The organism is Enterobacter cloacae complex sp. P1B (assembly GCF_014982345.1).
Taxonomy (GTDB): Bacteria; Pseudomonadota; Gammaproteobacteria; order Enterobacterales; family Enterobacteriaceae; genus Enterobacter; species Enterobacter bugandensis.
Genome location: NZ_JADCLF010000002.1, coordinates 57114 through 112933 on the forward strand (window position 1 = coordinate 57114; position 55820 = coordinate 112933).

59 protein-coding genes (2 of these 59 cut by a window edge) are annotated in these 55820 nt (G+C 56.4%); 39 read left to right on the forward strand and 20 right to left on the reverse strand.

The window, feature by feature from the left end; genetic code table 11:
* Positions 1-504: the 3' portion of an esterase gene (gene yjfP, locus INF77_RS00890; RefSeq protein WP_150144638.1), read on the forward strand. It extends 219 nt beyond the left edge of the window; the window shows 504 of its 723 coding nt (coding positions 220-723); the start codon falls outside the window, past its left edge; its stop codon occupies positions 502-504.
* Here yjfP and ulaR read toward each other — a convergent pair.
* Together ulaR and ulaG are read right to left on the reverse strand one after the other, a co-directional pair.
* A complete protein-coding gene (ulaR, locus tag INF77_RS00895; protein ID WP_024907324.1) occupies positions 501-1256 on the reverse strand; it encodes an HTH-type transcriptional regulator UlaR in 756 nt (251 codons plus the stop codon). The two genes, yjfP and ulaR, sit on opposite strands and share 4 nt — an antisense overlap.
* Before the next feature lie 110 nt (positions 1257-1366).
* Positions 1367-2431 carry an L-ascorbate 6-phosphate lactonase gene (gene ulaG / locus INF77_RS00900; RefSeq protein WP_006810379.1) on the reverse strand — a complete coding sequence of 355 codons (1065 nt, stop codon included), beginning with the start codon at positions 2429-2431 and terminating at the stop codon, positions 1367-1369.
* A gap of 358 nt (positions 2432-2789) precedes the next feature.
* Here ulaG and ulaA point away from each other — a divergent pair, with 358 nt between their 5' ends.
* From ulaA to INF77_RS00930, 6 genes are read left to right on the forward strand one after another with little or no spacing between them, the layout of a single operon-like run.
* Positions 2790-4190, forward strand: coding sequence for a PTS ascorbate transporter subunit IIC (gene ulaA / locus INF77_RS00905; protein ID WP_028015265.1), 1401 nt, complete (start codon positions 2790-2792; stop codon positions 4188-4190).
* A 12-nt stretch (positions 4191-4202) separates the two neighbouring features.
* Positions 4203-4508 (forward strand): PTS ascorbate transporter subunit IIB, encoded by a 306-nt coding sequence (gene ulaB / locus INF77_RS00910; protein ID WP_003856022.1) that lies wholly within the window; start codon positions 4203-4205, stop codon positions 4506-4508.
* Between the two features lie 9 nt (positions 4509-4517).
* On the forward strand, positions 4518-4985 hold the full coding sequence (gene ulaC / locus INF77_RS00915; protein ID WP_045259633.1) for a PTS ascorbate transporter subunit IIA: 468 nt from the start codon (positions 4518-4520) through the stop codon (positions 4983-4985).
* A 12-nt stretch (positions 4986-4997) separates the two neighbouring features.
* A complete protein-coding gene (gene ulaD, locus INF77_RS00920) occupies positions 4998-5648 on the forward strand; it encodes a 3-keto-L-gulonate-6-phosphate decarboxylase UlaD (protein WP_023334265.1) in 651 nt (216 codons plus the stop codon).
* Between the two features lie 9 nt (positions 5649-5657).
* Entirely contained in the window at positions 5658-6518 is an 861-nt protein-coding gene (locus INF77_RS00925) for an L-ribulose-5-phosphate 3-epimerase (protein WP_063154916.1), read from the forward strand.
* Positions 6511-7197, forward strand: a complete 687-nt coding sequence (locus tag INF77_RS00930; RefSeq protein ID WP_047366982.1) for an L-ribulose-5-phosphate 4-epimerase — start codon at positions 6511-6513, stop codon at positions 7195-7197. Before INF77_RS00925 ends, INF77_RS00930 begins: the two co-directional genes overlap by 8 nt.
* A gap of 139 nt (positions 7198-7336) precedes the next feature.
* Here the strand turns inward: INF77_RS00930 and yjfY are convergent, their stop codons facing one another.
* On the reverse strand, positions 7337-7612 hold the full coding sequence (gene yjfY, locus INF77_RS00935; RefSeq protein WP_041911476.1) for a DUF1471 family protein YjfY: 276 nt from the start codon (positions 7610-7612) through the stop codon (positions 7337-7339).
* 340 nt (positions 7613-7952) lie between these two features.
* Here yjfY and rpsF point away from each other — a divergent pair, with 340 nt between their 5' ends.
* The 5 genes from rpsF (at position 7953) to INF77_RS00960 (ending at position 10474) form a co-directional block, all read left to right on the forward strand.
* A complete protein-coding gene (gene rpsF, locus INF77_RS00940; protein ID WP_014068637.1) occupies positions 7953-8348 on the forward strand; it encodes a 30S ribosomal protein S6 in 396 nt (131 codons plus the stop codon).
* A gap of 6 nt (positions 8349-8354) precedes the next feature.
* The gene (gene priB, locus INF77_RS00945) at positions 8355-8669 is read left to right on the forward strand and encodes a primosomal replication protein N (protein ID WP_028015270.1); all 315 of its coding nucleotides are present in this window, start codon (positions 8355-8357) and stop codon (positions 8667-8669) included.
* Positions 8670-8673: 4 nt separating this feature from the next.
* Positions 8674-8901, forward strand: a complete 228-nt coding sequence (gene rpsR, locus INF77_RS00950; RefSeq protein ID WP_000135199.1) for a 30S ribosomal protein S18 — start codon at positions 8674-8676, stop codon at positions 8899-8901.
* Between the two features lie 41 nt (positions 8902-8942).
* The gene (rplI, locus tag INF77_RS00955) at positions 8943-9392 is read left to right on the forward strand and encodes a 50S ribosomal protein L9 (protein ID WP_006810372.1); all 450 of its coding nucleotides are present in this window, start codon (positions 8943-8945) and stop codon (positions 9390-9392) included.
* A gap of 152 nt (positions 9393-9544) precedes the next feature.
* A complete protein-coding gene (locus INF77_RS00960) occupies positions 9545-10474 on the forward strand; it encodes a DMT family transporter (protein ID WP_063437233.1) in 930 nt (309 codons plus the stop codon).
* Between the two features lie 46 nt (positions 10475-10520).
* Here the strand turns inward: INF77_RS00960 and INF77_RS00965 are convergent, their stop codons facing one another.
* On the reverse strand, positions 10521-11159 hold the full coding sequence (locus INF77_RS00965; RefSeq protein WP_193532127.1) for an OapA family protein: 639 nt from the start codon (positions 11157-11159) through the stop codon (positions 10521-10523).
* A 233-nt stretch (positions 11160-11392) separates the two neighbouring features.
* Between INF77_RS00965 and fklB the strand changes: the two genes are divergently transcribed.
* Positions 11393-12013, forward strand: coding sequence for an FKBP-type peptidyl-prolyl cis-trans isomerase (gene fklB, locus INF77_RS00970; protein WP_008502892.1), 621 nt, complete (start codon positions 11393-11395; stop codon positions 12011-12013).
* 312 nt (positions 12014-12325) lie between these two features.
* Positions 12326-13735 (forward strand): D-serine/D-alanine/glycine transporter, encoded by a 1410-nt coding sequence (gene cycA, locus INF77_RS00975; RefSeq protein WP_041911474.1) that lies wholly within the window; start codon positions 12326-12328, stop codon positions 13733-13735.
* 86 nt (positions 13736-13821) lie between these two features.
* On the opposite strand, the gene ytfE is transcribed toward cycA, so the two are convergent.
* The gene (gene ytfE / locus INF77_RS00980) at positions 13822-14484 is read right to left on the reverse strand and encodes an iron-sulfur cluster repair protein YtfE (protein ID WP_045631260.1); all 663 of its coding nucleotides are present in this window, start codon (positions 14482-14484) and stop codon (positions 13822-13824) included.
* Positions 14485-14728: 244 nt separating this feature from the next.
* Between ytfE and INF77_RS00985 the strand changes: the two genes are divergently transcribed.
* The gene (locus INF77_RS00985; RefSeq protein WP_045259627.1) at positions 14729-16378 is read left to right on the forward strand and encodes a methyl-accepting chemotaxis protein; all 1650 of its coding nucleotides are present in this window, start codon (positions 14729-14731) and stop codon (positions 16376-16378) included.
* 79 nt (positions 16379-16457) lie between these two features.
* Here the strand turns inward: INF77_RS00985 and INF77_RS00990 are convergent, their stop codons facing one another.
* From INF77_RS00990 to INF77_RS01000, 3 genes are all read right to left on the reverse strand, one after another.
* Positions 16458-17423 carry a DMT family transporter gene (locus tag INF77_RS00990; protein WP_041911471.1) on the reverse strand — a complete coding sequence of 322 codons (966 nt, stop codon included), beginning with the start codon at positions 17421-17423 and terminating at the stop codon, positions 16458-16460.
* 75 nt (positions 17424-17498) lie between these two features.
* Positions 17499-18323: an AraC family transcriptional regulator gene (locus INF77_RS00995; RefSeq protein ID WP_059357775.1), complete on the reverse strand. Its 825-nt coding sequence runs from the start codon at positions 18321-18323 to the stop codon at positions 17499-17501.
* Positions 18324-18404: 81 nt separating this feature from the next.
* Positions 18405-19253: an SDR family oxidoreductase gene (locus tag INF77_RS01000; RefSeq protein ID WP_193532128.1), complete on the reverse strand. Its 849-nt coding sequence runs from the start codon at positions 19251-19253 to the stop codon at positions 18405-18407.
* Between the two features lie 84 nt (positions 19254-19337).
* Here INF77_RS01000 and INF77_RS01005 point away from each other — a divergent pair, with 84 nt between their 5' ends.
* Positions 19338-19724 carry a helix-turn-helix domain-containing protein gene (locus tag INF77_RS01005; protein ID WP_028015279.1) on the forward strand — a complete coding sequence of 129 codons (387 nt, stop codon included), beginning with the start codon at positions 19338-19340 and terminating at the stop codon, positions 19722-19724.
* A gap of 40 nt (positions 19725-19764) precedes the next feature.
* Here the strand turns inward: INF77_RS01005 and INF77_RS01010 are convergent, their stop codons facing one another.
* The gene (locus tag INF77_RS01010) at positions 19765-21708 is read right to left on the reverse strand and encodes a bifunctional 2',3'-cyclic-nucleotide 2'-phosphodiesterase/3'-nucleotidase (protein WP_136486784.1); all 1944 of its coding nucleotides are present in this window, start codon (positions 21706-21708) and stop codon (positions 19765-19767) included.
* A gap of 190 nt (positions 21709-21898) precedes the next feature.
* On the opposite strand from INF77_RS01010, the gene cysQ reads away from it, so the two are divergent.
* Positions 21899-22639: a 3'(2'),5'-bisphosphate nucleotidase CysQ gene (gene cysQ, locus INF77_RS01015; protein ID WP_028015281.1), complete on the forward strand. Its 741-nt coding sequence runs from the start codon at positions 21899-21901 to the stop codon at positions 22637-22639.
* On the opposite strand, the gene INF77_RS01020 is transcribed toward cysQ, so the two are convergent.
* Complete coding sequence (locus INF77_RS01020) at positions 22633-23190, reverse strand: YtfJ family protein (protein WP_048959079.1); 558 nt, start codon at positions 23188-23190, stop codon at positions 22633-22635. The genes cysQ and INF77_RS01020 overlap by 7 nt on opposite strands.
* Positions 23191-23514: 324 nt before the next feature.
* Here INF77_RS01020 and INF77_RS01025 point away from each other — a divergent pair, with 324 nt between their 5' ends.
* The gene (locus INF77_RS01025) at positions 23515-23721 is read left to right on the forward strand and encodes a DUF1107 domain-containing protein (RefSeq protein WP_008501430.1); all 207 of its coding nucleotides are present in this window, start codon (positions 23515-23517) and stop codon (positions 23719-23721) included.
* A gap of 75 nt (positions 23722-23796) precedes the next feature.
* Here the strand turns inward: INF77_RS01025 and INF77_RS01030 are convergent, their stop codons facing one another.
* Positions 23797-25134, reverse strand: a complete 1338-nt coding sequence (locus tag INF77_RS01030) for a hemolysin family protein (protein WP_028015283.1) — start codon at positions 25132-25134, stop codon at positions 23797-23799.
* 211 nt (positions 25135-25345) lie between these two features.
* Positions 25346-25987, reverse strand: coding sequence for a peptide-methionine (S)-S-oxide reductase MsrA (gene msrA, locus INF77_RS01035; protein WP_028015284.1), 642 nt, complete (start codon positions 25985-25987; stop codon positions 25346-25348).
* Between the two features lie 223 nt (positions 25988-26210).
* Here msrA and tamA point away from each other — a divergent pair, with 223 nt between their 5' ends.
* The 3 genes from tamA to INF77_RS01050 are packed head-to-tail and all read left to right on the forward strand — an operon-like array spanning position 26211 to position 32064.
* On the forward strand, positions 26211-27944 hold the full coding sequence (gene tamA / locus INF77_RS01040) for an autotransporter assembly complex protein TamA (RefSeq protein ID WP_045259622.1): 1734 nt from the start codon (positions 26211-26213) through the stop codon (positions 27942-27944).
* Positions 27941-31717 carry an autotransporter assembly complex protein TamB gene (gene tamB, locus INF77_RS01045; protein ID WP_193532129.1) on the forward strand — a complete coding sequence of 1259 codons (3777 nt, stop codon included), beginning with the start codon at positions 27941-27943 and terminating at the stop codon, positions 31715-31717. Before tamA ends, tamB begins: the two co-directional genes overlap by 4 nt.
* 2 nt (positions 31718-31719) lie before the next feature.
* A complete protein-coding gene (locus INF77_RS01050) occupies positions 31720-32064 on the forward strand; it encodes a gamma-glutamylcyclotransferase (protein WP_008501424.1) in 345 nt (114 codons plus the stop codon).
* Between the two features lie 314 nt (positions 32065-32378).
* Here INF77_RS01050 and INF77_RS01055 read toward each other — a convergent pair whose 3' ends face one another.
* The 3 genes from INF77_RS01055 to ppa all read right to left on the reverse strand — a co-directional run bounded on the left by INF77_RS01055 (position 32379) and on the right by ppa (position 34180).
* On the reverse strand, positions 32379-32849 hold the full coding sequence (locus INF77_RS01055; RefSeq protein WP_049138559.1) for a hypothetical protein: 471 nt from the start codon (positions 32847-32849) through the stop codon (positions 32379-32381).
* Entirely contained in the window at positions 32846-33430 is a 585-nt protein-coding gene (locus INF77_RS01060; protein WP_028015288.1) for a hypothetical protein, read from the reverse strand. Before INF77_RS01060 ends, INF77_RS01055 begins: the two co-directional genes overlap by 4 nt.
* Before the next feature lie 219 nt (positions 33431-33649).
* On the reverse strand, positions 33650-34180 hold the full coding sequence (gene ppa / locus INF77_RS01065; RefSeq protein ID WP_041911466.1) for an inorganic diphosphatase: 531 nt from the start codon (positions 34178-34180) through the stop codon (positions 33650-33652).
* Positions 34181-34489: 309 nt separating this feature from the next.
* Between ppa and ytfQ the strand changes: the two genes are divergently transcribed.
* The 5 genes from ytfQ (at position 34490) to INF77_RS01090 (ending at position 40703) form a co-directional block, all read left to right on the forward strand.
* The gene (gene ytfQ, locus INF77_RS01070) at positions 34490-35446 is read left to right on the forward strand and encodes a galactofuranose ABC transporter substrate-binding protein YtfQ (protein ID WP_021240696.1); all 957 of its coding nucleotides are present in this window, start codon (positions 34490-34492) and stop codon (positions 35444-35446) included.
* 65 nt (positions 35447-35511) lie between these two features.
* Positions 35512-37014: a galactofuranose ABC transporter, ATP-binding protein YtfR gene (gene ytfR, locus INF77_RS01075; RefSeq protein ID WP_041911465.1), complete on the forward strand. Its 1503-nt coding sequence runs from the start codon at positions 35512-35514 to the stop codon at positions 37012-37014.
* A gap of 10 nt (positions 37015-37024) precedes the next feature.
* Positions 37025-38050, forward strand: coding sequence for a galactofuranose ABC transporter, ATP-binding protein YtfT (gene ytfT / locus INF77_RS01080; protein ID WP_162196517.1), 1026 nt, complete (start codon positions 37025-37027; stop codon positions 38048-38050).
* Positions 38037-39038 (forward strand): galactofuranose ABC transporter, permease protein YjfF, encoded by a 1002-nt coding sequence (gene yjfF / locus INF77_RS01085; RefSeq protein ID WP_021240694.1) that lies wholly within the window; start codon positions 38037-38039, stop codon positions 39036-39038. The genes ytfT and yjfF overlap by 14 nt, the downstream gene beginning before the upstream one ends.
* A 93-nt stretch (positions 39039-39131) precedes the next feature.
* Entirely contained in the window at positions 39132-40703 is a 1572-nt protein-coding gene (locus INF77_RS01090; protein ID WP_193030102.1) for a methyl-accepting chemotaxis protein, read from the forward strand.
* Here the strand turns inward: INF77_RS01090 and INF77_RS01095 are convergent.
* Positions 40675-41031, reverse strand: coding sequence for a LysR family transcriptional regulator (locus INF77_RS01095; protein ID WP_126326336.1), 357 nt, complete (start codon positions 41029-41031; stop codon positions 40675-40677). The genes INF77_RS01090 and INF77_RS01095 overlap by 29 nt on opposite strands.
* A gap of 148 nt (positions 41032-41179) precedes the next feature.
* A complete protein-coding gene (gene fbp / locus INF77_RS01100) occupies positions 41180-42178 on the reverse strand; it encodes a class 1 fructose-bisphosphatase (protein ID WP_028015293.1) in 999 nt (332 codons plus the stop codon).
* 197 nt (positions 42179-42375) lie between these two features.
* On the opposite strand from fbp, the gene mpl reads away from it, so the two are divergent.
* A complete protein-coding gene (gene mpl / locus INF77_RS01105) occupies positions 42376-43749 on the forward strand; it encodes a UDP-N-acetylmuramate:L-alanyl-gamma-D-glutamyl-meso-diaminopimelate ligase (RefSeq protein WP_028015294.1) in 1374 nt (457 codons plus the stop codon).
* A gap of 73 nt (positions 43750-43822) precedes the next feature.
* Here mpl and yjgA read toward each other — a convergent pair whose 3' ends face one another.
* A complete protein-coding gene (gene yjgA / locus INF77_RS01110; protein ID WP_028015295.1) occupies positions 43823-44374 on the reverse strand; it encodes a ribosome biogenesis factor YjgA in 552 nt (183 codons plus the stop codon).
* Positions 44375-44469: 95 nt separating this feature from the next.
* Here yjgA and pmbA point away from each other — a divergent pair, with 95 nt between their 5' ends.
* Both pmbA and cybC read left to right on the forward strand, forming a co-directional pair.
* Entirely contained in the window at positions 44470-45822 is a 1353-nt protein-coding gene (gene pmbA, locus INF77_RS01115; RefSeq protein WP_032644960.1) for a metalloprotease PmbA, read from the forward strand.
* Positions 45823-45863: 41 nt separating this feature from the next.
* Positions 45864-46250, forward strand: a complete 387-nt coding sequence (cybC, locus tag INF77_RS01120; protein WP_028015297.1) for a cytochrome b562 — start codon at positions 45864-45866, stop codon at positions 46248-46250.
* Between the two features lie 70 nt (positions 46251-46320).
* On the opposite strand, the gene INF77_RS01125 is transcribed toward cybC, so the two are convergent.
* Entirely contained in the window at positions 46321-46476 is a 156-nt protein-coding gene (locus INF77_RS01125; RefSeq protein ID WP_041911460.1) for a Hok/Gef family protein, read from the reverse strand.
* Positions 46477-46893: 417 nt separating this feature from the next.
* Between INF77_RS01125 and INF77_RS01130 the strand changes: the two genes are divergently transcribed.
* From INF77_RS01130 to INF77_RS01175, 10 genes are read left to right on the forward strand one after another with little or no spacing between them, the layout of a single operon-like run.
* The gene (locus tag INF77_RS01130; RefSeq protein ID WP_026080657.1) at positions 46894-47232 is read left to right on the forward strand and encodes a PRD domain-containing protein; all 339 of its coding nucleotides are present in this window, start codon (positions 46894-46896) and stop codon (positions 47230-47232) included.
* Positions 47233-47242: 10 nt separating this feature from the next.
* Positions 47243-47605 (forward strand): SFCGS family glycine-rich protein, encoded by a 363-nt coding sequence (locus tag INF77_RS01135; RefSeq protein WP_023293430.1) that lies wholly within the window; start codon positions 47243-47245, stop codon positions 47603-47605.
* 2 nt (positions 47606-47607) lie between these two features.
* The gene (locus INF77_RS01140) at positions 47608-47907 is read left to right on the forward strand and encodes a DUF4312 family protein (RefSeq protein WP_006810338.1); all 300 of its coding nucleotides are present in this window, start codon (positions 47608-47610) and stop codon (positions 47905-47907) included.
* 22 nt (positions 47908-47929) lie between these two features.
* Positions 47930-48706, forward strand: coding sequence for a DUF4311 domain-containing protein (locus INF77_RS01145; protein ID WP_023310182.1), 777 nt, complete (start codon positions 47930-47932; stop codon positions 48704-48706).
* Between the two features lie 13 nt (positions 48707-48719).
* Entirely contained in the window at positions 48720-49361 is a 642-nt protein-coding gene (locus INF77_RS01150) for a DUF4310 family protein (RefSeq protein WP_003856081.1), read from the forward strand.
* 42 nt (positions 49362-49403) lie between these two features.
* Entirely contained in the window at positions 49404-50537 is a 1134-nt protein-coding gene (locus INF77_RS01155) for an amidohydrolase/deacetylase family metallohydrolase (RefSeq protein ID WP_028015298.1), read from the forward strand.
* Positions 50521-51639, forward strand: a complete 1119-nt coding sequence (locus INF77_RS01160; protein WP_028015299.1) for a DgaE family pyridoxal phosphate-dependent ammonia lyase — start codon at positions 50521-50523, stop codon at positions 51637-51639. The genes INF77_RS01155 and INF77_RS01160 overlap by 17 nt, the downstream gene beginning before the upstream one ends.
* Entirely contained in the window at positions 51636-52376 is a 741-nt protein-coding gene (locus INF77_RS01165) for a KDGP aldolase family protein (protein WP_193532130.1), read from the forward strand. The genes INF77_RS01160 and INF77_RS01165 overlap by 4 nt, the downstream gene beginning before the upstream one ends.
* Positions 52377-52401: 25 nt before the next feature.
* The gene (locus INF77_RS01170; protein ID WP_193532131.1) at positions 52402-53538 is read left to right on the forward strand and encodes a lactonase family protein; all 1137 of its coding nucleotides are present in this window, start codon (positions 52402-52404) and stop codon (positions 53536-53538) included.
* A 19-nt stretch (positions 53539-53557) separates the two neighbouring features.
* Positions 53558-55468 carry a PRD domain-containing protein gene (locus INF77_RS01175; RefSeq protein WP_193532132.1) on the forward strand — a complete coding sequence of 637 codons (1911 nt, stop codon included), beginning with the start codon at positions 53558-53560 and terminating at the stop codon, positions 55466-55468.
* Positions 55469-55499: 31 nt separating this feature from the next.
* Here INF77_RS01175 and nrdG read toward each other — a convergent pair whose 3' ends face one another.
* Positions 55500-55820: the 3' portion of an anaerobic ribonucleoside-triphosphate reductase-activating protein gene (nrdG, locus tag INF77_RS01180; RefSeq protein ID WP_048999490.1), read on the reverse strand. It continues 144 nt past the right edge of the window; the window shows 321 of its 465 coding nt (coding positions 145-465); its start codon lies off the right edge, out of view — the gene reads right to left on this strand; its stop codon occupies positions 55500-55502.

Genomic DNA, 55820 nt, shown 5'->3' on the forward strand with positions numbered 1-55820 from the left:
CGGGCGCGACTGGGGCAGTTCTGGCACATTCTGCACGGCAGCCTGACCGAGTTTGCCGGGTTGCGCGATGCGCTCTATGAGGCAGGGCTGGTGGCCGATAATCGGCTGGCGGTGGCCGGGGCGTCGATGGGCGGCATGACGGCGCTGGGGATTATGACGCATCATCCTGACGTGCAGTCTGTCGCCTGTCTGATGGGCTCGGGCTATTTTACCTCGCTGGCGAAGACGCTTTTCCCCCCTCAGGATTTAACGGAAATTACGCCGATGCTGGCAGAGTGGGAAGTGACCCGGGCATTGCCGCGCTTGGCCGATCGCCCGCTGCTGCTATGGCACGGTGACGCGGACGATGTTGTCCCGCCCGATGGAACCTTCCGCCTGCAGCAGGCGTTAAAGAATGAAGGACTGGACGCTAATCTGACCTGTTTGTGGGAGTCAGGCGTCCGCCACCGCATCACGCCAGCGGCGCTGGACGCCACGGTGGCTTTTTTCCGCCAGCATCTTTAAACGCGCAGGACTTTGACGCCCTGATCTTCCAGCTTCTGGAGGATCTCGGGGTTCGCCCCTTTGCCGGTGATCACCATGTCGATCTGTTCTGCGCGGCTGAACAGCATGCCTGCGCGTTCACCGACTTTGCTGCTGTCGACCAGCACAACGAGCTTGCCCACCACGTTGAGCATGTTTTGTTCCGCCATCGCGGTCAGCATATCGGTTTTATACAGGCCGTCAGCGGTCAGGCCTTTGCCGCTGGTAAACATCCAGTGCCCGGCGTAGAGACTGTTTTCGCTGTCCTGCGGGCTGAGCGTGATGGACTGGCTTTTGTTGTACTGGCCGCCCATGATCACCACGCTTTCATGTTCCTGATCGATCAGGTAGTTAGCCAGCGGCAAATAGTTGGTAATGATTTGCACCGGCTTGCCGCACATTTCACGGCCCAGCAAAAACGCCGTGGAGCCGCAGTTGATGACGACGCTCTCACCGGGGTTCACCAGCTGTGATGCCGCTCTGGCAATCCGTACTTTTTCATCGTGATTCTGCGCCTGATGAATATTCATTGGCGACCAGCGTGGACGCTGCTGGCTGATGGCTTCTGCGCCGTTGCGGACTTTTTTCAGCTTGCCGCTCTCATCCAGCTTGTTGATGTCTCGCCGCGCGGTGGCGGGGGAGATCCCTAAACGTTCGATCACTTTCTCGACGGTGATAAACCCTGTTTGCGCCAGGAGTTCCAGTAAAATTTGATGCCGTTGCGCTTCCGTCATGAGCTATTCCGATAAGAATTGATTTGAAAAGATGATATTTGAAATAGCATGAAATTACTAAAATAAATATGAAATCGCCAGACACAGGGTCTGGCGATGTGGCCTCACAATCAGAGGAAGGATTTGAACGGGAGATCTGGCTCAATGGTGAAGCAATCATCGAAGCCGCGCGGGTAGTGATACTCAAGATTGTCTTTGTCCAGCGGCCAGGTGAACTTGCCGCCTACCTGCCAGATAAAGGGCTTAAAGCCGTACTTCAGGCGGTCTTTTTTCATCTCCCACAGCACGCGGATCTCTTGCGGATCGGCCTGGAAGTTTGACCAGATATCGTGGTGGAACGGGATCACAACTTTGGTGTTGAGCGCTTCCGCCATGCGCAGCATATCGGCGCTGGTCATTTTATCCGTAATACCGCGCGGGTTTTCCCCGTACGAGCCCAGCGCCACGTCAATCTGATGTTCGTTGCCGTGCTTCGCGTAATAGTTAGAGTAGTGGGAATCACCGCTGTGATACAGGGAGCCGCCCGGCGTCTTGAACAGGTAATTCACCGCACGCTCGTCCATGCCGTCTGGCAGTACCCCAGCAGCCTTCTGGTCGGCCGGCAGGGTAATCAGCGCGGTACGGTCAAAGGCATCCAGCGCGTGGATTTCAATGTCTTTAATTTTCACCACGTCGCCAGGCTTCATCACGATGCAGCGCTCTTTCGGCACGCCCCAGCCAATCCAGAGATCTACGCAGGTTTGCGGCCCGATAAACGGTACGTCGTCCGCGCAGTTTTGCATCACCGCTGCCGCCACGTTCACGTCGATATGGTCGTTATGATCGTGAGTAGAAAGCACGGCATCGATCTGGCGAATGGCAAAAGGATCAAGCACAAACGGCGTGGTGCGCAGGTTCGGCTGGAGCTTTTCCACGCCGGCCATACGCTGCATCTGGTGGCCTTTTTTCATCAGCGGGTTACCGTGGCTCTGTTTGCCGGTGCCGCACCAGAAATCGACGCAGATATTGGCGCCGCCTTCAGATTTCAGCCAGATACCGGTGCAGCCCAGCCACCACATTGCAAACGTGCCAGGAGCAACCTGTTCCTGCTCGATCTCTTCGTTCAGCCAGCTACCCCACTCCGGAAAGGTGCTCAGAATCCATGATTCACGGGTAATGGTTTTCACTTTACTCATCGTTTTGACTCCTGGTTTAATCAAAAGTAATCACATAGTGATTCGTTATGATTAATGCTGGCACTATTTGACGTGCTTTGCAATGGTCAAAATGAGGAATTTTATCTGCGCGACTTCACGGACTCTCCACTCTTTACTTGTTAGATTATCCTGCATTAAACATTAATTTGATGAATTATAAGGATTAATTTATTTTTGTGGTGCGGTAGTGAAAATCATTACTAACAGCATGGAAATAAACTGCGTGATGCGTCACAAATAATCAAGTGCAATCTTGTGGTGATTATTTGTGATTAATAGAGTGATGGCACCAACCGCACAGGGATTGCCCCTCGTGTTCTCATTTCTGGAGAGAGTTATGGAGATCCTCTACAACGTCTTTACCGTTTTCTTTAATCAGGTAATGACCAACGCCCCGCTGTTGCTGGGTATCGTGACTTGCCTGGGGTACATCCTGCTGCGCAAAAGCGTCAGCGTGATTATTAAAGGCACCATCAAAACCATTATCGGTTTCATGCTGTTGCAGGCGGGGTCAGGCATTCTGACCAGCACGTTTAAGCCGGTCGTCGCCAAAATGTCGGAAGTGTATGGCATCAACGGCGCTATCTCTGATACGTACGCCTCAATGATGGCGACCATCGATCGCATGGGTGATGCCTATAGCTGGGTGGGGTATGCGGTGCTGCTCGCGCTGGCGCTGAACATCATTTACGTGCTCCTGCGCCGCATTACCGGCATTCGCACCATTATGCTCACCGGGCACATCATGTTCCAGCAGGCGGGGCTGATCGCGGTTTCTCTCTATATCTTCGGTTACCCAATGTGGACCACGATTATCTGCACCGCGGTGCTGGTCTCGCTCTACTGGGGTATCACCTCCAACATGATGTACAAGCCAACGCAGATCGTGACCGACGGCTGTGGCTTCTCCATCGGTCACCAGCAGCAGTTTGCCGCCTGGATTGCCTATAAAGTTGCGCCGTACCTGGGCAAAAAAGAGGAGAGTGTCGAAGACCTCAAACTGCCTGGCTGGTTGAATATCTTCCACGACAACATCGTCTCAACGGCGATTGTGATGACCCTCTTTTTCGGCGCCATTCTGCTCTCTTTCGGCATTGACGTCGTGCAGGCGATGGCGGGTAAAACCCATTGGACGGTCTATATCCTGCAGACCGGTTTCTCCTTCGCGGTAGCGATTTTCATCATCACTCAGGGCGTGCGTATGTTCGTCGCCGAGCTGTCGGAAGCCTTTAACGGCATCTCTCAGCGCCTGATCCCTGGTGCGGTACTGGCGATTGACTGTGCGGCTATCTATAGCTTTGCGCCAAACGCCGTCGTCTGGGGCTTTATGTGGGGCACCATCGGCCAGTTGATTGCGGTGGGCATCCTGGTGGGCTGCGGCTCCTCAATCCTGATCATTCCTGGCTTTATCCCGATGTTCTTCTCCAACGCCACCATTGGCGTGTTTGCGAACCACTTCGGCGGCTGGCGCGCGGCGCTCAAGATCTGCCTGGTGATGGGCATGGTGGAAATCTTCGGTTGCGTGTGGGCGGTCAAGCTCACCGGTATGAGCGCCTGGATGGGCATGGCGGACTGGTCAATTCTGGCCCCACCGATGATGCAGGGCTTTGCCTCCGTCGGTCTGGCCTTTATGGCCGTCATCATCCTGATTGCTCTGGCTTATATGTTCTTCGCTGGCCGTTCGCTGCGAGCTGAAGAAGATGCGGAAAAACAAACAGCAGAAGTGTCTGCTCATTAAGGAGTTTCGATTATGACCGTACGTATCCTGGCTGTGTGTGGCAATGGGCAAGGTAGCTCCATGATCATGAAGATGAAAGTGGACCAGTTTTTGACCCAGTCAAACATCGACCACACGGTGAACAGCTGCGCAGTGGGTGAATACAAAAGTGAACTGAACGGCGCGGACATCATCATCGCTTCAACTCATATTGCCGGTGAGATTAGCGTGTCGGGCAACAAATATGTGGTAGGCGTGCGCAACATGCTGTCGCCTGCGGATTTCGGGCCAAAACTGCTGGAAGTGATCAAAGAACACTTCCCACAAGACGTGAAGTAAGGACACCACATGAAACTACGTGATTCGCTGGCAGAGAATAACGCCATCCTTTTACAGGCCGACGCCAGCACCTGGCAGGAAGCGGTGAAGCTGAGTGTGGATCTGCTGGTTAAAGCGGACGTTGTCGAGCCGCGCTATTACCAGGCCATTCTGGATGGCGTGGCGCAGCACGGCCCCTATTTCGTGATTGCGCCGGGCCTGGCCATGCCGCACGGCCGCCCGGAAGAGGGCGTCAAGAAAACCGGTTTTGCGCTGGTGACCCTGAAAACGCCGCTGGTGTTCAACCACGAAGATAACGACCCGGTCGACATTCTCATCACCATGGCGGCCGTTGATGCCAACACCCACCAGGAGGTGGGCATCATGCAGATCGTCAACCTGTTTGATGACGAAGCCAATTTTGACCGTTTACGCGCCTGCCGCACCGCGCAGGAAGTGCTGGATTTAATTGATAACGCCACTGCGGCGGCCGTTTAAGAGGAATTGAACATGTCATTACCAATGTTGCAAGTTGCGCTGGATAACCAGACGCTGTCTCACGCTTACGAAACCACCCGCCTGATTGCGGAAGAGGTGGATATCATCGAAGTGGGGACCATTCTGTGCGTGGGCGAAGGCGTGCGCGCCGTTCGTGACCTGAAAGCGCTCTATCCGCACAAAATCGTGCTGGCGGATGCCAAGATTGCTGACGCAGGCAAAATCCTTTCCCGCATGTGCTTTGAAGCCAACGCCGACTGGGTCACCGTGATCTGCTGTGCGGATATCAACACCGCCAAAGGCGCGCTGGACGTGGCAAAAGAGTTTAACGGCGACGTGCAGATTGAACTGACCGGCTTCTGGACCTGGGAGCAGGCGCAGGAGTGGCGCGATGCGGGCATCCAGCAGGTGGTGTATCACCGCAGCCGCGATGCGCAAGCCGCAGGCGTGGCGTGGGGCGAAGCGGATATCAGCGCGATTAAGCGTCTGGCGGATATGGGCTTCAAAGTCACCGTCACCGGTGGCCTGGCGCTGGAAGATCTGCCGCTGTTCCAGGGCATCCCTATTCACGTCTTTATCGCTGGCCGCAGCATTCGCGACGCGGCATCTCCGGTGGAAGCGGCGCGTCAGTTCAAACGCTCAATCGCTCAGCTTTGGGGTTAAGGAGCGGGTATGTTGTCAAAACAGGTCCCGCTTGGCATTTATGAAAAGGCACTCCCTGCAGGGGAGTGCTGGCTGGAGCGGTTACGGCTGGCAAAACAGCTGGGTTTCGATTTTGTCGAAATGTCCGTGGATGAGACGGATGTGCGCCTTTCTCGCCTGGATTGGAGTCGCGAGCAGCGCCTGGCGCTGGTGGGCGCCATTGCCGAAACCGGCGTGCGCGTGCCGTCCATGTGTCTGAGCGCCCACCGCCGTTTTCCGCTCGGCAGTGAAGACGATGCCGTGCGCGCTGAAGGGCTGGAGATCATGCGCAAAGCCATTCGTTTTGCGCAGGATGTCGGCATCCGCGTGATCCAGCTGGCGGGTTACGACGTCTACTATCAGGAAGCCAACGACGAAACGCGCCGTCGTTTCCGTGACGGCCTGAAAGAGAGCGTTGAGATGGCAAGCCGCGCGCAGGTCACGCTGGCGATGGAGATCATGGACTACCCGTTGATGAACTCCATCAGCAAGGCGCTGGGCTATGCGCACTATCTGAATAACCCCTGGTTCCAGCTTTATCCGGATATCGGCAATCTGTCGGCCTGGGATAACGACGTGCAGATGGAGCTGCAGGCGGGCATCGGGCATATCGTTGCGGTGCACGTCAAAGATACCCGCCCTGGCGTGTTTAAAAACGTACCGTTCGGCACCGGGGTGGTGGATTTCGAACGGTGCTTCGAGACGCTCAAACAGACAGGTTATTGCGGGCCTTATCTGATTGAGATGTGGAGCGAAACGTCAGACGATCCGGCTGCGGAAGTGGCAAAAGCGCGGGACTGGGTGCGCGAGCGTATGGCGCGCGCGGGGTTACTGGAGGCTGAACATGCTTAAGCTGAAACAGCAGGTCTTTGAGGCCAATATGGATCTGCCGCGCTATGGCCTGGTAACGTTCACCTGGGGCAACGTGAGCGCCATCGACCGAGAACAAGGTCTGGTGGTGATCAAGCCGAGCGGCGTGGCGTATGAAACCATGAAAGCGGACGATATGGTTGTGGTCGACCTCGAAGGAAACGTCGTTGAGGGCAAATGGCGTCCTTCTTCTGATACGGCGACCCATCTGGCGCTGTACCAGCGTTATCCATCGCTGGGTGGCGTTGTGCATACCCACTCCACGCACGCCACCGCCTGGGCACAGGCGGGGCTGGCGATTCCGGCGCTGGGAACAACGCATGCGGACTACTTCTTTGGCGACATCCCCTGCACGCGCGCATTAACGCAGGCTGAAGTAGAAGGGGAGTACGAACGCAACACCGGCAAGGTGATTATTGAAACGCTGGGTGAAACTGAACCGCTGCATACGCCGGGTATTGTGGTCTATCAGCACGGCCCGTTCGCCTGGGGAAAAGATGCCCACGACGCCGTTCATAATGCGGTTGTCATGGAGGAAGTGGCGCGCATGGCGTGGATTGCCCGCGACATTAATCCACAGCTTCAGGGCATTGACGATTACCTGATGAACAAGCATTTCATGCGCAAGCACGGCCCGAATGCCTACTACGGGCAGAAGTGAATAAGTGCTCTGGAATACCGAAAACAGTTGTAACCGGTGGTATTCCGGAGCCATTCATAAAAAAAAGCCCCCGGACAGGGGGCAACGTCAACTATGGCTATGTTCTCGTTGTTGGCTTTCCTGGTGCTAGCGTTAAGGGTTACCGGTAGATATCTGCACTGGCGTGCATATTGCCGTTGCTGCCGGGCTCACGGGTTAACATCACGTGGTAATAGGTTGCGCCCTGGGCATCGGTCTCTTCATTTAGTGCCCGATCTGCTTCGCTTTCAGTGGCGAAATTATGATTGATATAGATTACGCCTAAGCTATGCACATCATCCATGTTTCTGGCCTGCCGGCCGTCTATTTTGATGGCTGCCATCGCGTTTGCACTGAGCAAAAGCGCCGCCATTATGGCTACTGCGATTTTTTTCATGATATGCGCTCCACGACTGCGTGCTGTGTGAGGGGAATACTCCTTCTTTAATTCAGCTAATCTCTGATTAAAGTGTAATCATTCCTCCGGCGGGGATGCGTGACCATTTCTGATGCAGTTGTTCAAAAAAACAACGCTTCCTGATGCGATTAATTTTAAATCACCCACTTAGACCAGCTTTACGCTTTGTGCGAATTATTTGTGCAATCAGCTTGAGTTTCCTGGGGGGGGCAAGTATTATGACGCGTCAATTTTTCAGCCGACCTTTAACACGTTCCTTGCCTCCCCGGGCCTCGGCTGACCCAGACAGGAGGCTGAATAATCCGTAAGGAGCAATTCGATGCGTCATTACGAAATCGTTTTTATGGTCCATCCTGACCAGAGCGAACAGGTTCCGGGTATGATCGAGCGTTACTCTGCTGCCATCACTGGTGCAGAAGGTACGATCCACCGTCTGGAAGACTGGGGCCGCCGTCAGCTGGCTTACCCGATCAACAAACTGCACAAAGCACACTACGTTCTGATGAACGTTGAAGCGCCGCAGGAAGTGATCGATGAGCTGGAAACTACCTTCCGCTTCAACGATGCCGTTATCCGCAGCATGGTTATGCGTACCAAAAACGCAGTTACCGAAGCATCTCCGATGGTTAAAGCGAAAGACGAGCGCCGTGAGCGTCGCGATGATTTCGCAAACGAAACCGCAGATGATTCTGATGCTGGGGATTCTGAAGAGTAATTTCTGATGACCAACCGTCTGGCGTTGTCCGGCATCGTATGCAGGGCTCCCCTTCGAAAGGTCAGTCCATCAGGAATTCCGCATTGCCAGTTCGTGCTTGAGCATCGTTCTGTGCAAGAGGAAGCCGGGTTTCACCGGCAGGCGTGGTGCCAAATGCCCGTTATTATTAGCGGACACGAAAACCAGGCCATTACTCACAGTTTAACGGTCGGTAGCGCAGTAATCGTTCAGGGGTTCATCTCTTGCCACAAGGCAAAGAACGGCCTGAGCAAAATGGTTCTGCATGCCGAGCAGATTGATTTGATAGATACTGGAGACTAGCCATATGGCACGTTATTTCCGTCGTCGCAAGTTCTGCCGTTTCACCGCGGAAGGCGTTCAAGAGATCGACTATAAAGATATCGCAACGCTGAAAAACTACATCACCGAAAGCGGTAAGATTGTCCCAAGCCGTATCACCGGTACTCGTGCAAAATATCAGCGTCAGCTGGCTCGCGCTATCAAACGCGCTCGCTACCTGTCCCTGCTGCCGTACACTGATCGTCATCAGTAATCGGGCACGGTCCATTAATACGACTTTAAGAGGATAAGGTAATGCAAGTTATTCTGCTTGATAAAGTAGCAAACCTGGGCAGCCTGGGTGATCAGGTTAACGTTAAAGCGGGCTACGCTCGTAACTTCCTGGTTCCACAGGGTAAAGCTGTTCCAGCTACTAAGAAAAACGTAGAGTTTTTCGAAGCACGTCGCGCTGAACTGGAAGCCAAACTGGCTGACGTTCTGGCGGCTGCTAACGCTCGCGCTGAAGCAATCAACGCACTGGGCACTGTTACCATCGCTTCCAAAGCTGGCGACGAAGGTAAACTGTTCGGTTCCATCGGTACCCGCGATATCGCTGATGCAGTTACTGCAGCAGGCGTTAAAGTGGCTAAGAGCGAAGTTCGCATGCCGAACGGCGTTCTGCGTACCACTGGTGAGCACGAAGTTGACTTCCAGGTTCACAGCGAAGTGTTCGCTAAACTGGTTGTTAACGTTGTAGCTGAGTAATTTTTTACTCTGCTCGCGTCGAAGCGCCGGCCTTGTGCCGGCGTTTTGCTATTTAAAGCTACCGGAAATTCTCTTTTTATCTCGTATGGTAGCTATTCCTGACGCATTCTCTGATAATAAATTGAAACGCAATTTTATTTATGAGATTTGTCATGGATACCGCTCTGCCCACGCCCGTCTTTGCCCGTCGACATGTGGCCTACGCCTGCGCCACGCTCTGCTGCCTGCTTTGGGGGAGCTCGTACCCGGCCATTAAAAATGGCTACGAACTCTTTCAGATCGCGACCGATGATATTCCGTCCAAAGTCGTTTTTGCCGGATACCGTTTTCTGTTTGCCGGTGCCTTGCTGCTGCTGTTTGCGCTGGCCCAGCGCAAACCGATTGGCAGGCTCACGCCCGCGCAGTTTGGCCAGCTCACGATCCTCGGGCTGACCCAGACCACCATTCAGTACACATTCTTCTATATAGGACTGGCCTACACGACGGGGGTAAACGGCTCAATCATGAACGCCACCGGGACTTTCTTCAGCGTACTGCTGGCGCACTTTATCTACCACAATGACAAACTCAGCTATAACAAAACGCTGGGCTGTATTCTTGGGTTTGCCGGGGTGATGCTGGTGAACTTTCACAGTGGGTTAAGCGATTTCCAGTTTATCTGGAAAGGCGACGGTTTTGTGGTGCTGGCGGCTTTTATTCTCTCTGCCGCCACGCTTTACGGGAAACGTATTTCCCAGACCGTCGACCCAACGGTGATGACCGGCTGGCAGCTGGCGATAGGCGGGGCTGCACTGGTTGCGGGAGGTTATGCCACGGGCGGAACGCTGGAAGTGCACAGCATGAAGGCCGTTGCGGTGCTGGGGTATCTGACGCTGCTCTCATCGGTGGCGTTCGCCCTGTGGAGCGCGCTGCTGAAAGTGAACCGGGTAAGCATGATTGCTCCGTTCAACTTTGTCATTCCTGTTGCAGGGACGGTGCTTTCCGCCATTTTCCTCGGCGAAAACATTCTGGATATCAAATACGCGATTGCGCTGGTGCTGGTCTGCTCGGGGATCTGGTGGGTGAATAAACGGAGTGCCTGAGAACAAAAGTGCCGGGTGGCGGCTTCGCCTTACCCGGCATACGCCATTAACGTGCTCTGATGAAACTGCCGTCCGGCTGGCGGGTAAACAGCACCTGCTGCCCATTTCCGGTATCAATGGTCAGCCCAGTGACCACCCCGCTGGCGTTCTGGCGAATCTGCACCATCTGGCCGTTCTGTAAGTTGCTTAGCGGTTTACCTGCGCCTTCCACTTTTGCCATGGCATACACGTCGGTCGGCGGCAGGTTGTGGTCGCGGAAAAGCTGTGCCAGGGTTTTGCCCGGCTCCACGCGATAGGAACGCCACTGCTGCTCAATGCCGGTCGGCTGCTGGGTTTGCGGCTCAGACGGCGCTGCGGCCTGCTCCTGTTCATCCTGAACGGGTTCGGGTTCAACAGGCGCGACCTGACCCGGATCGTTAGACGGGGTTACCAGCTGCGTCTGCATCGGCTGCGCGTCAGGCTGCGACCGCGTTTGCGACTGAAGATCCAGCTGCGCATTGCGGGTGACCGGCGCGGTATCAACATCATCACCGCCGGAAGGAAGCAGGAAGCCCACGATCACCATCAGCGCACCAATGATGATCCCCCTGCGGTGCAGAGGAGGCAGCGGGTCCATAATGCGAAAATTATCCGGCGCCTGCCAGATTTTCGCCAGGGTAGGTTTCAGTTCAAATCGCCCGGGCATGGCTCTCCTCCTGCTCCGCGTCTTTTATATCCTGTGCTTCGAAGTATAGTTCGCTAACTGCCTGAACGACGTAGCAAACCGGACATCCGTGACATCAGTTCGGGATTAATCCTGGTTGTCTCTATTGTTTCTGTTTCGTCGCGGTTTGTCACCTTAACTTCAGACAAAGTTTTACCCATAAGGGCATGGCTGATATGCTGCCCGCTACTTTAAATGTGATGGAAGGAAAACCCATGACCACCCCGACTTTTGACACTATCGAAGCGCAGGCAAGTTACGGTATCGGCTTGCAGGTAGGACAGCAGCTGAGCGAATCCGGCCTGGAAGGTCTGTTACCTGAAGCGCTGGTGGCGGGTATCGCTGATGCGCTGGAAGGCAAACAGCCTGCCGTTCCGGTTGACGTTGTGCATCGTGCGCTGCGTGAAATCCACGAACGTGCTGACGCCGTGCGTCGCGCGCGCTTCGAAGAGATGGCAGCCGAAGGCGTGAAATATCTGGAAGAGAACCGCGAGCGCGAAGGCGTGAACAGCACCGAATCCGGCCTGCAGTTCCGCGTGATCAACCAGGGCGACGGCGCTATCCCGGCGCGTACCGACCACGTTCGCGTGCACTACACCGGTAAGCTGATCGACGGTACCGTGTTCGACAGCTCCGTGGCGCGCGGCGAACCGGCTGAGTTCCCGGTCAACGGCGTAATTGCGGGCTGGATCGAAGCCCTGACCCTGATGCCAGTGGGTTCCAAATGGGAACTGACCATCCCGCACAACCTGGCTTACGGCGAGCGTGGCGCTGGCGCGTCCATCCCGCCATTCAGCACCCTGGTCTTTGAAGTCGAGCTGCTGGAAATCCTGTAATCGACTTTTCTTATTTCCTCTCTCCGCCCGGGGAGAGGAAAATAGTGATAAAACCCATAGTTACGACGGAATCAACATTTTATCTTGCAAACGAAACTGTTGCGTGTATTTTTGTGAGCTGTTTCGCGCTGTATGAGTGATATGACACTCACTTTCAACATATTATTAACATAATATCTAAATCATAGTATTCATCCCGCCGATTCTTACCTAATATCGATAAACCCTTACGAAGGGACCGTCATTTATTTGACGTTTTTAAAGGCCAGAAGAGCCTTAACAACACAGACAGGCATAAACAGGAAAAATTACATGGTAGATCAGGTCAAAGTCGCCGCTGCAGAAGAGGCGACGTCTGAACAGTCGCTACGGCGCAATCTCACAAACCGTCATATACAGCTTATCGCCATCGGCGGTGCCATCGGCACCGGGCTGTTTATGGGGTCGGGCAAAACCATCAGTCTTGCCGGGCCGTCGATCATCTTCGTTTATATGATCATCGGTTTTATGCTCTTCTTCGTGATGCGCGCAATGGGTGAATTGCTGCTCTCGAACCTCGAATACAAATCCTTCAGCGACTTCGCGTCGGACCTGCTCGGCCCGTGGGCGGGCTACTTTACCGGCTGGACCTACTGGTTCTGCTGGGTGGTCACCGGCATGGCGGACGTCGTGGCGATTACCGCTTACGCGCAGTTCTGGTTCCCGGGGCTGTCGGACTGGGTCGCCTCGCTGGCGGTGATTATTCTGCTGCTGAGCCTCAACCTCGCCACCGTGAAAATGTTCGGTGAGATGGAGTTCTGGTTCGCGATGATCAAGATTGTCGCTATCGTAGGGCTGATTGTGGTGGGCCTGGTGATGGTCCTGACGCACTTCCAGTCGCCAACGGGCGTTCAGGCGTCCTTCACCCATCTGTGGAATGACGGCGGCTGGTTCCCGAAAGGCATCAGCGGCTTCTTTGCGGGCTTCCAGATTGCGGTGTTTGCGTTTGTGGGGATTGAGCTTGTCGGAACGACCGCTGCGGAAACCAAAGATCCGGAGAAGTCCCTGCCGCGCGCCATCAACTCCATACCGGTGCGTATCATCATGTTCTACGTCTTCGCGCTGATCATCATTATGTCCGTGACGCCGTGGAGCTCCGTGGTGCCCAGCAAGAGCCCGTTCGTTGAGCTGTTCGTGCTGGTAGGGCTGCCTGCTGCGGCGAGCCTGATTAACTTCGTGGTGCTGACCTCTGCGGCCTCTTCCGCGAACAGCGGCGTGTTCTCAACCAGCCGTATGCTGTTTGGTCTGGCGCAGGAGGGCGTAGCGCCGAGCGCCTTTGCGAAACTCTCTAAACGTGCCGTACCGGCGAAAGGGCTGACCTTCTCCTGCATGTGCCTGCTGGGTGGCGTGGTGATGCTCTACGTGAACCCAAGCGTAATTGGCGCGTTTACCATGATCACCACGGTGTCGGCGATCCTGTTCATGTTCGTCTGGACCATTATCCTGTGCTCGTACCTCGTGTACCGCAAACAGCGTCCGCACCTGCATGAGAAGTCGATCTACAAGATGCCGCTGGGCAAGCTGATGTGCTGGGTGTGCATGGCGTTCTTCGTGTTCGTGCTGGTGCTGCTGACGCTCGAAGATGACACCCGTCAGGCGCTGATCGTCACGCCGCTGTGGTTTATCGCGCTGGGGCTGGGCTGGCTGTTTATCGGTAAGAAACGGATGGCAGGAATGCGTTAAGCATGTTGCCGGGTGGCGCTGACGCTTACCCGGCCTATGTTCGAGGACGTTGTAGGCCCGGTAAGCGCTAGCGCCACCGGGCTTTTTTATTCCCCCGCCAATGCCCGCGGGAACAGCACGTTATTCTCAAGGCTGATGTGCTCCATCAGGTCATCAATCATCTCGTTAATGCCGTTGTACATCGCTTTCCAGGTGGTGCACGCTTCCGGCGGCGGCGTGACGTTGTTAGTGGTGTGTTTGATCACATCCAGCAGTTCGCCCGCGTCATCGTGCTCGCTTTCCATTACGCTGATAGGCCCCATCGCCTGGCTTCCCATTCCCTGTTTGATCATCGGGAAGAGGATCTGCTCTTCTTTCATCATGTGGCTGGAAAGCTCTTCATGCAGCATGGTCAGGTATTTTGCCAGACCGCGCGGCACGGAAGGCTTGTCGGCATGTACGCGCTCAACTTTCGTTGCCTGCAGGATCAGCTCAGGCAGCTGTTCACGGTGGCGGTCGTGGTAACGCACGATGATATGGTCGATGATTTCCGTGAGCGGGGCGGTGCGCCAGTCTTTTTCAACAGGCTGTTCGGCCAGCAGCGCCAGCTCCGCTTCGATAGCCTCCACGTCCAGTTCCTTGCGCGAGGCCGCCCGCGCCAGCGTTTGCTTACCGCCGCAGCAGTAATCCATATCGTATTTACGGAACAGCGCGGAAGCGCGAGGGATGGAGAGCGCCAGCTCGCCGAGGGGTTGGTCGCGAAAGGCCATAGCAGTTACCTCGTCATTAAAAATATAAGATGCATGTTAAATGCATCTTTAAGGCGGCGCTATAACCCTTTAGAGGGAAGGGAGAAAGTGCGACACGGATCACAAAAAAATGTCCCGTTTAACTCCCTGAATGGATTTAGGAAAGTGGTTTAGAAAGTTTTTAAAGGTGGAGAAACAGTAAACAACCCGCCGCGCGTGCCGATAGATACACGTCAGACAAACCTGCATATAACAAAGGCAACGTATGTTTAAACGTATTAAAGTCATTACTCTTCTTATTTCGGTGCTGCTTGTGCTCGGCATCATGCAAGTGATTTCCGCGGGTATCTTTATCAACGCGCTGAATAACGATAAAGACAACTTCACCGTGTCGCAGCTTTCCAGCCAGAACGTGGCGGAATTTACCGACGCCTGGATCAGCCTGAACCAGGCGCGCGTCACACTAAACCGCGGGATGCTGCGTCTGCAAAGCAGCATGGCCTCTCAGATTAACGGCGGACAGCTGAACGAGCTGGTTAACACCGCGAAAAATCTGCTGGCCAATGCGCAGGTCCATTACGACAAATACTACGCCCTGCCGAATACCCCGGGTCTGGATGAGAACCTGGCCGATCGGCTGGAAGAGCAGTACCGCATCTACTCCGCCACGTTGACGCAAATGAACGTTCTGCTGGGCCAGGGCAACCTGGAAGATATGTTCAAACAGAATGCCGAACAGAAGCAGACGGCAATGCAAAAGGTCTATCGCGAGTGGCGCGAGGCGCAGGCTGCGCTCACCAGTAAAGGCATTCAGGATAACGAAAGCGACTACAAGCGCATCCTGTGGATCCTTTCTGCCGTCATGATCCTCGTCATTGCGGTGATTATCTCCAGCTGGATCGCCATGCGCCGGGTGCTGCTGCTGCCGCTGGAAGAGGTGATCAACCATATCCGCGCCATCGCGGCAGGGGATTTAACCCAGCCGATTCAGGCTGAAGGCAAAAACGAAATGGCTATCCTGGCGCGCAACGTTCAGGAGATGCAAACCTCGCTGGCGAACACCGTGGGCGTGGTGCGTGAAGGCGCGGATACCATCTACACCGGTGCCGGTGAAATCTCGGCGGGCAGCAACGACCTCTCTTCCCGTACCGAGCAGCAGGCCGCATCTCTGGAAGAGACGGCAGCCAGCATGGAACAGCTGACCGCCACCGTGAAGCAGAACGCGGATAACGCGCGTCAGGCGTCTCGTCTGGCGCTGGATGCCTCCTCAACCGCGAAGAAGGGCGGTAACGTGGTGGAAGGCGTGGTGCGCACCATGGACGAGATCGCCACCAGCTCCAGTAAAATCGCGCAAATTACTAACGTTATCGACGGCATTGCCTTCCAGACCAACATTCTGGCGCTGAACGCGGCGGTGGAAGCGGCGCGTGCGGGCGAGCAGGGCCGTGGCTTTGCGGTGGTTGCAGGAGAAGTACGCACGCTTGCCCAGCGCAGCGCCCAGGCGGCGAAAGAGATTAAGGCGCTGATCGATGATTCCGGCGAACGCGTCAACGCGGGTTCTCAGCTGGTGAACGAAGCGGGCGCGACGATGGCGGAAATCGTTAACGCGGTTACCCGCGTGACCGACATCATGGGCGAAATTGCCTCTGCCTCTGACGAGCAGAGCCGCGGTATCGACCAGGTGGGTCAGGCGGTAGCCGAGATGGACCGCGTGACCCAGCAGAACGCCTCGCTGGTGGAGGAGTCTGCGGCGGCAGCGGCGGCGCTGGAAGATCAGGCCGCACGCCTGAACGAAGCGGTAGCGGTGTTCAAAATAACGCGTAATCAGGCGGTCAAAGCGGCACCGGTGAAAACCTATGTGCCAAAAGCGCAGCCAGCAGCGACGGCGTCTGAAGCGAACTGGGAAACGTTTTAAAGGCTTGCCCGGTGGCGGCTACGCCTTACAAGACCTACTGTTTTGTAGGCCCTGCAAGCGTAGCGCCGCTGGGCATGACTCACATCTCCGAAGCCGGAACGACCCTCGGTTTTTCCGGCTTCGCTCTTACCGCCATCACCACTCCCACCACCAGCAGCGCGATCCCGCAGGCCGTTAACAGCGGCGGCACGCTCTGGCGCATCAGGAAGGTGTACAGCAGCCCGGCCAGGGTTTCGAACACAATCAGCGGCCCTAAGATCACCGTCGGCAGCTTCTGGCTGGCAATGTTCCAGCACAGCGCGCCCACCCAGGAGCACAGCACCGCAATCGCAACCATTAAGCCAATAAAGACCCAGGGTCTTGGCCCGAAGGGCTGGGCAAACTCCGGCTGCTGATGACCCAGCCAGAGGCATGCGCCGGCATACCCCACTAACGAGACGGGGAGCGTGACCAGCGCCTGCGCCGTTGCCCACATCATCGGGTGTTTGTCCGGGTTCTCCCGCAGCCAGCGCGCATTGCGCAGGGCGTACCAGGCCCAGCACGCGACCGAGATGAACGCTAAAACGATCCCCGAACCGTAACGCCATAAGCTGAAGTCTGCCAGGCCGTGGCGCAGCTCGGCGATATTGACGCACACCAGCCCCACGGCGGTGCAGGCCAGGGCGGGTATCATTTTCGACCACGCCAGCTTGCCGTCCCGATGGCTATAAAGCAGATTCGCGAAGATGGGGATGACCACCGGCAGCGTGCCGATAATCATGGTCGACACCGGCGCTCCGGTTCGCTGAATGGCGCTTGCCAGGCAGACGTAATAGATGAGATTGCCCATCATGGTCAGCGCCAGCGCGGTGCCCCAGTCCTGACGGCTGAGCTGTCGCAAGCGCGTACGCCCCAGCCATGCCAGAGGAAGGGCAATCAGCCCGAGCGCCAGATAACGTCCGGTAGACTGCAATATCGCCGGGTATTCCGGCACGATCAGAGGGCCGACAAAGATCAGCCCCCACATCAGACCTGCAAGCAGGGCATACAACACGCCGCTAATCATTTTTCCATCCACATTGATTTACTCTGCACTCAGTCTAGAAGGGGGAAACGCGCGCGTATTGTATGAGATTGCGCATTAGCGCCGGGTGACCTGTTTCTGGTAGCGCACGGGCGTAATGCCGTAGCGGCGGGTGAAGGCGCGGGTTAAATGCGACTGGTCGGTCAGCCCCGTTGCGGCGGCGACTTCGGCGGCGGGCATACCGTGGGTGAGAAACGCCTTGGCGCGCCACAGGCGGATGGCCATCAACATCTGGTGCGGCGTAACGTGAAAATGGGCTTTAAACTGTCGCTGGAAATGGTACGGGCTGAGCGAGACAACGTTCGCCAGTTCGTCCAGCGTCAGGGCGTGCATATAGTTGTCGTGCAAATACTCGCGCACGCGCTCGAAACGGTGTGCGCCTTCCTGAACCACCGGCGCGTGATGGGCTAGCGGCTGAAAGGTCTCGATCAGATCCAGCAATAAGCCTTTTTGCGCCAGCGGATCGTCCGTATGCCACAGGCCGTAAATTAGCCTGCCGATCTGCTGAGAGCGCTGCGGGTCGTAACGGGTTACGTCGCTGAACCACCAGTGGCGCAGGCCGGTTACCTCTTCCAGAAGATCGGGTTCGATGTAGACCATCCGGTAGCGCCAGCCGTCTTCGGTCGCGGACTCCCCGGTATGGATCTCGTCCGGGTTCATGGTAACAACGGATTTTTCAGGTGCGAGATGCTGGGTGCCGCGATAGCGAAAGCGTTCGGCGCCGGTTTCGATGGTGCCGATGCCGAAGGCTTCATGGGTGTGGGGCTCAAAGGCGTAGTCAGAGATATGCGCGTGATAGAGTTCAAGGCCCGGCAGCTGCGCCAGATGGCGAAAGCGCGCGCTGTCTCTCTCGTCAGTAAACTGTTCCGGTACGCCTTGCACGATGAGCCTCCTCATGGGTCATCACTACATTATCAGAGATGACCCGAGGGGATGCCACAAAAAATAACCAATCCGTAACAATTACAGAATGGCTTTGACGCTCTCCGCCAGCGGTGTAGTCGGGCGGCCAATCAGCTTGCTCAGGGTACGGCTGTCGTCAAACAGGCCGCCTTTGGACGCGCCCACGTCGGAGTCCGCCAGCATATCCGCCAGCCCAGCGGGTAAACCCACGCTCTTCAATGCGGCTGCAAAGTCCGCTTCGCTCAGGTTTTGATACGCCACAGGTTTACCGCTCTGCTTGCTCAGTTCCGCCGCCAGCTCGCTCAATGTCCAGCCGCGGTCGCCTGCCAGTTCGTATACCTTGCCCGCATGACCCTCTTCAGCGATCACTTTGGCTGCCGCCGCTGCATAGTCTGCGCGGGTGGCAGAGGCAATTTTGCCTTCGCCTGCGGCACCAATGAATACGCCGTGTTCCAGCGCAGGCGGCGCGCTCGCCAGGTAGTTTTCGGTGTACCAGCCGTTGCGCAGCAGGGCGTATGGCACGCCAGATTCTGCCAGCGCTTTCTCGGTTTCGACATGTTCAACGTGCAGACCCAGCGGTGATTTATCCGCGTGCAGCAGGCTGGTGTAGGCGATAAATTTCACGCCTGCCGCTTTGGCGGCGTTGATAACGTTCTGGTGCTGGGTCGCGCGCTGGCCCACTTCGCTGGAGGAGATGAGCAGCAGCTTTTCCACGCCGCTCAGCGCGGCAGTAAAGGCGGCCTTATCGGTGTAATCCGCCTGACGAACCACAATACCCTGGTTGCTTAACGCTTCAGCTTTCGCCGGGTTACGAACAATGGCAACAATCTGGTTTGCTGGAACGGTTTTCAGCAGTTCTTCAATAACGTGCTGGCCAAGCTGGCCGGTAGCGCCGGTAATCGCGATCATGATAAATCTCCTTCGTGTTTGTCTGGTGTTGTGGCACACTATCACCATAGCTAACTTTTAGTAAGTACGTACAAAAAGGTAAGTATGAAAAAAACGATCCCAACGCTCAGCGAGCAAATGCGCGATGGCAATCTCTTCGCGGAACAGTGCCCCTCACGGGAGGTGCTTAAACACGTTACCAGCCGCTGGGGCGTGCTGATCCTGCTGGCTCTGCGCGGAGGAACGCACCGTTTTAGCGAGCTGCGCCATAAAATGGGCGGGGTGAGCGAAAAGATGCTGTCCCAGTCGCTTCAGGCGCTGGAGCAGGACGGGTTTGTCGATCGCGTGTCGTATCCGGTCGTGCCGCCGCACGTCGAGTATAGCCTGACACCGATGGGCATTGAGGTGAGCGAGAAAGTCGCCGCGCTGGCGGACTGGATTGAAGTCAATACGCCGAAGGTGATGGCGAATCGGGATGAGCGTGCGGCGTAAAAGCCGGGTGGCGGTTTCGCTTTACCCGGCACAATCACCGCTACCTGCTTAAATCCACCTGATAAATCGCGAACCCGATATCATCCGTCGCGACCTTTTTCATCGGATACTGCGCCTTATCCTTAATAAACGCGGCTGCCTTATCGGACGGTGACGTTTCAAAGCGGATATCCAGTTTCGCATCGCTGTGGATTGGCGCAAGACGCCAGTTGTTATCCACCGCCGGGTGAATTTCGCCCGCCTTCTTCGACTCCGCGCCGATCCACGCCGCCAGCACCGAGCGGTTTTCGTCCGGTGACGCAAAAGCGATGTGGCTATCTCCCGTACCGGCAAACTTGCCGCCGTAGGCACGGTAGTTATTGGTTACCACCAGGAAGGTGGCATTCGGGTCGATCGCCTTGCCGTTGAAGGTCAGGTTTTTGATGCGTTCGGCCTGCGGGTTAATCGCCTGGCACTCGCCGTCATATTTCGCCGGCTGGGTGACGTCAATCTGGTAATTTACGCCGTCGATCACGTCGAAGTTGTAGGTGCGGAAGCCGTCCCAGTTAATCAGCGGCTGTGGTTTACTGCTCTTCGGGTCGATCTGGTTAAACTGTCCGGCGGAGCACTCCAGCCACTCCTTCACCTCTTTCCCCGTGGCTTTAACCACCACCAGGGTATTCGGGTAGAGATAGAGATCGGCGGCGTTACGGAAGGTCAGCTGGCCTTTTTCGACCTCAACATAGCTTGCCGGGTCGTTCTTGCGTCCGCCCACTTTGAATGGCGCAGCGGCAGACAGCACCGGCAGTTTTGCCAGATCCGGATCGCCCTGAACAAAGTGTTCGGCATAGGCTTTCTGGGCCATGTTGACCACTTGAACGGTCGGATCGTCCTGCACCAGCGCCAGGTAGCTGTACATGTTGTCGGCGGATTTGCCGATCGGCTTGCTGACGAATTCGCGGGTGGCGTCGTGGTCGTGCTTCAGCACGTCGACCAGCTTTTTATCTTCACCAGCCAGGGATTTTTTAGCCGCCGCGTCGTAAATCGGGCGCGCTTCCGCTTTTGACTGCGTCACCTTCCAGCTGCCGCTGTCGTTATTTAGCACTAGATCCACCACGCCAAGGTGGTCGCCCCACATGCCCGGCATCACCGACGGCACGCCGTTGAGCGTCCCTTTCTCGATATCCGCCCCTTTAATGCTGGCAAAATCTTTGCCCGGGAAAACAGCGTGTGCGTGGCCGAACAGGATCGCGTCAACGCCCGGGACTTCGCTCAGATAGTAAACGGAGTTCTCCGCCATGGCCTGATACGGATCGGCGGAGAGACCCGAGTGGGCGACAATCACCACCAGATCTGCGCCTTTCGCGCGCATTTCCGGCACGTACTTGCGCGCGGTTTCGGTAATGTCATTAACGGTCACTTTGCCGTCGAGGTTGGCTTTATCCCAGGTCATGATCTGCGGCGGTACGAAGCCGATATAGCCGATTTTCAGCGTCTGCTTTTTACCGTCCCGATCGACAACTTCACTCTCTTTAATCAGGTAAGGGGTAAAGAGCGGCTTTTGCGTCTTAACGTCGATGATATTGGCGTTAACGTACGGGAACTTCGCGCCGGCCAGCGCATCGTGCAGGTATTTCAGGCCGTAGTTGAATTCGTGGTTGCCCAGGTTGCCGACGGCATAGTCCAGCGTGTTCATCGCTTTATAAACCGGATGGATCTCGCCTTTCTTCAGACCTTTCGCCGCCATGTAGTCGCCGAGCGGGCTGCCCTGAATGAGATCGCCGTTGTCCACCAGCACGCTATTTTTGACTTCACCCCGCGCGGCGTTGATCAAACTTGCTGTACGTACCAGTCCGAATTTTTCCGTAGGGGTATCTTTGTAGTAATCGAAGTCCATCATATTGCTGTGCAGATCGGTCGTTTCCAGAATACGCAGATCTACCGTCGCCGCCTGCACGCTCGCTGCAATCAGCGTCGCCAGAAGCGTTGCACTAAACTTAATCATCAGAGGAGTCCTTTTTTCGATCCGTTCCACAAAAGAGTATGTATCTATCGTTTGTTGCTTACAGAAATGTGAATCCTGACAGAAAAAAGCGACCTGAAACCGGAATTGCTTCACAGATAGCGGAATTGTTCACATTACGATATAACTAAAACAAAGAGTTAACCTCACTGCGTTAACAAAGAGGTGGAAAATGCTAGATAAGATTTGTCAGCTCGCACGGGATGCGGGAGATGCCATCATGCAGGTGTATGACGGTGTAAAACCGATGGAGGTCGTCAGCAAGGCGGACGACTCCCCGGTCACGGCGGCCGATATCGCGGCGCATAAGGTGATCCTGCAAGGTCTGCAGGCCTTAACGCCGGATATCCCCGTTCTGTCTGAAGAAGCGCCGCAAAGCTGGGACGAGCGCCAGCACTGGCAGCGCTACTGGCTGGTCGATCCGCTGGACGGGACAAAAGAGTTCATCAAGCGCAACGGTGAGTTCACCGTCAATATTGCCCTGATTGAGAAGGGTAAAGCGGTGCTCGGCGTGGTCTACGCGCCGGTAATGAAGGTGATGTACAGCGCCGCAGAAGGGAAGGCCTGGAAGGAGGAGTGCGGCGTACGCAAGCAGATCCAGGTGCGCGATGCCCGTCCACCGCTGGTGGTGATTAGCCGCTCGCACAGCGACAGCGAGCTGGAGGAATACCTGCAACAGCTGGGTGAACACCAGACCACCTCGATTGGCTCGTCGCTGAAATTCTGCCTGGTGGCGGAAGGTCAGGCGCAGCTTTATCCGCGCTTTGGGCCAACCAACGTCTGGGATACCGCGGCAGGCCATGCCGTTGCCGCGGCCGCCGGGGCGCATGTCCATGACTGGCAGGGCAAGCCGCTGGACTATACCCCGCGCGAATCATTCCTCAACCCCGGCTTCCGCGTCTCTCTTTACTGAGCCAGCAGTTTGTGCAGCAGGGCGACAACCTGCTGCACCTCTTCCTGAGTTAACGCGCCGTCTTTCACCCACTGCACGCGACCGTCCTTATCCAGCACGATAATCGCGGAGCTCTCTTCCTCAAGCTGCCAGGCCTTACGCGTCACGCCGTTGCTGTCGACGATAAACTGCGACCACGGGTAGAGCTTTTTATTGCTCTCAAGGCTTGAGCGCACAAACATCCCGGAGCCAGGAATAGCATCATCGGTGTTCACAATCGTGGTGGTCTGGTAGCGGTCATGGGGGAATTTTGCGGCCTTGATCGCCTCCACCAGGCTGGCATTTTTTTCTTTTGCGGATGTACGACCGGCAATATGTTGTACAACTCTCACTTTGCCCGCGAGCTGCGCGCTATTCCAGGCTTTATAGCTAAACTTATCATTGTCGAGAATCAATTCTCCCCGGTCAGCAATGCCGACTGGCGGTACACGTTGTCCTTTTTCAATGCTGTGAGCGGAAGCCCACAGGGGCAGCAGCAGGCAGGCTGCCGCAAGGATGTTACGTAGGGTCATGGCGTTTCCTTATTGTTTGCAGGTGATCCGACCACTTGGTCATACGCTTTTAATCATAAGTGCGATCAATGTGGTTTTCCCGCAATCCCAGTGCCAGTTTGCGGGTGAACGCACATATCCATGAAAAAACGACGGCTTATACTGCTCTCTATCACGCTTTGCAAAGATTATTCTGAATAATTGTAATCAAACGGTAAATAAACTTATGCACACTGGGTAACACCGTAGTTCTGGTCTATAGTCATTGGGCATCAAAATTTGCGCTCAGGACAGTCGGGCCGATTGTGGCACCGCAAGAGCGTATGATTCGCAGGAGATACAAGAATGAAAATTTTCCAACGCTACAACCCGCTTCAGGTGGCGAAGTACGTGAAGATCCTGTTCCGTGGACGGTTGTACATCAAGGATGTTGGCGCTTTTGAGTTTGATAAGGGCAAGATCCTTGTCCCAAAAGTGAAGGACAAACAGCACCTGTCTGTGATGTCCGAAGTCAACCGTCAGGTTATGCGTCTGCAAACTGAGATGGCTTAACCAACGTGCTATGCAGTAGGTAGTTAAAAAGACGGCTCCCGATGGGAGCCGTTGATGTTTGTGGGGGTAGGTACGTTACGCCGACACCTTCTCTTCCGCGTCCGGCAGCTTCGGCACCAGTACGGTCGGCTTGTTGTCAATACGCGTCACCAGCAGCTGGTCGATGCGGTAGTTATCAATATCCACCACCTCAAACTTGTAGCCGGAGAACTTCACCGAGTCGGTGCGTTTCGGGATTTTACGCAGCATAAACATCATAAAGCCGCCGATGGTTTCGTAGTTACCGGACTGCGGGAACTCGTCGATATCCAGCACGCGCATGACGTCTTCAATCGGCGTACCGCCGTCGATCAGCCATGAATTATCGTCACGCTGAACAATCTGCTCTTCCAGTCCCTGGCCAACCAGGTCTCCCATCAGCGTGGTCATCACGTCGTTCAGCGTGATGATACCCACCACCAGCGCGTATTCATTCATGATCACCGCGAAGTCTTCCCCGGCGGTTTTGAAACTTTCCAGCGCTTCGGAGAGCGTCAGGGTGTCCGGCACAATCAGGGTATTGCGGATCTGCACGCCGCTGTTGAGCGCCAGGCTCTGGTTTGCCAGCACGCGGTTCAGCAGGTCTTTGGAGTCGACGTAACCGATGATGTGGTCGATATCTTCATTACAGACCAGGAACTTGGAGTGAGGATGCTGCGCCACTTTGTTCTTCAGGCTCTGCTCATCTTCATGTAAATCGAACCAGATAATGTTTTCACGGCCCGTCATGGAAGAGGGCACGGTACGGGATTCCAGTTCAAATACGTTCTCAATCAGCTCGTGTTCCTGCTTACGCAGCACCCCGGCCAGCGCGCCGGCTTCCACCACCGCATAAATGTCGTCAGAGGTGATGTCGTCTTTACGCACCATTGGCAGCTTAAAGATGCGGAAAATCACGTTCGCCAGGCCGTTGAAGAACCACACCAGCGGACGAAACACGTACAGACAGAAGCGCATCGGGTTGATGATACGCAAAGCTACAGCTTCTGGCGCAATCATACCGATGCGTTTCGGGGTCAGGTCTGCAAAGAGGATGAACAGGCCGGTTACCAGCGAGAAGGAGAGAATAAAGCTCAGCTGTTCGGCAAGCTCAGCGGACATGTATTTGACAAAGAGGCTATAAAACGCTGGAGAAAAGGCCGCATCGCCCACGATACCGCCGAGAATGGCGACCGCGTTAAGGCCAATCTGCACCACTGTGAAGAACATGCCGGGGTTTTCCTGCATTTTCAGGATGCGGGTGGCATTGATGTTGCCCTCGTCGGCAAGCAGCTTCAGTTTGATTTTACGGGACGCGGCCAGCGAGATCTCAGATATCGAGAAAAATGCACTGACGGCAATAAGACAAAGTATTACTAAAATACTGTTTAACATAGTTTATCCGGCTTCTCGCCAGATCCTCAGAAGGGGAGTTGATACCATTTGTGTGAAAACACGTAGAACGTCAGCTCGTAGCGTTGAGCCGATTATTTCAGCGGTAGTATAGCGTAAAGAGATGTAAATCTGCCAGAGGTCACATTTTTGGCATAAAACAGACCGGACAGCGTGCGCTGTCCGGTACGGGTGACGATTTAACGGTTAATAATCAGGCCAGCTGTGGCGGCAGGCAGACGCCGATGCCCCCGATGCCGCAGTAGCCGTACGGGTTTTTGTGCAGATACTGCTGATGATCGTCCTCGGCATAGTAGAACGGCTTCGCGGTGGCGATTTCCGTGGTCACCTCGCGCGTATCGCCTGCTTCACGCATGGCCTGCTGGAACCGCTCAAGGCTGGCGCGCGCGGCGGCGTCCTGCTCAGGCGTGAGCGGATAAATGGCCGAGCGATACTGTGTGCCGTGGTCGTTGCCCTGACGCATGCCCTGCGCCGGGTCGTGGTTTTCCCAGAAGACCTGCAGGAGCTGTTCGTAGCTGATGACCGTCGGGTCATATACCACGCGTACCGCTTCCGCATGGCCGGTTTCGCCGGAGCAGACTTCGCGGTAGGTTGGATTCGGCGTATAGCCGCCCGTGTAGCCGGCCGCGGTGCTGTAAACGCCGGGCAGCTGCCAGAAGAGGCGCTCAACGCCCCAGAAGCAGCCCATGGCGAACAGGGCGATTTCCATTCCATCAGGAACGTTGGTCATTGAATGGTTATTGACGGCGTGTAAGGTCGCCACAGGCATAGGGGTGTTGCGTCCCGGTAATGCATCAGCTTGTGAAACCAGATGCTTCTTGTCGAATAAACTCACGATGGGGCCTCCCGGGGTGCGATGTTTCGGTTAAGGTTGTCACGAAGCGTTTAATTGAACACAATAAATGCGCTGAATGAGACTAGATTTAATCATAAGAAATATTTGGGTGTTACACCCGTTTTCAACCCACGATTTGGGTTTTTGGCTTCCGGGCCGTATTTTGCCGCACGGCGGCGCTTCATTTGCTTCCAGGGTGGAAAAGGGATATTCAGGAGAAAACGTGACAAAAATCCGCCAGTTATGTTTAGTCAGTGTATTGCTGACAAGCGGGGTTGCCAGCGCGGCGAATGTCCGTTTGCAGGTTGAGGGGTTATCCGGGACGCTGGAAAAAAACGTGCGTGCGCAGCTGTCGACCATCCAGAGCGATGAGGTGACGCCGGACCGGCGTTTTCGCGCGCGCGTGGATGACGCGATCCGTGAAGGGCTAAAAGCGCTGGGGTATTACGAACCCACCATTGATTTCGATCTCCGCCCGCCGCCAAAGAAGGGGCGTCAGGTGCTTATTGCCCGCGTCTCGCCGGGCGAGCCGGTGCTGATTGGCGGCACGAACGTCATCCTGCGCGGCGGTGCGCGCACCGACCGCGACTACCTGGACCTGCTCAGCACGCGGCCGAAAATCGGCACCGTGCTCAACCACGGTGACTACGACCACTTCAAAAAAGAGCTGACGAGCGTCTCACTGCGCAAGGGCTACTTCGACAGCCAGTTCAATAAAAGCCAGTTGGGCATCGCGCTGGAGCGACGTCAGGCCTTCTGGGATATTGACTACGACAGCGGCGAACGCTACCGCTTTGGCGATGTAACGTTTGAAGGTTCGCAAATTCGTGAAGAGTATCTGCAAAACCTCGTGCCGTTTAAAAAAGGCGATTACTACCAGTCGAGCGATCTTGCGGAGCTGAACCGTCGCCTCTCCGCTACCGGCTGGTTTAACTCCGTGGTTGTCGCACCGGAATTTGATAAGTCTCGCAAAACCAAGGTGTTGCCGCTGCATGGCGTTGTCTCGCCGCGCACCGAGAACACCATTGAGACCGGTGTTGGCTACTCGACAGACGTCGGTCCGCGCGTGAAGACCTCCTGGAAAAAGCCGTGGATGAACTCCTACGGCCACAGCCTGACCACCAGCGCCAGCATTTCCGCACCGGAACAGCAGCTTGATTTCAGCTATAAAATTCCGCTGCTGAAAAACCCGCTTGAGCAATATTACCTGGTGCAGGGCGGCTTTAAGCGTACCGATTTGAACGATACCGAGCAGGACTCGACAACGCTTGCGGTTTCACGCTTCTGGGATCTCTCCAGCGGCTGGCAGCGCGCCATTAACCTGCGCTGGAGCCTTGATCACTTTACCCAGGCAAACGTCACCAACACCACTATGCTGCTTTATCCGGGCGTGATGATCAGCCGTACCCGCTCGCGCGGCGGCCTGATGCCAACCTGGGGTGATTCACAGCGTTACTCTATCGACTACTCCAATACGATGTGGGGCTCTGACGTCGACTTCACGGTGGTGCAGGCGCAAAACGTCTGGATCCGCACGCTATATGACAAACACCGCTTTGTGATGCGCGGCAATCTCGGCTGGATTGAGACGGGTGATTTCGAGCGCGTTCCGCCGGACCTGCGCTTCTTCGCCGGGGGCGACCGCAGCATTCGCGGGTATAAGTACAAATCGATCTCACCTGAAAACGAAAAAGGCCAGCTGACCGGGGCATCCAAACTGGCGACCGGATCGCTGGAGTATCAGTACAACGTCAGCGGCAAGTGGTGGGGTGCCATGTTTGTTGACGGTGGTGAAGCGGTGAACGATATCCGCCGCAGCGATTTCAAAACCGGTGCAGGCGTGGGCGTACGCTGGCAATCACCCGTCGGGCCCATCAAGCTCGATTTCGCCGTGCCGGTGGGCGACAAAGATGAACACGGATTACAGTTTTACATCGGTCTGGGGCCTGAATTATGAGTTTATGGAAGAAAATAAGCCTCGGGGTGCTGATTTTTATCGTGCTGCTGCTCGGTACGGTGGCGTTTCTGGTGGGAACGACGACCGGGCTGCATCTGCTGTTTAACGCCGCGAACCGGTGGGTGCCGGGGCTGGAAATTGGTCAGGTAACGGGCGGCTGGCGCGACCTGCGTCTGAAGAACATCCGCTACGAGCAGCCGGGCGTGGCGGTCAACGCCGGGGAATTCCATCTCGCGCTGAAGCTGGGCTGCCTGCGGGATAGCAAGCTCTGCGTGAACGATCTGTCGCTAAAAGACGTCAACGTGGCGATAGACTCAAAGAAAATGCCGAAGTCTGCGCCGGTTGAGGAAGAGGACAGCGGCCCGCTTAATCTCTCCACGCCGTACCCGATTGCGCTCTATCGGGTGGCGCTCGATAACGTCAATATCAAAATCGACGACACCACCGTTTCGGTGATGGATTTCACCTCCGGCCTGCGCTGGCAGGAGAAAAACCTCACCCTGACGCCAACCTCGCTGCAAGGGTTGCTGATTGCGCTGCCGAAAGTGGCGGACGTGGCGCAGGAAGAGATCGTCGAACCGAAGATCCAGAACCCGCAGCCGGAAGAGAAGCCGCTGGGCGAAACGCTGAAAGAACTCTTCTCGAAGCCTGTCCTGCCTGAAATGACCGACGTGCATCTGCCGCTGAACCTCAACATTGAGGAGTTCAAAGGCGAGCAGCTGCGCCTGACCGGCGACACCGATCTGACGGTCTTTAACATGCTGCTGAAAGTCAGCAGCATTGACGGCAACATGAAGCTCGACGCGCTGGATATCGATACCAACCAGGGCTCGGTGAACGCGTCAGGCAACGCCCTGCTGCGCGACAGCTGGCCGGTGGATATCACCCTCAATAGCGCCCTGAATATCGACCCGCTGAAGGGCGAAAAAGTGAAGGTTAAAGTGGGCGGGGCGCTGCGCGAGAAGCTGGATATCGGGGTGAATCTCTCCGGCCCGGTAGACATGGCCCTGCGCGCGCAAACCCAGCTGGCGGAAGCCGGGCTGCCGCTCAATCTGGAGGTTGTCAGCAAGCAGCTTTACTGGCCGTTTACCGGCGAAAAACAGTATCAGGCCGACGATCTGAAGCTGAAGCTGAGCGGCAAGATGACCGACTACACGCTCTCGTTCCGCACTGCGGTGAAGGGGCAGGGCGTGCCGCCCGCGACCATCACGCTGGATGCAAAAGGCAACGAACAGCAGGTTAACCTCGACAAGCTGACCGTCGCGGCGCTGGAAGGCAAAACGGAACTGACCGCGCTGCTCGACTGGCAGCAGGCGATCAGCTGGCGCGGCGAGCTGAAGCTGACGGGAATTAACACCGCCAAAGAGGTGCCGGACTGGCCGTCGAAGCTGGACGGGCTGATCAAAACCCGCGGCAGCCTCTACGGCGGCACGTGGCAGATGGACGTGCCGGAAATCAAGCTCACCGGGAACGTGAAGCAGAACAAGGTGAACGTTGAAGGCTCGGTGAAGGGCAACAGCTACCTACAGTGGATTATCCCGGGGCTGCACGTGGCGCTGGGCCGCAACACGGCGGATATCAAAGGCGAGCTGGGGGTAAAAGATCTCAATCTTGACGCCACCATCGACGCGCCGAATCTGGATAACGCCCTGCCGGGTCTGGGCGGTACGGCGAAAGGACTCCTGAAAGTGCGCGGCACCGTGGACGCGCCGCAGCTGCTGGCAGATATCACCGCCAACAATCTGCGCTGGCAGGAGCTGAGCGTTGCCCGCGTCCGCGTGGAAGGGGATGTGAAATCCACCGATCAGATCGGCGGCAACCTGAACCTGCGCGTGGAGCGCATTTCCCAGCCGGACGTGAACATTAGCCTGGTGACTCTGGACGCCAAAGGGAACGAGAAGCAGCACGACCTCCAGCTGCGCGTGCAGGGCGAGCCCGTCTCCGGCCAGCTTCACCTGACCGGCAGCTTCGACCGGAAGGAAACGCGCTGGAAAGGAACGCTGGACAACACCCGCTTCAACACCCCGGTGGGGCCGCTGTCGCTGTCGCGCTCCATTGCGCTGGACTACCGCAACGCCGAGCAGAAGATCAGCATCGGGCCTCACTGCTGGACCAACCCGAACGCGGAGCTGTGCGTGCCGCAGACCATTGATGCGGGGGCGGAAGGGCGCGCGCAGATCAACCTGAACCGCTTCGATCTGGCGATGCTGAAACCGTTTATGCCGGACACCACGCAGGCCAGCGGCGTCTTCAGCGGGAAAGCCGATGTCGCCTGGGACACCACCAAAGAAGGGCTGCCGCAGGGCAGCGTCACGCTTTCCGGGCGCAACGTGAAGGTGACGCAGGAAGTCAACGACGCGCCGCTGCCGGTGGCCTTCGACACCCTGAATGTGAGTGCAGACCTGCATAACAACCGTGCGGAGCTGGGGTGGCTTATCCGTCTGACCAACAACGGCCAGATGGACGGGCAGATACAGATTACCGATCCGCAGGGGCGGCGCAATCTGGGCGGCAACGTCAATATTCGTAACTTCAACCTGGCGATGGTCAACCCGATCTTCGCCCGCGGGGAAAAAGCCGAGGGCATGGTGAATGCCAACCTGCGCCTGGCGGGCAACGCGCAAAGCCCTCAGCTGTTCGGTCAGCTGCGGCTCAGCGGTGTGGATATCGACGGTAACTTTATGCCGTTCGATATGCAGCCCAGCCAGATTGCGATGAACTTCAACGGCATGAGCTCGACGCTGAACGGCTCGGTATTAACTCAGCAGGGGCAAATCAACCTGAGCGGCGACGCGGACTGGAGCCAGCTCGACAACTGGCGCGCCCGTATTGCCGCGAAAGGCAGTAAGGTGCGCATCACCGTACCGCCAATGGTGCGCCTGGACGTCTCGCCGGACGTGGTCTTTGAAGCGACGCCAAGCCTCTTCACCCTGGATGGCCGCGTGGACGTGCCGTGGGCGCGCATCGTGGTTCACGAGGTGCCGGAAAGCGCGGTTGGCGTCTCCAGTGATGAAGTTATGCTCAATGAAAATCTGAAACCTGCCGAAGAGAAGAGCGCTGGCATACCGATTAATAGTAACCTTATCGTGCACGTGGGAAATAACGTGCGGTTGGATGCGTTTGGGCTGAAGGCGAGGCTCACGGGCGACCTGAAAGTGGCGCAGGATAAACAAGGGCTTGGCCTCAACGGGCAGATCAATATTCCTGAAGGGCGTTTTCATGCCTATGGTCAGGATCTGATTGTCCGTAAAGGCGAGCTGCTGTTCTCCGGTCCACCGGATCAACCGCTGTTGAACATCGAAGCGATTCGTAACCCGGAAGCGACGGAAAACGACGTCATTGCTGGCGTACGCGTCACCGGCTCTGCCGACGAACCGAAGGCGGAGATCTTCTCCGACCCGGCGATGTCGCAGCAGGAAGCCCTCTCTTATCTGCTGCGCGGACAAGGTCTGGACAGCGGACAAAGCGACAGTGCGGCGATGACCTCAATGTTGGTCGGTCTGGGGGTTGCACAAAGTGGGCAGGTTGTGGGTAAAATCGGCGAGACGTTCGGCGTAAGCAATCTGGCGCTGGACACCCAGGGCGTGGGTGACTCCTCGCAGGTGGTGGTCAGCGGCTATGTACTGCCGGGTCTGCAGGTAAAATATGGTGTGGGGATCTTTGACTCACTGGCAACACTCACGTTACGCTATCGCCTGATGCCTAAGCTATATCTGGAAGCAGTGTCCGGCGTAGACCAGGCACTTGATCTGCTCTATCAGTTTGAGTTTTAGCAATGCGAATATTTGTCTACGGCAGTTTACGAACCAGGCAAGGCAACAGTCACTGGATGACCAATGCCCAGCTACTGGGGAATTACAATATCGAGAACTACCAGTTGTACAGCCTGGGCCACTATCCAGGCGCGGTTCCCGGCGAAGGAACAGTACAGGGTGAAGTTTATCGTATTGATAATGCTACACTTGCCGAACTTGATGCCTTGCGCACCAGGGGCGGTGAATACGCTCGCCAGTTGATCCAGACACCGTACGGAAGCGCGTGGATGTATGTCTACCAGCGTCCGGTCGACGGGTTAACGCGGATTGTAAGCGGTAACTGGTTAGACAGAGACCAGTACTGAAAAACGACAACGCCACCGTGAGGTGGCGTTGTTTTTTTCACTTTCAATTCTCTTCTGTATCCCTGCTTCGGGTTAAAAAAAGAGGAACGAACAGCATGATGTATGGGGCAATAAGCCATAAAAAACACAAGGCGCGTGAACGGCCATAGTAGTTTATGCATCGCGTATTGCTTGATATGACGGGCAGGAAAAACAGTAAAAACAGCAAAATCGCATAATCGCTTCGATAAGGGATCCATAAGTAAAACAAAAACCAGGCAAGTTGGAATGTCAGGATGCAGAGATACTGCCATTTGCTGTCTTTGCCGTAACAGTCAAACGCCTTTATGTAGCCCATCTTTATGCTTTGAAGAAAGAAACTTAGCATGTATAACGCTCACGATCGCGACGGTCAGAAGCGTGCTCGTCAGCAACGCTCCTAAAAAATAGCTGTGGGTGATATCAGTAGCACCCGAGCTTAAAGTATGTAATTTACTATATCCTCTATCTACTGCAACAAAAAGCGTATATAGCCCGATGTTAATACAGAACTGAAGCAGACAAGAAGTGACAATATTCGCTGGAATTCTTTTTAACAGAGTGAGTAACGTATAAATAATACTTGCTGAAAGAGCGAAGTAAAGCCCGTTAAATAAACTGGATAGTAAGGAGCTGTTTATTTCTCTGAATATTAAATTATCGCTTCCATAATACCATGCCAGATATTGAGTATACGTACTTCTGCCAAAGATAAAGGAGGCAATAATAATGACGAGTAGACTTACGATATGGATTTTCTTACTCATAATTTTGCTCCCTTAGAAAGCAGTTCCTTCATCGTTTTACTGGCCTCCAGTTGATCTTTGATTATGGCAAGGTCACGATTGTTGTGATTATATTTTGCAATAGCGGTTGGCGTTCCTTTACCACCATTGTCCATAAAGAAGACAATATCCTTACGACCATAAAGAAGGACCTGTGGGATGGGATCACGCCCATAGCTCACCGCCTGAGGAAGGGAGTGAATAGACTCTGTCGTGAGGAAGCGAGGAATATTTTCATGCTCAATATTGCCTAAAGGTGTAGTGGCAACAAGAGAGCCGATAAAATCAGTCGTATACACTAACGTATCTGTATCTTTGGTCGTTACTTTCGAGCCCGTAAGATATTTTATCTGTTGCCAAAGTGTAATATCTTTTGGGGTAACCTTAACACCATCCATAAACATATCTTGCTTGCGTTTTAGCTGAATGACAGTGCGGTGTACCTGTGTCAAAGAGGGGCTGATTTCCCCAACGGAAGGCATAAGTCCATCGCGGGAATATAGCCTTTCAATAATAAAGTAAATTCCAGTTGGGCGGGCAACGTCAATGTTAATGGATGACATATGAATCCTGTAATCAATGGGGATTAATGCTCATTATGACAGTATGTGATTAATTGACAGCCTATTCAACCACTCCCACCATAAATGAGAGGGTGTCTTTGTTGTATTAACATGAAAGCCAAAGGGAATGGGATTTATCTTAAAAGCTAATGTATGCTGCTTTTAACAAAGATAAAAAAAGCCCCTGTATGCGGGGCTTTCATCAATCGACAGTAAGAATTACTTCTTAGCAGCGCGTTCGAAGGAGGCGATGATTTCTGCTTTCGCCGCTTCTGCGTTGTCCCAGCCGTCAACCTTAACCCATTTACCTTTTTCGAGGTCTTTGTAGTGCTCGAAGAAGTGGGCGATCTGCGCTTTCAGCAGCTCTGGCAGGTCATTCACATCTTTAATGTGATCGTACTCTTTGCTCAGCTTGGTGTGCGGTACCGCAACCAGCTTCGCATCTTCACCCGCTTCGTCAGTCATCTTCAGCACGCCAACAGGACGGCAGCGAATGACGGAACCTGGCTGCAGTGGGTATGGCGTTGGAACCAGCACGTCAACCGGGTCACCGTCCAGAGACAGGGTGTGGTTGATGTAGCCGTAGTTGCACGGATAGAACATGGCGGTAGACATGAAACGGTCAACGAACAGCGCACCGGTGTCTTTGTCGATTTCGTATTTGATTGGATCTGCGTTGGCCGGGATTTCAATAACAACGTAGATGTCTTCTGGCAGTTCTTTACCCGCTGGGACGTTGAGTAAGCTCATGTCGGTGTCCTTTAAAATGGATGGTAAACAAGTGGCAGGTATTATAGCCAACTCACGCTGAATGTCTCCGCCTCTTTTCGCTTTCTCTCCCCGCAAGCCCCACTTTTCAGACCGTTTCCATGACAGGAAAATCCATAAACTCAGCCGCATTTTTAATGGTGAAATGAAAGCGATTACAAACTTGTGATTAACATTTTATTCACTTTCCTGAAGTGTGATGTAACGCAATTCGTTACATATTTCATTGGCTATAGTCATTTCGCAGAACATCTTTTAACCAACAATAAACACCCCTACGAGGACGCTCATATGTGGAAGCGCTTACTTCTTGTCACAGCAGTTTCGGCAGCCATGTCGTCTATGGCGATGGCCGCTCCCTTAACCGTAGGTTTTTCGCAAGTTGGCTCTGAATCCGGCTGGCGTGCGGCGGAAACCAACGTTGCGAAAAGCGAGGCTCAGAAACGCGGCATCACCCTGAAAATCGCCGATGGTCAGCAAAAGCAGGAAAACCAGATCAAAGCCGTGCGCTCGTTTATCGCCCAGGGCGTGGATGCCATCTTTATTGCACCAGTGGTGGCGACCGGCTGGGAACCGGTTCTGAAGGAAGCGAAAGACGCTGAAATTCCGGTCTTCCTGCTCGACCGTTCCATCGATGTTAAAGACAAATCTCTCTATATGACCACCGTCACCGCTAATAACGTGCTTGAAGGGCAGTTAATTGGCGACTGGCTGATTAAACAGGTCGACGGCAAGCCGTGTAACGTCGTTGAACTGCAGGGCACCGTCGGCGCGAGCGTGGCCATCGACCGTAAGAAAGGGTTTGCTGAGGCCATTGCCAAAGCGCCAAACATCAAGATTATCCGCTCCCAGTCCGGCGACTTTACCCGCAGTAAGGGTAAAGAGGTCATGGAGAGCTTTATCAAGGCTGAAAACAACGGCAAGAATATCTGCATGGTTTACGCCCACAACGATGACATGGCGATCGGGGCGATTCAGGCGATTAAAGAAGCGGGCCTGAAGCCGGGCAAAGATATCCTCACCGGCTCTATCGACGGCGTGCCGGACATCTACAAAGCGATGATCGACGGTGAAGCCAATGCCAGCGTCGAGCTGACGCCGAACATGGCGGGCCCGGCATTCGACGCGCTGGAGAAATTCAAGAAAGACGGAACGATGCCTGAGAAGGTGACCGTCACCAAGTCCACGCTCTACCTGCCTGATACAGCGAAAGAAGAGTTAGAGAAGAAGAAAAATATGGGCTACTGATCCAGTGAAATTGCCGGGTGGCGCTGCGCTTACCCGGCCTACGGGAACGTGCCGGGGACGTGAATATGAAAACTGAACAACACCAGGAAATCCTCCGCACAGAGGGCTTGAGTAAATTCTTCCCCGGCGTAAAGGCGCTGGATAGCGTTGATTTCAGCCTGCGGCGCGGTGAAATCATGGCGCTGCTGGGCGAGAACGGCGCGGGAAAATCGACGCTGATTAAATCGCTGACCGGCGTTTATCACGCCGATCGCGGCACCATCTGGCTGGAAGGCAACGCCATTTCGCCAAAAAATACCGCCCACGCCCAGCAGCTGGGGATCGGGACGGTTTACCAGGAAGTGAACCTGCTGCCGAATATGTCGGTGGCGGACAACCTGTTTATTGGCCGCGAGCCACGCCGCTTTGGCCTGCTGCGCCGCAAAGAGATGGAGGCGCGCGCCACGAAGCTGATGGAGTCCTACGGCTTCTCCCTCGACGTTCGCGAGCCGCTGAACCGCTTTTCCGTGGCGATGCAGCAGATCGTCGCCATCTGTCGCGCGATCGATCTCTCTGCGAAGGTGCTGATCCTCGATGAACCCACCGCCAGCCTCGATACCCAGGAAGTGGAGATGCTCTTCACCCTGATGCGCCAGCTGCGCGATCAGGGCGTGAGCCTGATCTTCGTCACGCACTTTCTCGATCAGGTGTATGAGGTGAGCGACCGCATTACGGTGCTGCGCAACGGCAGCTTTGTCGGCTGCCGCGAAACCCGCGAGCTGCCGCAGATCGAGCTGGTGAAAATGATGCTGGGCCGCGAGCTGGAAACCAACGCGCTCCAGCGCGCGGGCCGCACGTTGCTGAGCGAAAAACCGGTTGCCGCGTTCAGCGATTACGGCAAGAAAGGCGTGATATCGCCGTTTAACCTTGAGGTGCGTCCCGGCGAAATTGTCGGGCTGGCGGGCCTGCTGGGCTCGGGCCGAACCGAAACCGCCGAGGTGATCTTCGGGATCAAGCCTGCCGACAGCGGCACCGCGCTGATCAAGGGCAAACCGCAAACCCTGCGATCGCCGCATCAGGCCTCCTGTCTGGGCGTTGGCTTCTGCCCGGAAGACCGAAAAACGGACGGCATCATTGCCGCCGCCTCGGTGCGGGAAAATATCATCCTGGCCCTGCAGGCCCAGCGCGGCTGGCTGCGCCCGATCCCCCGTAAAGAGCAAAACGCCATCGCCGAGCGCTTTATCCGCCAGCTCGGCATCCGCACCCCGAGCGCGGAACAGCCGATTGAATTTCTCTCCGGCGGTAACCAGCAGAAGGTGCTGCTCTCCCGCTGGCTGCTGACCAAACCGCAGTTCCTGATCCTTGACGAGCCGACGCGCGGTATCGACGTGGGCGCGCACGCCGAAATTATCCGGCTTATCGAAACGCTCTGTGCGGACGGGCTGGCCCTGCTGGTTATCTCATCCGAGCTGGAGGAGCTGGTGGGCTATGCCGATCGCGTCATCATCATGCGCGATCGCAAACAGGTGGCAGAGATCCCGCTGGATAAACTGTCCGTTCCGGCAATCATGAATGCCATCGCGGCGTAAGGAGTGAATCGTGATGTCCCGTTCGCTTTCGCAAACCGGTGAGTCAAAGCGCCGCTTTAGCTGGCCAACCGGCACGCCGCAAATTGCAGCGCTGCTGGTGGTGCTGTTGGTAGATAGCCTTGTCGCACCGCATTTCTTCCAGATTATTGTTCAGGATGGCCGCCTGTTTGGCAGCCCGATCGATATTTTAAACCGCGCCGCGCCCGTGGCGCTGCTGGCGATTGGGATGACGCTGGTGATCGCCACCGGCGGAATAGATCTCTCCGTCGGCGCGGTGATGGCTATCGCCGGGGCCACGGCAGCCTCAATGACCGTGGCCGGTCACAGCCTGCCGGTGGTACTGCTGGCGGCCTTAGGCACCGGCGTGCTGGCCGGACTATGGAACGGCATTCTGGTGGCGGTGCTGAAAATTCAGCCCTTTGTCGCTACGCTGATCCTGATGGTGGCCGGGCGCGGGGTCGCACAGCTGATCACCTCGGGGCAGATTGTTACCTTCAACTCTCCGAGCCTGGCATGGCTTGGCAGCGGCAACCTTCTGTTCTTCCCGACGCCAGTGATTATTGCCCTGGTCACGCTTGTTGTCTTTTGGCTCTTCACCCGCAAAACGGCACTCGGCATGTTTATTGAGGCGGTGGGGATCAACATTCGCGCCGCGCGCAACGCCGGGGTCAACACCCGCCTGATGGTGATGCTGACCTACGTGCTGAGCGGCGTCTGCGCCGCCATTGCCGGTGTCATCGTCGCCGCCGATATTCGCGGGGCCGATGCCAATAACGCCGGGCTCTGGCTGGAGCTGGATGCGATCCTCGCGGTGGTGATCGGCGGCGGGTCGCTGATGGGCGGGCGCTTTAACCTGCTGCTCTCGGTGATCGGCGCGCTGATCATTCAGGGCATGAACACCGGGATCCTGCTCTCGGGATTCCAGCCGGAACTCAACCAGGTGGTAAAAGCGGTAGTTGTACTCTGCGTGCTGATCGTCCAGTCGCCGCGCTTTGTCAGCATCATTAAGGGGATCCGTGGCCATGATAAAACGTAATTTACCGTTAATGATCACGCTGGGCGTGTTTGTGCTGGGGTATCTCTACTGCCTCACGCAGTTCCCCGGTTTTGCCTCAACGCGCGTGATCTGCAACATTCTGACGGACAACGCCTTTTTAGGCATTATCGCCGTCGGCATGACCTTTGTGATCCTCTCCGGCGGGATCGATCTCTCCGTCGGCTCGGTGATCGCGTTCACGGGGGTATTCCTCGCGAAGGCGATCGGTTTCTGGGGCATCTCGCCGCTGGTGGCGTTTCCGCTGGTGCTGGTGATGGGCTGCGCGTTTGGCGCCTTTATGGGGCTTCTGATCGACGCGCTGAAAATTCCGGCCTTTATCATCACGCTGGCCGGGATGTTTTTCCTGCGCGGCGTAAGTTATCTGGTTTCTGAGGAGTCGATTCCGATTAACCATCCGGTGTATGACACGCTCTCCAGCCTGGCGTGGAAAATTCCCGGCGGCGGGCGTTTAAGTGCGATGGGGCTGCTGATGCTGGGCGTGGTGGTGATTGGCATTTTCCTCGCCCACCGCACCCGGTTCGGCAATCAGGTATACGCCATTGGCGGCAACGCCACGTCGGCCAACCTGATGGGGATCTCAACCCGCAGCACCACCATCCGCATCTATATGCTTTCGACCGGCCTGGCAACGCTGGCGGGTATTGTCTTCTCGGTGTATACCCAGGCGGGCTATGCCCTTGCAGGCGTCGGCGTGGAACTGGATGCAATTGCTTCTGTGGTTATCGGCGGCACGCTGCTCAGCGGCGGGGTAGGGACGGTGCTGGGGACGCTGTTCGGCGTCGCGATTCAGGGGCTGATACAAACCTATATCAACTTTGACGGCACGCTCAGCTCGTGGTGGACGAAGATCGCCATTGGCATTCTGCTGTTTATTTTTATTGCCCTGCAGCGGGGGCTGACGGTGCTCTGGGAGAACCGTCAAAGCTCGCCTGTTACCCGCGTAAACACATCGGTAACAGAGCGATAACACGCTGAATTTGCTTAAAGTCTAAACATTTTCCGGTAGCGGCCGATACTCTTCTTTTATGCCCAGAAATATCTCGCTACCGGAAATAATATCATGCTTAAAACGCTATCGATTCGTACCGGCTTGCTCTCTTTACTGGCCGTTATGACCCTTCTGCTGCTGATTGTCAGCGGCATCGGCATTTATGCCCTCACACAGAGTTCTTCCTCACTGCAGCGCATTAATCACCTTCAGGGTGAGCAGATGGTGCAGCTGAACACCGGCTATACGCTGATCCTGCGCGCGCGCAATGAGGCGGGTCAGGCCGTCCGCATGATGGAAATCGGCATGCTGGACGATGCGGCCAAAGCGGTAAAAAACATCAATCAGGAAGTCGCCCTGGCCCGGAAAACGTTAAAAGGCGTGATTGACGGCGGCGTGGCTGACGAACAGGGGCAGCAGCTCCTCGACAAAGTCGCGGCCAGCCTGGCGACGTATAACCAGCAGGGGATCGGCCCGATGCTGAAAACCCTGAATGACCAGAGCGCAGACAGCTATTACGATCTGCTGGAGAACACGCTGATTCCGGTGGCGAAGCAGTTCGATAACGACGTGCAGGCGTTTCAGAAATGGAGCGAAGCGCGAGGTCAGGCGGAAGTGCGTGCCGTACAGGCGAGTAAAACCCGCGTGCTGATCCTGATTATTGTCGCTGCGCTGCTGACGGCGGGCATTATCGCGCTCGCCTGGCTGGCGCTGCGCCATATGCTGCTCAAGCCGCTCTCGGCGTCGATTGCTCAGCTGGAGAACGTGGCAGCGGGCGATTTAACCCACACGCTGAATGCCCCGGCGAGCCAGGAGTTTAACCGCCTCAACGCGGCGATAGAGGAGATGCGTCAGTCGCTGATGAGCTCGGTTCTGCGGGTTCGCGATGCCAGCTCGCAAATTGATACCGGCAGCCGCGAGCTGACGGCGGGGAACCGGGATCTTGCCGAGCGCACCGAATCCACCGCCACGTCGCTGGAGCAGACCGCCGCCAGCATGGAGCAGATCACCGCCACGGTGAAGCTTAACGCCGACAACGCCGAGCAGGCGCACCAGCTGGCGAAGTCTGTTTCCGACACCGCCGATCACGGCAGCGAAATGGTCTGCTACGTGATTGAAAAAATGCGCGATATCTCCGGCAGTTCGGCGCGCATCGCCGACATCCTGAGCGTGATTGACGGTATTGCCTTCCAGACCAACATTCTGGCGCTTAACGCCTCCGTGGAAGCGGCGCGCGCGGGCGAGCAGGGGCGCGGGTTTGCCGTGGTCGCGGGTGAAGTCCGCAACCTTGCCAGCCGCAGCGCCGACGCGGCGAAAGAGATCCGCTCTCTGATCGGCGATTCGCAGGCCCACGTTAACGAGGGCAGCGAGCTGGCCCAGCAGGCGGGTGAAACGATGGATGAGATTGCCACCGAAGTGCTGCGCATGACCAAACTGATGCGCGAAATTGCCACCGCGTCTCAGGAGCAGAGCCGCGGCATCGAGCAGGTGAATATTGCGGTGAACCAGATGGATGAAACCGCGCAGCAGAATGCGGCGCTGGTGCAGCAATCCTCCGCCGCGACCCGCTCCCTTGAGGAACAGTCGCGTCAGCTGATGGAAGCCATGTCATCATTTAAAGTGACGGCTCAGACTGCGGCATAATATTTCCCAGCCCCGGTGCGTTCTGTGCCGGGGCTTTATTTTTCGCGGAATTTACCGCCGCAATATTATCGTGAATATCACCCATTAATAATTCCAGCGAGTTGGTTAACGCTAACGCTTTTTCAGTCGGCTCGAGATATAAACCTTTGCGAAAAAATAACGGCTCATCAAACAGTTGATTAAAACGCTTCAACGCCAGGCTTACCGCAGGACGGGACATCTCCAGGCGCAAAGAGGCTTTTGCCATACTGCCGCAGCGGACGACTTCAATAAATACAGGGATAAGATTTAAATCAATGCCGGTATTAGCCCGGGAATAATTTTTCATTGCAATTCTGCTCCAGGAAATAAATGTCAAACTGTTATGGAAATAATGCAGGAGCAGGGGTGAAGATTAAAGCGTGATTTTTATAAACACTTATACGGTAAAATATATAAATGTGTTGGGGAGCCAGACTGGCTCCCCGGGAGAGATATTACGCGTCCGGATACTCACGGATAAAACGTTCAACGTCTTCAACCATATGGTTGTTGCCAACGAAGAACGAACGACGCTGGTGAAGGCTTTCCGGCACGATGTCCAGAATACGCTGTTTACCGTCGCTCGCCTTGCCGCCCGCCTGTTCGGCCAGGAACGCCATCGGGTTGCATTCGTACAGCAGGCGCAGCTTCCCGTCCGGGTGGCTGGCGGTGCTTGGATAGAGGTAGATACCGCCCTTCAGCAGGTTACGGTGGAAATCCGCGACCAGAGAGCCAATGTAGCGGGACGTGTAAGGGCGCTGGGTCGCTTTATCTTCTTCCTGGCAGAATTTGATGTACTTCTTCACGCCGTTCGGGAACTTGATGTAGTTGCCTTCGTTGATGGAGTAAGTGCTGCCTTTCTCCGGGAAGCGCATACGTTCCTGACACAGGCAGAAGACGCCCAGCGACGGATCGTAGGTAAAGGCGTGAACCCCGCATCCGGTGGTGTAGACCAGCATGGTGGACGAGCCATAAACGACGTAACCGGCCGCAACCTGGTTACTGCCCGGCTGCAGGAAATCTTCTTCGGTTACCGGCGTACCAACAGGCGTGACGCGGCGGTAGATGGAGAAAATGGTACCGACAGAAACGTTAACGTCGATGTTGGAGGAGCCGTCGAGCGGATCCATCAGTACGACGTATTTCGCGTGTTCACACCCTTCGAATACAACAATTTCATCTTCTTCTTCGGAGGCGATACCCGCAACGATGTCGCGCGCGCGCAGTGCAGCTTTCAGTTTTTCATTTGCGAACAGATCGAGTTTCTGCTGAACCTCGCCCTGAACGTTCTCGGCACCGCTGGCACCCAGGATATCGACCAGACCGGCCTTGTTGATATCACGGTGGATGATCTTAGCGCCCAGCTTTATTGCCGACAGCAAAGCAGTGAGTTCACCCGTAGCATGAGAGAACTCGTGCTGCTTTTCGACAATAAATTCACCTAACGTTTTCATAACACTTTCCCTGCATCTTTGTGAGTAGAGCGATTGTATGTTCACTAAAACGACTAAAGCCCAACAATCTTAACAAATATTCAAATAGTAGCGCAGAGGTGAATCGCGCCAGCAACATACGGATTTACCTGAAATGCGTTTCACAGCCGCTAACATGTGAGTAAAATGTGCGCCACATTAAAGAAGGATAGTGACGTATGCGCATTCATATATTGGGGATTTGTGGCACTTTCATGGGCGGACTGGCAATGCTGGCGCGCTCGCTGGGCCATGAAGTGACAGGTTCGGACGCCAATGTGTATCCGCCGATGAGCACACTTCTGGAAAAACAGGGCATTTCTTTAATTCAGGGCTACGATGCCAGCCAGCTGGATCCCGAGCCGGATCTGGTCATCATTGGCAACGCCATGACCCGCGGTAACCCGTGCGTTGAAGCGGTGCTGGAACGCAATATTCCGTTCATGTCCGGCCCGCAATGGCTGCATGATTTCGTGCTGCGCGACCGCTGGGTGGTTGCCGTAGCCGGTACCCACGGCAAAACCACCACCGCCGGCATGGCGACCTGGATCCTCGAAGCCTGCGGCTACAAGCCGGGCTTCGTGATCGGCGGCGTGCCGGGTAATTTCGACGTCTCTGCGCGTCTCGGCGACAGCCCGTTCTTTGTGATTGAAGCGGATGAATACGACTGCGCATTCTTCGACAAGCGTTCCAAATTCGTGCACTACTGCCCGCGCACGCTGATCCTCAACAACCTTGAGTTTGACCACGCGGATATCTTTGACGACCTGAAAGCCATTCAGAAACAGTTCCACCACCTGGTGCGCATTGTTCCGGGCCAGGGCCGCATTATCCTGCCGGAGAACGACATCAACCTGAAGCAGACCATGGCGATGGGCTGCTGGAGCGAGCAGGAGCTGGTGGGCGAGCAGGGCCACTGGCAGGCGAAAAAACTCAACGCGGATGCCTCCGAGTGGGAAGTACTGCTCGACGGTGAGAAAGTGGGCGAGGTGAAGTGGGGCCTGGTGGGCGAGCACAACATGCACAACGGCCTGATGGCGATCGCCGCGGCGCGCCACGTGGGCGTACTGCCTGCGGATGCGGCCAATGCGCTGGGGACGTTTATCAACGCCCGCCGCCGCCTGGAGCTGCGCGGCGAAGCGAACGGCGTGACGGTGTATGACGATTTCGCGCACCACCCAACCGCCATTCTGGCGACGCTTGCTGCGTTACGTGGCAAGGTTGGCGGCACCGCGCGCATTCTGGCGGTGCTGGAACCGCGCTCGAACACCATGAAAATGGGCATCTGCAAAGACGACCTCGCACCGTCCCTGGGACGTGCCGACGAAGTCTTCCTGCTGCAGCCGCAGCATATTCCGTGGCAGGTGGCTGAAGTGGCCGACGCCTGCATTCAGCCTGCGCACTGGAGCGCGGACGTGGATGTCTTAGCGGATATGGTGGTGAAAGCCGCACAGCCTGGCGACCACATTCTGGTGATGAGCAACGGCGGGTTCGGTGGGATCCATCAGAAGCTGCTGGACGGTCTGGCGAAGAAAGCCGCGGCCGCAGAGTAAAAAAAGCCCGGTGGCGCTAGCGCTTACCGGGCCTACATTATCTCTTCTGCCTCTCCCCTTTGGGGTGAGGGGCTTACTCTGCGTTCTCAGACAGCTCGCGCAGATACTGGAAAATCAGACGCGCGGATTTCGGCGGCTTATTCCCCTCTTTCTCTTTCTTCGCGTTGCGGATCAAAGAACGCAGCTGCTGGCGGTCGGCATCCGGCCACAGGTTCAGCACTTCCGGTACCGCATCATCACCCTGTTCAATCAGACGATCGCGGATCTGCTCCAGCTTATGGAACAGCGCAACCTGCTGGTTGTGGCGGTTTTTCAGCTTGTCCAGCGCCTGACGGATCGGATCCACGTCGCGCTGACGCAGCATTTTACCAATAAGCTGAAGCTGGCGACGACGGCCTTCTTTCTTGATTTTCTGTGCCAGTTCAATGGCATCACGCAGATCCTGGTCGAGCGGGATCTTATCCAGCGCGTTTTTACCCAGTTCTACCATTTCTGCGCCAAGCTGTTTTAACTCTTCGGCGTCACGTTTAATTTCACTTTTACTGACCCAGATGATCTCATCATCTTCGTCTTCGATGTCATCACCGGGAACGTCGTCGAGCCAGTCTTCGGGCTGCTTAGTCATGTCAGGCTCCTTAAAAAAAGAGGCTAATGTTACCAGTTAAGACGCGCACTGAAAAACGGTTCTCTGTTAGACTTCACTTAACTCTCTCTTACAGTATGGCATTTGCGATGAAAGTAACCTCACAAGTTGAAGCGCAGCGTAAGATTCTGGAAGAAGCCGTCTCCACCGCGCTGACGCTCGCTTCAGGTAAATCAGATGGCGCCGAAGTGGCGGTCAGCAAAACCACCGGCATTAGCGTGAGCACCCGCTATGGCGAAGTGGAGAATGTAGAATTTAACAGCGATGGCGCGCTTGGGATCACGGTGTATCACCAGAACCGCAAAGGCAGCGCGTCGTCCACCGATCTCAGCCCGGATGCCATCGCCCGCACGGTGCAGGCGGCGCTGGATATCGCCCGTTACACCTCTCCGGATCCTTACGCAGGCGTGGCGGATAAAGATCTGCTGGCGTTTGACGCGCCGGATCTCGATCTGTTCCACCCGGCTGAAGTCACGCCGGATGAAGCGATTGAGCTGGCCGCGCGCGCCGAGCAGGCGTCTTTGCAGGCTGACAAGCGCATCACGAATACCGAAGGCGGCAGCTTCAACAGCCACTACGGCATCAAAGTTTTCGGCAACAGCCACGGCATGCTGCAGGGCTACTGCTCCACCCGTCACTCGCTTTCAAGCTGCGTGATTGCCGAAGAGAACGGTGACATGGAGCGTGACTACGCCTACACCATTGGCCGCGCGCTGGGGGATTTGCAGTCTCCTGAATGGGTGGGCAAAGAGTGTGCCGAACGCACGCTGTCTCGCCTGTCGCCGCGTAAGCTCTCCACCATGAAGGCCCCGGTCATTTTTGCCAATGAAGTGGCGACCGGTCTGTTTGGTCATCTGGTGGGCGCTATCGCGGGCGGCTCGGTGTACCGTAAATCGACCTTCCTGCTCGACTCGCTGGGCAAGCAGATCCTGCCGGAATGGCTGACCATCGAAGAGCATCCGCACCTGCTGAAAGGGCTGGCCTCCACGCCATTCGACAGCGAAGGCGTGCGCACTGAACGCCGCGATATCGTTAAAGACGGCATTCTGACCCAGTGGCTGCTGACCAACTACTCCGCGCGCAAGCTGGGGCTGAAAAGCACCGGACATGCGGGCGGGATCCACAACTGGCGCATTGCCGGTCAGGGCCTGAACTTCGAGCAGATGCTGAAAGAGATGGGCACCGGTCTGGTGGTCACCGAGCTGATGGGCCAGGGCGTAAGCGGCATCACAGGTGACTATTCTCGCGGTGCGGCAGGCTTCTGGGTCGAAAACGGCGAAATCCAGTATCCGGTAAGCGAAATTACCATCGCCGGCAACCTGAAGGACATGTGGCGCAATATCGTTACGGTCGGTAACGATATTGAAACACGTAGCAATATACAGTGTGGTTCTGTGTTACTGCCGGAAATGAAAATCGCCGGCCAGTAATACCCGTAAAGGCGTTTTAATAATAAAAAAGGAAGTGAGCAATGCGTAAACACCTGTTAGCGATCGTCGCGGCTTCAACGCTGGTTCTTGGCTCTTCTGCGTTTGCTGCCGATCTCGAAGACAACATGGACATCCTCAGTCAAAACCTGAAGGTAGTGCAGAAAACGGACAATGCGGCGGAAATGAAAGGCGCACTGACCAAAATGCGTGAAGCGGCGCTGGACGCGCAAAAAGCGACGCCGCCAAAGCTGGAAAGCAAAGCGGCAGACAGCGCAGAGATGAAAGACTATCGCCACGGCTTTGACGTGCTGGTCGGTCAGATCGACGGCGCGCTGAAGCTGGCTAACGAAGGCAAAGTGAAGGAAGCCCAGGCGGCGGCCGACCAGTTTGTGGCGACGCGCAACACGTATCACAAGAAATACCGTTAATTGGGTGCCTGAGCTGTACGTCCTTCCTCCGTATGCGGAGGCGCACTAAGCGCCCCCGCATCCTTGCTCCCTACTGGCCGGAGCGACAATCCATCCGCGCTGTCACTTCAAGCGAGCCGTTTCGAAAACGGATCTCGCACAGTGTTTTCCTCGTCACCAGCGTTAAGATGATTATTGTCAAAGCAACAATCATCGAAACCCGGATAATTGGGGATTGGCGTTTCATGGATGCCTCCTTGCTTTAAAGCGGGCGAGGTAGCGAACTCCACGGTCGTGACGTGTCGTTTCGAGCCCCCGCCCTGATTTTCTATCAGGCGGGGCTTTCCACTTTCCGTCCCATGCCTGAGACGGTCAGTCTCAAGCACCCGCAGCCACTCTAGCGAATCCCCATAAGAAAACCTTATCCACGTCACATTTCTACGAGCCTGCTCGTAAACTTTTCCACTCCGCTTACCTGTTTAGTGCCGCTTAATAGCGTGATATTCATCACGCAAATGCGGCCGTTAATCCAGATTCACCATATTTATGTGGCACAGATCACTGCTGCGGCTCGCCTTTCCACTTCGAAGTGGAAAACAACTCGCTACAAACCCTTCACGCCCAACGTTAGTTTTATTCCAGAGCCATTAACGGGGTAAGACGAGTGATTAACGGAGCGGTAATGAACGACGTTGGGGAACAGGCGGTGCAAACAGAACAGCTCGCGAACACCATGCTGCAGCAGGTTTATGCCCTGCTGGCCCGGCACAACATCATCCCCAATGCGGTACAGGAGCAGATGCTCACCTCCCACGTTCGCGCAATGGCGCACCGGTCCGTGACCGGCGAGCCGCTGCCGGAGGTTGAAGCAGAGCTGTTCGACGAAATTTCACCAGATTCAATGCAGCTTGCCCGTGAAGTGGTGGCGCAGTTTGGCAACCTTCCTGATGAAGAGGCCTGGCTGCTCTCCGTTCACTTTGAAGTCGCGAAAGACAACCTTTAAGGAGCAACACATGGAACAGATTACAGTCGTGATTGGCGATCGCCTGGGTAAAGGTCAGAAAGTGGCTGCGGGTGTGGAAAAAGCAGGTGGACGCGCAGTGGTTGTGCCGGGCATGGCGGCGGACATGAAGCTCGGCGACGTAATGAAAGCGGAAAACGCCACCTTCGGCATCTCCTTCTGCGGCAGCGGCGGCGCGGGTGCCATCACCGCCCAAACCAAATATGGCTACAAGGCCAAATACGGCATGCGTTCCGTGGAAGAGGGCGTGACCGCCATCAACGAAGGCTGCAACGTGCTGGGCTTTGGCTTTATGGATAAAGAAGAGCTGGGCGAGCGTCTGGTGCAGGCGTGGCAGAAGAAATACGGCGCATAAGCATGAAAGAACAGTTCACAACCACGGTGAGAGTGAAGGGGAAGGGCGATGCCAAAGCGCGCGCCTTTGCCGACGCCCTCAACCACGTTCAGGCAGCGGTGATGAAAGCCTCACCGCATATCTTACTGCGTATTGAGCCACAGGATGTGCAGGTTGTTCAGGCGCAAGAAGCGGTGCGTAAAGAAGCGTTTCTGTTCTTCTTTTTGCGCCGGGAAAGACGCACCTACAGCGTGGAGCTGGATGTGACCGTCAACGTGACTGCCATCAATCTCGACCAGGTGGATTTCGTCACGCAACGCTGATTATTCATAAAAGGGCAGACTGATGTTCTTAATTATATTAATAAAATCGCTCATCATTGGCGGCCTGGTTGGCGTCGGTGTCGGAGCCGGGGCTGCACGCATGTTTCATGCGCCTACCACTCAGGGTATGGGCGCGTTTCGTACGTTGGGGGAACTGAACTCCTGTGAAGGGGATCCGGCGTCCCACTTCTCCTTTGGGTTAGGTTTCTTCTTTAACGCCTGGGCCTCTTCCGTGGCTGCAGGTGCCTTCACACAGGACGTTGACCACCGCATCATCCCGAACTGGGGTGCTGCTGCACTGATGATCAAAAACCGTAACGTCGGCGAAACGCTGCACGATCCCCGCAAAATGGCGATTGCCTGCGGCGTGATTGGCATGCTCGTCGTCACCTTCCTGAACCTGACCGCCTCCTCCGTGCCGGCAGCGCTGCAGGTCACCGCCGTGAAGGTGCTGGTGCCTGCCGCGAACCTGCTGGTTAACACCGTGATGCCGGTGATCTTCTGGCTGGCGGCCATCGACGCGGGTAAAAAATCGGGCTTCTGGGCCACCATCTTCGGCGGCGCGGCGCAGCTGATCATGGGGAACGCCGTACCGGGTCTGGTTCTCGGCATCCTGATCGGTAAAGGCGTTGAGGAGAGCGGCTGGAACCACGTCACCAAAGTGATGATGGCGGCGATCGTGCTGCTGTTCGTGTTGAGCGGCTTCTTCCGCGGCTTCGACATGAAGATGATCGAATCCTTCCATCTGACCGTGCCGAACTGGCTCGACATGATCCACAACTCGCTCAGCGGTAAATAACAGGAGCCTCTAAATGGAACAGAATAAAGGTTTTTGGTATGCCGACTGGTCGTTCCCGATCTTCGTTGGCCTGCTCTCCTCCGGCGTCTTCGCCGGGACGCACATGTACTACCTCTACGGCATCGGCGCGTTTAACGAAGTGGCCTTCGTGGCGATGCTGAAAGCGGGCATCGATACCGGCGTCTACGGCGCGGTGGCGGCGTTCGGCGCGAGCTTCCTGTTCGCCCGCATTATTGAAGGGTCGCTGGTGGGTATTCTCGACATCGGTGGGGCGATCCAAACCGGCGTGGGCCTCGGCGTACCGGCGCTGTTGCTGGGCGCGGGGATCATGTTCCCGGTGACCAACTTCATTGCCTCGCTGATTACCGGCCTGGTGATTGGTCTGGCGATTGGCTACGTCATCATCCTGGCGCGTAAGTTCACCATCAACCAGAGCAACTCCACCTACGGCGCAGACGTGATGATGGGCGCGGGTAACGCCTCCGGCCGCTTCCTCGGGCCGCTGATTATCCTCAGCGCGATGACCGCCTCCATTCCAATCGGCGTCGGTTCGCTGGTAGGCGCGCTGCTGTTCTACATCTGGCAGAAGCCGATTACCGGTGGCGCCATCCTCGGCGCAATGATTTTGGGCTGGCTGTTCCCGGTCGCCCTTTAATACCCGCGGGCGCTCCGGCGCCCGCCCTATCAGGAGATCCTCATGTTTGATTTACTCCTGCGCCGTGCGCGCCTCGCCGACGATACCCTGACCGATATCGCCATTCAGGACGGGAAGATCGCAGCGACGGGCGAAATTGACGCTCCCGCCCGTAAAACGGTTGAGCTTAACGGTGACGTGTACGTTAGCGCGGGCTGGATTGACTCCCACGTTCACTGCTACCCGAACTCACCGATTTACCACGACGAGCCGGACAGCGTGGGTATTGCCACCGGCGTCACTACCGTGGTGGACGCGGGCAGTACCGGGGCCGACGACGTGGACGATTTTTACGAAATCACCCGCAAAGCCTCCACCGACGTCTTTGCCCTGTTGAATATCTCCCGCGTGGGGCTGATTGCCCAGAACGAGCTGGCTAACATGGCAAACATTGATGCCGATGCGGTGAAGCAGGCGGTGAAGCGCCACCCTGATTTTATCGTCGGCCTGAAGGCGCGCATGAGCAGCAGCGTGGTCGGTGAAAACGGCATTACGCCGCTGGAGCGCGCCAAAGCCATCCAGAAAGAGAATGGCGATTTGCCGCTGATGGTGCACATCGGCAATAACCCGCCGAACCTCGACGAAATCGCCGAGCTGTTAAGCTCCGGCGACATCATTACCCACTGCTATAACGGCAAGCCTAACCGCATTCTGACGCCGTCCGGCGAGCTGCGCGCCTCCATCACCTCCGCCCTTAAGCGCGGCGTGCGTCTGGACGTCGGCCACGGCACGGCGAGCTTCAGCTTTGAGGTGGCGAAACGCGCCATCGCGATGGGCATTCTGCCGCACACCATCAGCTCGGATATCTACTGCCGCAACCGCATCAACGGCCCGGTTGGCTCGCTGGCAAGCGTGATGTCGAAGTTTCTCGCCATTGGCATGTCATTGCCGCAGGTGATTGACTGCGTGACCTCGAACGCCGCCGACGGCCTGCGCCTGACGCGCAAGGGTCGCATCCAGCCGGGTCTCGACGCCGACCTGACGCTGTTCACGATTAAACGCCAGCCAACGGTGCTGACGGACGCTGAAAACGACAGCCTGCAGGCTGAACACATTCTGGTGCCGCTTGCCGCGATCCGCGCGGGCAAGGGCTACATGACCGAACAAGGGAGCACGGAACATGCCTTCGATTTATGAGAAGTATAATTTAAAGCAGGTTATCAACACCTCTGGCCGCATGACGGCGCTGGGCGTCTCCACGCCGCGCCCGGAAGTAGTGCAGGCGGCGATGGACGGCATGAATCATTACTTCGAGATGAAGGATCTGGTTAACAAAACCGGGGAATACATCGCGAAGCTGCTGGATGTGGAAGGCGCGACGGTGGTCTCCTGCGCGTCGGCGGGCATCGCCCAGTCCGTGGCGGCGGTGCTGGTAAAAGACAGCGACTGGCTGCTGGAAAACCTGCACGTCACCCCAATCGAGAACAATGAAATCGTCCTGCCGAAAGGCCACAACGTTAACTTTGGCGCGCCGGTCGGCACCATGGTGGCGCTGGGCGGCGGCAAGCTGGTGGAAGCGGGTTACGCCAACGAATGCTCCGCCGACCAGCTGGCGGCGGCCATCACCCCGCGCACGGCGGCGATCCTCTACATCAAATCGCACCACTGCGTGCAGAAAAGCATGCTCAGCGTCGAGCAGGCGGCAGTCGTCGCACGTAAACACTCCCTGCCGCTGATCGTTGATGCTGCGGCGGAAGAAGATCTGCACGTGTACTACCGCTCCGGCGCGGATCTGGTGATTTACAGCGGCGCGAAGGCGATCGAGGGGCCAACCAGCGGCCTGGTAATCGGCAAAACCCAGTACGTCGAGTGGGTGAAGCGCCAGACGGCGGGCATTGGCCGCGCCATGAAGGTGGGTAAAGAGGGGATCCTCGGCCTGACCTGCGCCATTGAACACTACCTGACGGCCACCAAAGAAAGCGGTGCCGAGATGGTGGCGAAGATGACACCGTTTATCGACGCGCTCAACACCCTGAACGGCGTCACCGCCCGCGTGGTCTGGGACAGCGCGGGTCGCGATATCGCCCGCACCGAAATTAAGTTCGACGAAGCTACCACAGGCGTCGGCACGGGTGACCTGGTGAACGCGCTCAAGCAGGGCGAATACGCCATCTATTTCCGTGGCTACAAGGCCAACGAAGGGATTATCGAAGCGGACGTGCGCAGCGTAAGTGCTGACCAGCTGAACATCGTCTACCGCCGCATTAGCGAAGTATTAGGACAGGAGAAAAACGCATGAAACTGACCCCCAATTTTTACCGTGACCGCGTCTGCCTGAACGTGCTGGCCGGCTCAAAGGCCAACGCCAGCGCCATTTACGAGGCGGCGGAAGGTCACGTGCTGGTGGGCGTGCTCTCCAAAAATTACCCGGACGTGGCGAGCGCGGTCGCGGATATGCGTGAATACGCGGCGCTGATTGATAACGCGCTCTCCGTGGGCCTCGGCGCGGGCGATCCGAACCAGTCGGCGATGGTAAGCGAAATCTCTCGACAGGTGCAGCCGCAGCACGTTAATCAGGTCTTCACCGGCGTAGCCGCGAGCCGCGCGCTGCTGGGGCAGAATGAATCGGTGGTCAATGGCCTGGTCTCTCCGACCGGTACCGTCGGCATGGTGAAAATCTCCACCGGCCCGCTGAGCAGCAAAGCGCCGGATGGCATCGTGCCGGTTGAAACGGCGATTGCCCTGCTGAAAGACTTCGGCGGCAGTTCGATCAAGTACTTCCCGATGGGCGGCCTCAAGTGCCGTGACGAATACCAGGCGGTGGCGGAAGCCTGCGCCCGTCACGACTTCTGGCTGGAGCCGACGGGGGGTATCGAGCTGGAAAACTATGAGGCGATCCTGCAGATCGCCCTCGACGCGGGCGTGAGCAAAATCATCCCGCATATCTACAGTTCAATTATCGACAAAGCCAGCGGCGATACGCGTCCCGAAGATGTGCGTACGCTGCTGGCGATGACGAAGAAGCTGGTGAAGTAGAACTCACACATATAAAGGAGCCACCATGCACACCCGTAACCTGCTTGTCGCTTCACTCTCAATGCTCGCCACCGCCGCCATCGCCCAGACGCAATACGCCTGGGTGGGCACCTATAATCCGAATGGTGAAGGGCTGTACCGTTTTACCGTCGACCCGCAAACCGGCGCGCTGGACGATAAAACGCTGGTGAGCAAACTGCCGAATGCGGCGCAGTTGACCCTTTCGCAAGACGGTAAAACGCTGTATCTGGCAAGCGAAGTGGAGCAGGGCGTGGTGCAGGCGCTGCGCGTCGGCGATAACGGTGAGCTGAGCGAGCTGAATCAGGTGGCCTCCGGTGGCGCCGGGCCGGTGTATCTTTCGCTAACGCCAAACGGCAAGCATCTGCTGGTGGCGAACTACGTCAGCGGATCGATTGCCGTTTTGCCCGTCAACGCGGACGGCAGCCTGGGTGACGCGACGGACAGACATCAGGACCAGGGCGAACCGGGCGCGGCGAAGCCGGAAGCGGCTGTCGAAGGTAGCTTTGCCATCAGCGATCACAACGGCCCGCATGCGCACATGATCGCCGCCGATCCGAGCGGGAAGTACGTTTTTTCCACCGATCTTGGGCTGGATCGTATCTATCAGTACCGCTTTGACGATCGAACCGGAAAGCTAACGCCGAACGATCCGCCGTTTATTAGCGCCTCTTCGAAAGGTGCCGGTCCGCGCCACTTCGTCTTTACGCCGAAAGGCGATGCCCTGTGGCTGATTAACGAAGAGGCGTCGACGCTCACCCATTATGCGCTGGACAGCAGCGGCAGGCTGAAAGAGGGCAAAACGGTCTCTGCCCTGCCGGACGGTTACAAAGGCACCAGTTTTGCTGCCGGGCTGGCGCTAAGCGCCGATGGTAAACAGCTGTATGTGGCGAACCGTTTGCATAACAGCATCGGGCACTTTACCGTAACAGCGGAGGGCACGCTGACGCATCAGGAGGATGTCTGGACGCGCGGCGACTACCCGCGCACCCTGACGCTCGATCAGCAGGGCCGCTGGCTGTACGTCATGAACCAGCGCAGCGACAACATTACCCGTTTCCGCGTGGCGCCGGACGGCAAGCTGAGCGCCGAGCCAGACTATACCCCGGTCGGCAGCCCATCCCAGATGGTCATTTCACCCTGAGCAGTAAGAGGACAACGACGTGCGATTTCCGAACCAACGTTTAGCGCAACTTTTCGATCTGTTGCAAAACGAGACGCTGCCGCAGGACGAGCTGGCGCAGCGGCTGTCGGTCTCCACGCGAACCGTCCGCGCAGATATCACCGCCCTGAACGCGCTGCTGGCGAGCCACGGCGCGCAGTTTATTCTGAGCCGGGGTAACGGCTACCAGCTTAAAATTGACGATGCCGAGCGCTATCAGCAGCTGCAGGCATCGCACCCGCGCGCGCTACGTATTCCCCGAACGGGACCGGAGCGCGTGCACTATCTGGTGGTGCGTTTCCTGACGTCGGCGTTTTCACTTAAGCTTGAAGATCTGGCCGACGAGTGGTTTGTCAGCCGCGCCACCTTGCAGAGCGACATGGTGGAAGTGCGCGAGTGGTTCCAGCGCTATAACCTGACGCTGGAAACCCGCCCGCGCCACGGCATGAAGCTGTTTGGCAGCGAGATGTCGGTCCGCGCCTGCCTGACCGATCTTCTGTGGGAGCTGGCGCAGCAGGACAGCCTTAACCCGCTGGTGACGGAGGTCGCGCTCAACGCCGGGGTACCGGAGCAGATGGTGGTCGTGCTTCACGACGCGCTCACCCGCCATCACATTCGTCTGACCGACGAAGGCGAACTGTTCCTGCGCCTGTACTGCGCGGTGTCGGTGCGGCGCATCAGCGAGGGGTATCCGCTGCCGGAATTCCACGCGGAAGATGTGGAAGAGAACGTGCGCGAGGCGGCGAAGGATATCGCGGTGGCCATTCAGGAGCTGGCGGGCAAGGCGCTTGCGCCATCGGAAGAGAGCTGGCTGTGCGTCCACATCGCGGCGCGGCAGATTCAGGAGATTGCCCCCAGCGCGATTAACGCCGACGACGACGAAGCGCTGGTCAACTATATCCTGCGCTACATCAACACCCACTATAACTACAACCTGCTCAGCGACGCGCAGCTGCACGCCGATCTGCTCACGCACATCAAAACCATGATCACCCGCGTGCGCTATCAAATCATGATCCCCAATCCGCTGCTGGACAACATCAAGCAGCACTATCCGATGGCGTGGGATATGACACTCGCGGCGGTGTCGAGCTGGGGCAAATACACGCCGTATGCGATCAGCGAAAACGAGATTGGTTTTCTGGTGCTGCACATCGGCGTGGGGCTGGAGCGCCACTACAACATCGGCTACCAGCGCCAGCCGCGCGTGCTGCTGGTGTGCGACGCCGGTAATGCGATGGTGCGCATGATCGAGGCGGTGCTCCAGCGCAAATACCCGCAGATCGAGGTGACGCGCACGCTCACTCTGCGCGAATACGAGCTGGCGGATGCCATCGGTGAAGACTTTGTCATCTCCACCGCCCGCGTGAGTGAAAAATCTAAACCGGTGGTGACGATCGCCCCGTTCCCGACCGATTATCAGTTAGAGCAGATCGGCAAGCTGGTGCTGGTGGACCGCACCCGCCCGTGGATGCTAGAGAAATACTTCGACGCGGCCCATTTTCGCATTCTCGACAAGCCTGTTGACCAGCAAACGCTGTTCCGCGAGCTGTGTGACCAGCTTGAACGCGAAGGCTTTGTCGGCGCGGAGTTTCAGGATTCGGTCGTTGAGCGTGAAGCTATCGTCAGCACCATGCTCGGCGACGGTATCGCGCTGCCGCACTCCCTCGGCCTGCTGGCACAGAAAACGGTGGTCTATACGGTGCTGGCTCCGCAGGGTATTCAGTGGGGGGATGAAACGGCGCACGTCATCTTCCTGCTCGCCATCAGCAAAAGCGAGTACGAAGAGGCGATGGCGATTTACGACATCTTCGTCACTTTCCTGCGAGAACGCGCAATGACGCGCCTGTGCCAGTGCGAGGATTTTGCGGCGTTTAAGGCTGAGGCGATGGAGAGTTTGAGCCGGTTTTGAGGCCAGGCGGATAGAGGTTATCCGCCTTCATTCACCGCAAATGATGCACAACCTGGTTGCTGCTGCCGCGCCAGATCAGGGCCGGATCTTTTAAATCCTGCACGAACTTGCCGTCCACCAGCACGTTAATTAAATCCACAACTTCCTTCTGAGCTGCATTCAGCTCATCCAGCTTATATCCCGTCCAGACCCAGATATCTTTTCCCGCGCACTCGCGGCGGATGCGCTTCACCAGCTTCAGGATCTCCGGCACGTTTTGCGGATGGAGCGGATCGCCGCCGGAGAGCGAAATCCCCTGGCGTTTGATGCGCGTGTCGTTCAGGTCGTTGATGATGCGGTCTTCCATTTCAGC

What these genes read in the sequence shown, in the direction of transcription:
- ulaR (WP_024907324.1), bottom strand. Translation starts at nt 1,256, where the DNA reads ATGACGGAAGCGCAACGGCATCAAATTTTACTGGAACTCCTGGCGCAA.
- ulaG (WP_006810379.1), bottom strand. Translation starts at nt 2,431, where the DNA reads ATGAGTAAAGTGAAAACCATTACCCGTGAATCATGGATTCTGAGCACC.
- ulaA (WP_028015265.1), top strand. Translation starts at nt 2,790, where the DNA reads ATGGAGATCCTCTACAACGTCTTTACCGTTTTCTTTAATCAGGTAATG.
- ulaB (WP_003856022.1), top strand. Translation starts at nt 4,203, where the DNA reads ATGACCGTACGTATCCTGGCTGTGTGTGGCAATGGGCAAGGTAGCTCC.
- ulaC (WP_045259633.1), top strand. Translation starts at nt 4,518, where the DNA reads ATGAAACTACGTGATTCGCTGGCAGAGAATAACGCCATCCTTTTACAG.
- ulaD (WP_023334265.1), top strand. Translation starts at nt 4,998, where the DNA reads ATGTCATTACCAATGTTGCAAGTTGCGCTGGATAACCAGACGCTGTCT.
- INF77_RS00925 (WP_063154916.1), top strand. Translation starts at nt 5,658, where the DNA reads ATGTTGTCAAAACAGGTCCCGCTTGGCATTTATGAAAAGGCACTCCCT.
- INF77_RS00930 (WP_047366982.1), top strand. Translation starts at nt 6,511, where the DNA reads ATGCTTAAGCTGAAACAGCAGGTCTTTGAGGCCAATATGGATCTGCCG.
- yjfY (WP_041911476.1), bottom strand. Translation starts at nt 7,612, where the DNA reads ATGAAAAAAATCGCAGTAGCCATAATGGCGGCGCTTTTGCTCAGTGCA.
- rpsF (WP_014068637.1), top strand. Translation starts at nt 7,953, where the DNA reads ATGCGTCATTACGAAATCGTTTTTATGGTCCATCCTGACCAGAGCGAA.
- priB (WP_028015270.1), top strand. Translation starts at nt 8,355, where the DNA reads ATGACCAACCGTCTGGCGTTGTCCGGCATCGTATGCAGGGCTCCCCTT.
- rpsR (WP_000135199.1), top strand. Translation starts at nt 8,674, where the DNA reads ATGGCACGTTATTTCCGTCGTCGCAAGTTCTGCCGTTTCACCGCGGAA.
- rplI (WP_006810372.1), top strand. Translation starts at nt 8,943, where the DNA reads ATGCAAGTTATTCTGCTTGATAAAGTAGCAAACCTGGGCAGCCTGGGT.
- INF77_RS00960 (WP_063437233.1), top strand. Translation starts at nt 9,545, where the DNA reads ATGGATACCGCTCTGCCCACGCCCGTCTTTGCCCGTCGACATGTGGCC.
- INF77_RS00965 (WP_193532127.1), bottom strand. Translation starts at nt 11,159, where the DNA reads ATGCCCGGGCGATTTGAACTGAAACCTACCCTGGCGAAAATCTGGCAG.
- fklB (WP_008502892.1), top strand. Translation starts at nt 11,393, where the DNA reads ATGACCACCCCGACTTTTGACACTATCGAAGCGCAGGCAAGTTACGGT.
- cycA (WP_041911474.1), top strand. Translation starts at nt 12,326, where the DNA reads ATGGTAGATCAGGTCAAAGTCGCCGCTGCAGAAGAGGCGACGTCTGAA.
- ytfE (WP_045631260.1), bottom strand. Translation starts at nt 14,484, where the DNA reads ATGGCCTTTCGCGACCAACCCCTCGGCGAGCTGGCGCTCTCCATCCCT.
- INF77_RS00985 (WP_045259627.1), top strand. Translation starts at nt 14,729, where the DNA reads ATGTTTAAACGTATTAAAGTCATTACTCTTCTTATTTCGGTGCTGCTT.
- INF77_RS00990 (WP_041911471.1), bottom strand. Translation starts at nt 17,423, where the DNA reads ATGATTAGCGGCGTGTTGTATGCCCTGCTTGCAGGTCTGATGTGGGGG.
- INF77_RS01000 (WP_193532128.1), bottom strand. Translation starts at nt 19,253, where the DNA reads ATGATCGCGATTACCGGCGCTACCGGCCAGCTTGGCCAGCACGTTATT.
- INF77_RS01005 (WP_028015279.1), top strand. Translation starts at nt 19,338, where the DNA reads ATGAAAAAAACGATCCCAACGCTCAGCGAGCAAATGCGCGATGGCAAT.
- INF77_RS01010 (WP_136486784.1), bottom strand. Translation starts at nt 21,708, where the DNA reads ATGATTAAGTTTAGTGCAACGCTTCTGGCGACGCTGATTGCAGCGAGC.
- cysQ (WP_028015281.1), top strand. Translation starts at nt 21,899, where the DNA reads ATGCTAGATAAGATTTGTCAGCTCGCACGGGATGCGGGAGATGCCATC.
- INF77_RS01020 (WP_048959079.1), bottom strand. Translation starts at nt 23,190, where the DNA reads ATGACCCTACGTAACATCCTTGCGGCAGCCTGCCTGCTGCTGCCCCTG.
- INF77_RS01025 (WP_008501430.1), top strand. Translation starts at nt 23,515, where the DNA reads ATGAAAATTTTCCAACGCTACAACCCGCTTCAGGTGGCGAAGTACGTG.
- INF77_RS01030 (WP_028015283.1), bottom strand. Translation starts at nt 25,134, where the DNA reads ATGTTAAACAGTATTTTAGTAATACTTTGTCTTATTGCCGTCAGTGCA.
- tamB (WP_193532129.1), top strand. Translation starts at nt 27,941, where the DNA reads ATGAGTTTATGGAAGAAAATAAGCCTCGGGGTGCTGATTTTTATCGTG.
- INF77_RS01050 (WP_008501424.1), top strand. Translation starts at nt 31,720, where the DNA reads ATGCGAATATTTGTCTACGGCAGTTTACGAACCAGGCAAGGCAACAGT.
- INF77_RS01055 (WP_049138559.1), bottom strand. Translation starts at nt 32,849, where the DNA reads ATGAGTAAGAAAATCCATATCGTAAGTCTACTCGTCATTATTATTGCC.
- INF77_RS01060 (WP_028015288.1), bottom strand. Translation starts at nt 33,430, where the DNA reads ATGTCATCCATTAACATTGACGTTGCCCGCCCAACTGGAATTTACTTT.
- ppa (WP_041911466.1), bottom strand. Translation starts at nt 34,180, where the DNA reads ATGAGCTTACTCAACGTCCCAGCGGGTAAAGAACTGCCAGAAGACATC.
- ytfQ (WP_021240696.1), top strand. Translation starts at nt 34,490, where the DNA reads ATGTGGAAGCGCTTACTTCTTGTCACAGCAGTTTCGGCAGCCATGTCG.
- ytfR (WP_041911465.1), top strand. Translation starts at nt 35,512, where the DNA reads ATGAAAACTGAACAACACCAGGAAATCCTCCGCACAGAGGGCTTGAGT.
- yjfF (WP_021240694.1), top strand. Translation starts at nt 38,037, where the DNA reads ATGATAAAACGTAATTTACCGTTAATGATCACGCTGGGCGTGTTTGTG.
- INF77_RS01090 (WP_193030102.1), top strand. Translation starts at nt 39,132, where the DNA reads ATGCTTAAAACGCTATCGATTCGTACCGGCTTGCTCTCTTTACTGGCC.
- INF77_RS01095 (WP_126326336.1), bottom strand. Translation starts at nt 41,031, where the DNA reads ATGAAAAATTATTCCCGGGCTAATACCGGCATTGATTTAAATCTTATC.
- fbp (WP_028015293.1), bottom strand. Translation starts at nt 42,178, where the DNA reads ATGAAAACGTTAGGTGAATTTATTGTCGAAAAGCAGCACGAGTTCTCT.
- mpl (WP_028015294.1), top strand. Translation starts at nt 42,376, where the DNA reads ATGCGCATTCATATATTGGGGATTTGTGGCACTTTCATGGGCGGACTG.
- yjgA (WP_028015295.1), bottom strand. Translation starts at nt 44,374, where the DNA reads ATGACTAAGCAGCCCGAAGACTGGCTCGACGACGTTCCCGGTGATGAC.
- pmbA (WP_032644960.1), top strand. Translation starts at nt 44,470, where the DNA reads ATGGCATTTGCGATGAAAGTAACCTCACAAGTTGAAGCGCAGCGTAAG.
- cybC (WP_028015297.1), top strand. Translation starts at nt 45,864, where the DNA reads ATGCGTAAACACCTGTTAGCGATCGTCGCGGCTTCAACGCTGGTTCTT.
- INF77_RS01125 (WP_041911460.1), bottom strand. Translation starts at nt 46,476, where the DNA reads ATGAAACGCCAATCCCCAATTATCCGGGTTTCGATGATTGTTGCTTTG.
- INF77_RS01135 (WP_023293430.1), top strand. Translation starts at nt 47,243, where the DNA reads ATGGAACAGATTACAGTCGTGATTGGCGATCGCCTGGGTAAAGGTCAG.
- INF77_RS01140 (WP_006810338.1), top strand. Translation starts at nt 47,608, where the DNA reads ATGAAAGAACAGTTCACAACCACGGTGAGAGTGAAGGGGAAGGGCGAT.
- INF77_RS01145 (WP_023310182.1), top strand. Translation starts at nt 47,930, where the DNA reads ATGTTCTTAATTATATTAATAAAATCGCTCATCATTGGCGGCCTGGTT.
- INF77_RS01150 (WP_003856081.1), top strand. Translation starts at nt 48,720, where the DNA reads ATGGAACAGAATAAAGGTTTTTGGTATGCCGACTGGTCGTTCCCGATC.
- INF77_RS01155 (WP_028015298.1), top strand. Translation starts at nt 49,404, where the DNA reads ATGTTTGATTTACTCCTGCGCCGTGCGCGCCTCGCCGACGATACCCTG.
- INF77_RS01160 (WP_028015299.1), top strand. Translation starts at nt 50,521, where the DNA reads ATGCCTTCGATTTATGAGAAGTATAATTTAAAGCAGGTTATCAACACC.
- INF77_RS01165 (WP_193532130.1), top strand. Translation starts at nt 51,636, where the DNA reads ATGAAACTGACCCCCAATTTTTACCGTGACCGCGTCTGCCTGAACGTG.
- INF77_RS01170 (WP_193532131.1), top strand. Translation starts at nt 52,402, where the DNA reads ATGCACACCCGTAACCTGCTTGTCGCTTCACTCTCAATGCTCGCCACC.